Source organism: Caenispirillum bisanense (genome assembly GCF_039523075.1).
Lineage (GTDB): Bacteria > Pseudomonadota > Alphaproteobacteria > Rhodospirillales > Rhodospirillaceae > Caenispirillum > Caenispirillum bisanense.
Map to the genome: position 1 here is coordinate 1 of NZ_BAAAEP010000040.1, position 45,701 is coordinate 45,701.

Below are 45,701 nucleotides of genomic sequence, written 5' to 3' on the forward strand. Positions count from 1 at the left end.
GTGGGGGCCGGCGGGGCCCCCGTCCCCACCCGCGGCGCCGGCACCGCCGCCAGGGCGAGCGCCTCGGCGGCCGGCTCGGGCAGGGCATCGGCCACCGACGCGGCCTTGCGGGCATCCGCCGCGGTGGCCGCCGGCTCCGGGCGCGGCGGGCGGGGCGTGTGCGGCGTGCCGCTGATCACCACTTCGGTGCCGTCGGCCTGCAGCACCCGCACCGGCCGTTCGGGGGTGCAGGCGGCAACCAGGGCGGCGGCCCCGGCCGCCAGCAGCAGGGCAGGATGGCGGCGCATCAGCGGGCTCCTTCGGCGGCGGCGGCCGGCGCCACCAGCCCGTTGCGCTGCAGCAGGCGGGTGACGACATGGGTCATGGCGGCGGTGCCCACCACCGGCGCGACGATGTTCACGAACGGCACCGTCGACAGGAAGGTGATGATGGCGCCGGCCAGCCACAGCCGCCCCATGTACTGCTTGCGCAGCGCCCGCGCCGTCGGCGGGTCGACTCGCCGCAGGGCCACCACCTCGAAATATTCCCGCGACAGCAGGTAGCCGTTGAGGCCGTAGAACAGCACCGCCGAGGCCGGCGGCAGCAGCATCAGGAACAGATAGAGCGGCAGCGCCACCAGATTGAGGCCGACCATGACAGCGGCGAACTTGATGGTGGTGCCCAGCACCTCGCTCAGCGGCTGTTCGCGGTTGGTGGGCATGCCGGGGTAGTGGCGATCCTCCACCGCGTCGGCCACCTGCTCCAGAAAGAAGCCGATGACCAGCGTCGCCAGGGCCGGGAAGAACAGCAGCGTCAGCACGAACACGGCGACGCCGCCCAGCACGTCCACCAGCGCATCCACCCACGGCAGGGTCACCAGGGCGGTGGAGGTGAGCCCCCACCACAGCCCCACCGCCAGCAGGATGTAGACCACCAGCGCGGCGACCAGACCGAGCAGCACCACCGACCGCATGCGCGGGTCGGGCAACTGGGCGAAGGCTTTGACGAAGGCGTCGATCACGGGTACCGGTCCTTGTTCTGCCGCAGGCGCCCTCAGCATCGCCGCCTGCGGTTGCGTGTCAAGGGTACTGGCGGTGCCAGCGGTGCGGCAGCGCCGTCACCGCCGGGCGCCGGCGGCGCGGGCCACCTGCATCAGCGCGCGGGCGCACATCTCCTCCGCCGGCAGGCCGGTGGACTTGCAGTCGATCTCCGCTTCCAGCAGCAGGTCCAGCGCCTGACCGATGAGCGGCACCGTCCACCGCCGCATCTGCCCCTTGAAGCGGTCGGCGACCTTGAAGAACACCGGCGGGCGCAGGCCGCTGACCGCCTGATCGGGGCTCTTGCCGGCCTCCACCGCGCCCACCGCCAGATGCAGCCGCTGGAAATGCCGCTGCAGGGTGCGCAGCACGCCGACCGGATTGGTGCCCTCGCGGTAGAGGCGGTCGAGGATGCGCTGGGCGGTGGCGTTGTCGCCGTCGGCGACGGCATAGCACAGGTCATCCAGGCCGAGCGCCGCCGTATCGCCGATGCAGGCGGCGGCATCGGCCAGCGTCACCTCGCCCTGGCCGCCCTTGTAGAGCACCAGCTTGTCCAGTTCGGAGCGGATCAGCTGGCGGTCGCTGCCAAGGTGCGACAGCAGGAACCCCATGGCATCGGACGAGGCGCTGAGGCCGGCGGCGCGCAGCACGTCGCGCACCAGGGTTTCCAGCCCCGCCCCTTCGTCGGCATAGCACGGCAGCGCGGCGGCATCGTCGGCGCCTTCGCACAGCTTGCGCAGGGCGGAGGTCTTGGGCAGGTCGCCGGCCTGCAGGATGATGAGCGCCTCGCCCTTGCCGTCCTCAAGAAAGCTCTTGAGTCGCGGCGCCACCGTGTCGGCGGCATCGCGCAGCCGCACCACCCGGCGGCCGCCGGTCAGCGACAGGGCGGCGGCCTCGTCGGTCAGGCGGGCGGGGTCGGCCTTGAGGTCGTCCGGGGTGAGGTCGGCGACGCGGAAGGGGTCCTGCGGATCGTCGACGACGGTACGCACCAGCCGTTCCGCCCGCTCGCGCACCAGACCGGCATCGGGGCCGTAGACCAGCACCGCGCGGATCTTCGGGTCGGGCCGGGCGACGAAGGCCTCGATACGCCCGCCCTGCAGCTTCATCCGCCCGCCTGCGCCTGGCCGGCCAGATGCACCGACACGCGGGTGATGATCCGCTGCGCCAGGTCGCGGGCGGCGCGCGACTCCGCGTCTTCCTTGGAAATGATGGTGGAGTACTGGTTATCGAGGATGTTGTAGCTGGCGATGCTGGTCATGGTGTCGCGCAGCACCGGCTTGCCATCCTTCAGCAGCGCGAAGCTGGCCCGCATCTCCACGTTGGCGCGGGTGGCGGTGGCGTCCTTCAGGATGCCCAGTTCGCGGCTCTGGCGGGCGACCGTCACCTGCAGGGTGTAGACCTTGGGCTGGCTGGGGCCGGCGGCGGTGACCGCCTGCTCCATCTCGTTGCGCATGATCTGGCCGTAGCGTTCGGCGATGGGGGCGACGAACACCTTGGCCAGTTCCGCCGACACCGCGCCGGACCGGCTGCCGCCGCCGTACAGGGGGCGGTAGCCGCAGGCGGCGGTGAGGGAGACGAGGCCGGCTGCCGCCAGGCCTCGCAGGATCATGCGTCGCGTCGCCATGCCGGTGCGGTCCCCCATGTCAGGCCACGATGTTGACGATCTTGCCCGGCACCACGATCACCTTGCGCGGCGCCTTGCCCTCCAGCTGCAGCTGCACGTTGGGCAGGGCCAGGGCGGCGGCCTCGGCCTCTTCCTTCGGGCAGTCCTTGGGCAGTTCGACGGTGCCGCGCAGCTTGCCGTTGACCTGCACCGCCAGGGTGACCGTGTTCTCCACCAGCATGGCCGGGTCGGCATTGGGCCAGGCGGTTTCGGCGAGGGACGTGGTGTGGCCGAGGCGCTGCCACAGTTCCTCGGTGATGTGCGGCGTCATCGGGTTGAGCAGCCGCACCACCGTTTCCAGGGCGAATCGCACCGCGGCGCCGTCGGCCTTGGCCGGGTCCTTCACCGCATCGCCGATGGCGTTGGTCAGTTCGCGCAGCTTGGCGACGGCGGTGTTGAAGCGCAGCGCCTCCAGGTCATCGGTGACGCCGGCCACCGCCTTGTGGGCGGCCCGCACCAGCGCCATGGCCTCGGCCGGCAGCGCGTCGGGCAGGGCGGCGCCGGCGGTGCCGAGGTCGACGCCGGCGTCGGTCACCAGCCGCCACAGGCGGTTGAGGTAGCGCCAGGCGCCCTCGATGCCGGCATCGGACCAGTCGAGGTCGCGGTCCGGCGGGCTGTCGGACAGCATGAACAGGCGGGCGGCATCGGCGCCGTAGGTGTCGATGATGCGGGTCGGGTCGACGGTGTTCTTCTTCGACTTCGACATCTTTTCCGACCGGCCGACGGTGATCGGCGCGCTGTCGGACAGGCGGCGGGCGGTGCCGTCGGGCAGCTTTTCCACGTCACCCGGCTCGACCCACTTGCCGTTCGGGTCCTTGTAGGTTTCGTGGTTGATCATGCCCTGGGTGAACAGGCCGTCGAAGGGCTCCGCCACGTCGAGATAACCGCAGTCGCGCAGGGCGCGGGTGAAGAAGCGCGAGTACAGCAGGTGCAGCACCGCGTGCTCGATGCCGCCGATGTACTGGTCCACCGGCAGCCAGTAGCCGGCCTTGTCCTTGCCGAAGCCCGCCGTCTCGTTCTTCGGGTCGGCGAAGCGGGCGAAGTACCACGACGATTCGAAGAAGGTGTCGAAGGTATCCGTCTCGCGCCGCGCCGGCTTGCCGCAGGTGGGGCAGTCGACGTGCTTCCAGGTCGGATGATGGTCGAGCGGGTTGCCCGGCTTGTCGAAGGTGACGTCCTCGGGCAGGGTCACCGGCAGCTGGTCTTCCGGCACCGGCACGATGCCGCAGGAGTCGCAGTGGATGACCGGCACCGGGCAGCCCCAGTAACGCTGGCGCGACACGCCCCAGTCGCGCAGGCGGAACTGCACCGTACCCTTGCCCTTTCCGAGTTCCTCCAGGCGCGCGATGGCGGCGCGCTTGGCCTCTGTGGTCGCAAGGCCGTCGAGGAAGCCCGAGTTGACGGCGACGCCGGCCTCGGTGAAGGCATCGGTGGCGGTTTCCGCCAGCTCCTTGGAGAACGCGGCGACGTCGGCATCCTTCGGCGCCACCACCGCCCGCACCGGCAGGCCGTACTTGCGGGCGAAGTCCATGTCGCGCTGGTCGTGGCCGGGGCAGGCGAAGATGGCACCGGTGCCGTAGTCCATCAGCACGAAGTTGGCCACCCACAGCGGCAGTTCCCAGCTGGGGTCGAGCGGGTGGCGCACCGTCAGGCCGGTGTCGAAGCCCTTCTTCTCCGCCGTCTCGATGGCCTCTTCCGAGGTGCCGATGCGGTCGCACTCGGCGATGAACTCGACGAGTCGGGGGTCGCGTTCGGCCAGGGCGCGGGTCAGCGGGTGGTGCGGCGACAGGGCGACGAAGCTGGCGCCGAACAGGGTGTCGGGGCGGGTGGTGAAGACCTCGACATGCGCCTCGTCATGGCCGGCGACCGGCGCCGCCAGATCGAAGAACACGCGCGCGCCTTCCGACTTGCCGATCCAGTTGGCCTGCATGGTGCGGACCTTTTCCGGCCAGCGCGGCAGGCCGTCGAGGGCCGCCAGCAGGTCGTCGGCGTAGTGGGTGATCTTGAGGAACCACTGGTTCAGCTCGCGCCGCTCCACGGCGGCGCCGGAGCGCCAGCCCTTGCCGTCGATCACCTGCTCGTTGGCGAGCACGGTGTTCTCCACCGGATCCCAGTTGACCCAGCTGCGCTTGCGGTAGGCGAGCCCGGCCTTGAGGAAATCCAGGAACATCTTCTGTTCGTGGCGGTAGTATTCCGGCTCGCAGGTGGAGACCTCACGCGACCAGTCGATGGACAGGCCCATGGGCTTGAACTGCTCGCGCATGGCGGCGATGTTCTCGCGCGTCCACTTGCCGGGGTGGACGCCGCGCTCGATGGCGGCGTTTTCCGCCGGCAGGCCGAAGGCGTCCCAGCCCATGGGATGCAGCACGTTGAAGCCCTGCGCCCGCTTGGCCCGCGCCACCACGTCGCCGAGGGTGTAGTTACGCACGTGGCCCATGTGGATGCGCCCCGACGGGTAGGGGAACATCTCCAGCACGTAATACTTGGGCCGGGAGGCATCCTCGGTCGCCAGGAACGCCTGGCGGTCCTCCCACACGCGCTGCCACTTTTCCTCGGTTTCCTTGACGTTGTAGCGGTCGTCGGAGCGCGACATCGGCTTGCTCGTCCTGCTTCTCTCTGGAGTCGAAAGGGCGCCGGCCCCATGCGCGGGGCCCGGCGCCGCCGGTTGGCGTGTGACGGAACGGCGGCGGCCGGCGCCGGGCGATCATGCCCGCCGCGCCGGCCGCCAGCCCGTCACTTTTCGTTGGAGGCGATGCGCAGCTGGCGGGCGCGGGTCAGCACCGCGTCCTCCATCTCGCCGGCGACGCCCGGGGCCACCGGCGCATCCACCCAGTTGCCCATGGGGTCGCGCACCTGGCGGAACACGTTCACCCGCACGCCGTCGGCCCGCAGCTCGCGGCCAAGGATGAAGAGGTTGGCCTTGAAGCGCTCGCCCGGCGTCGCCGGGTCGGCGTACCAGTCGGTGATGATGACGCCGCCGAACGGGTCGGCCGACACCAGCGGCATGAACGCCACCGTATCCAGCGAGGCGCGCCACAGCCAGGCGTTGACGCCGATGCCGGTGCCGCCCTGGTCCTTCTTGTCGCCGCCGCCGCCGAACAGGCCGCCCTGGCCGAAGATGGTCTCGCGGTCCTGCTCGCTCTGGCCCGGCCGCACCATGCGGTAAGACCCGCTCGGCTCGGTGCGGTAGCGCTTGTCCTCGGGGAAAACCGCCTCCGTCTGCCCACAGGCGGACAGGACGACGGTGGCGGCCAGTGCGGTCGCCACGGCCTTGAGGACGGTACGGCCGGAAGCGCGGTAAGTGCCCGTCATGAACCCTTCTCTCGTATCCATCGGTCTGGTTCGCCACCGAAGCGGCGGACGCGGCGCCACCCGGCGGGCGCGACGGGCACCTTTATACCCTGCGCCGCGGCGCGGCGCGAGCCCTCGTCATCGCAGAGATTGTTGCAGCGACGCCACAGTGTGCGACAAACGACACGATCAAAGGGGGCAATGAATTGACCTTTGGCCTTACCCATGGCTTCCTTTGCCTCGACCCGCAGGTGGTATGCCCCCGGGGCGGCCGAGCGGGATTTTAAAGTTTCGGCTTTGCCAGAATTTGCGAGAGAGAAGGAAGTCACCATGAAGAAGGTTCTGCTTGGCACCTCCGCGCTGATCGCGGCTGGTCTCCTGGCTGCCCCGGCTTCCGCCGCCGAGAAGATCAAGCTCGGCCTGGGCGGTAAGATGGAGCAGTACTTCGGCGTCGTTTCCCAGGATGACGCGCCGGGTTACGATCCGACCCTGACCGGTATCAACACCGACACTGAAGTCTACTTCAGCGGCGCCACCACCCTGGACAACGGCCTGACCGTCGGCGCCATGATCCAGCTGGAAGCCCAGACCAACGCCACTGCTGAGAACGCTGATGAGCAGTACGCGTACATCGAAGGCGCCTTCGGTCGCGTGATGGCCGGCCAGATGGACGGCGTCCTGACCCGTCTGGCTCACGAAGCTCCGCAGTACGGTCTGGCCGACGATGACGTCGCCGCCTTCTTCAATCCGGCGGCTGCCCTGGGTGGCGGCTACGCCCGCCTCGTCGACACCACGCTTCAGTCGAGTGACGGCGCTGCGGTGAGCTACATCTCCCCGTCTCTGGCCGGCTTCTCGGTCGGCGCCACCTTCATGCCGAATCCGGGCGGTGCGATCGGCAACACCGTCAGCTCCGCGCTGCAGGCTGACAGCGAGGATGACTTCCACAACCAGTGGGAAGCCGCCGTGGCCTACAACGGCGAATTCTCGGGCGTTCAGATCGGTGCTGACCTGGCTTACATGCAGCAGAGTGCTCCGGACGCTGGTAACCTGGAAGATCCGTCGGCTTGGCGTGCTGGCCTGATCGTCGGCTACGCTGGCTTCCAGGTCGGCGGCTCCTACCTGACCCTGCAGGACCGCAACGGCGTTGATGGTCTTGACAGCAACGTTTGGAACGCGGGCATTGGCTACAAGACTGGCCCGTACGGCGTCTCGCTCGTCTACCTGCAGTCCGACGTTGAACTGGCTGGCGCCGGCAACGACGATGCTGAATACCGCCAGTGGTCGCTGCACGGCAGCTACGCCATGGGCCCGGGCGTGACCCTCGCGGCCGTTCTGTTCCATGGTACCGGTGAGCTGGATGCGGCTGGTGCGGATAACGACACCGACGCCACTGGTGGTATCGTTGGTCTGCAGCTGTCGTTCTAAGAACGACTGCAAGACAGTTGGAGGGAGGGAGCGGCCCCGCGCCGCTCCCTTTCTTTTTGTGCCTGGCCGGCCGAGGGGCGGAAGGGCCAGTCACCGCCTCAGGCGGTGATGCCAAGCGCCTCCAGCAGTGAGCCGATGCGGGCTTCGTACTTGCGCCAGCGCTCCACTGAGCCTTTGTAGATCGGCTACCGTACTTGCCACACGCTTGCCGTGGACACGGTGCAGGTGTTGGTGTGGAAGGCGGCCATGGTCGGGTGCCGCTCCAGGCCCAGGTGTTCGATCATGCGGCGGCCTTGCGCCTCGTGGTCGGCCACCACGTCTTCGTACACCACCCCCAGAATTGCATCGCCGCCGCCGCCGCCGCCGAGTGGGCCATCAGCCGCTGGTACTGGCGATAGAAGTGGCCGAGCGCTCGCAGATCGTAGGCATAGTTGTTCTGGCCGCCGAAGTTCGGGAAGTAGATGGACAGGCACGAGTCCACCGGGGCGCCGGCAATGGATCACCCGCACCTTGGGGAACAGCAGGGCGATGAGGCCGAGGCGCCGCGAATCGCCCGGCAGCTTGTCTGTGACATGGCGGGCGTGTGGAATCGCTCCAGGTGCGCTAGATAAAGGTAAATGAACTCGCCCAGCGGCTCGCGTGGCGGCTTCGTCACCCGCAGCCCGTTCCGCCGCGGCCTGCTGTTCGGCGTCACCAACCCCAAGGGCTATTCGGTGGCACTGGCCATGTTCACCGCCCTGCTCGCCGACCGCTCCGACTCGCTGACCTGGAGCGTGGCGCCGGAACTGCTGGCGGCGGCCTTCCTGGGGTTCCTGGCGGCTGACGTGATCCTGGTGTGGCTGACCGGCCTGTCCGGCCCGAAGGCGGTCTACCGCCGCCACGACGTCTGGATCATCCGCGCCACCGGCGCCCTGTTCGTCGGCTTCGCCGTCAACGCCCTGACCGCCAGCCTGCCGGGCCTGTGGGCGCGGCGGTGAGGGCAAAACCGCCCAAAATGCACTAAGGGGCCCGTGGCGATCAGACGCCGCGGAGCCCCTTAGGCTTATTTAGACTCGGGCGCGGTCCGTTACCGGCAAAGTCCCTTTGAGCGACGTCAACGTCCAGTGGAGCTCAGGCTAAACTATTAGTCGGGAGGGTCAAGCATATACATCTCTTACATAGAGCGTCGTGTTTTTTCTCGCTTGGCGGGCCACTGTTGCCCGTTCTGCGGGCGTGGCGTGTCCGCAGCCCGTTGTCGTGGTTGGATGAGGTGGGTATGCTATTTCCCTCATATTCAGGGGGAACTCATGTCTCTCTACCGGATACACCTTCACAAGCTCCTGGCGATCATGTACGCGACGCCTCAGAGAAGGCGGTCAATCCTCCTGGAGGATATCCGCCGCGGGCAGACCGCTCTTCTGGCTACGTCCGGTGGCGACTTTTACGCCCCTTTCTGGGCTGACGCGAAGGCGCACGTCGCTGGCAGCGGCGATCTTTCCCAGCGGACTCAGGCTCGGATCGATAGCAACTTCCGGCGGGAACGGCTCTATGAACAACTCAAGGACGGGTTCCTGGAGTGGTGGACGTCCTGGAGAAGGTGGCAGAATGAGCCGATTATGCTTGTTGAGCCCGGGATAAGCGGGAGGCTTGAGTTCGGGACCCTTGGCGCCACCGTGAAGGTTGAGAATTTACTCTCTATGGCGCTAGGAGGCGCAGCCAGGTCGACCTTTGCAGTCTACCCCTACTTCCGAGAAGAGCCGGAACTGGATGGTGAGGCTTGGCGTCTTGCTGTTTGGGCAGTCAGCGAAGCGATCGGCCCCCAGGTCAACAACTCATTCTGCATCCTGGATATTCAGCGTGGCGTGGCTAGAGAGTACTCGCAGGAGCATCTTCGCGGGGATGAAGAGGATATATTCATAAGCCGGTACGCCGACGCCTTGCTGAATTGGTCAGATTTGGGCGGCACGGTACCGGATCGATAATCTCTCTCGCTTCTTTCCCCTCAGTTCGGCATCCCCGGCGGCGGGTTGCGGTTGGCGTGGAGTTTTACCTCCAGCCAGCGCAGGAAAGTGGCGAACAGGAAGATCATCACCAGATAGATCACCCCCGCCGCCGCAAAGGTCTCCACCGGCTGGTAGGTGACGGCGATGATCTTGCGGGCCATGCCGGTCAGGTCCAGCAGGGTGATGGTCGAGGCCAGGGCGCTCGACTTGATCATCAGGATCACTTCGTTGCCATAGGCAGGCAGGCAGATGCGGAAGGCGCGCGGCAGGATAACCCGCCGGTAGGTCAGCGCCCGGCTCATGCCCAGGGCCCGCGCCGCCTCGATCTCGCCGGGCGGCACCGCCTGGATGGCGCCGCGCAGGATCTCCGCCGAATAGGCCGCCGTGTTCAGCGAGAAGGCGATGATGGCGCACCAGTAGGCCTCGCGCAGCACCGGCCACAGGAAGCTCGCCCGCACCGCCTCGAACTGCGACAGGCCGTAGTAGACCAGGAACATCTGCACCAGCAGCGGCGTGCCGCGGAAGAAGAAGATGTAGGCAAACGGCAGCGCCCGCACCCACGGGTTGGCGCTGACCCGCAGCAGCGCCACCGGCAGGGCGATGGTGAAGCCGATCAGGATGGCGACGCCCACCAGCTGGAGCGTCAGCCAGGCGCCCTTCAGCAGTTCGGGGAAGGCGGCGAGAAAGACCTGCATGTCCATGGGGCCGGCGCTCCGTCACGAGGCCGCGCGGCGCTGGCCGCGGTTCGCCCGCTTTTCCAGCACGTGCAGCACGGCCATGGTGATCACCGTCAGACCCAGGTACATGAAGGCGGCCGCCATGTAGAAGGTGAAGGGCTGCTTGGTGTAGCGCGAGGCGATGTCGGCCTGCCGCATCAGATCCTCCAGCCCCACCACCGACACCAGGGCGGTGTCCTTCAGCAGCACCAGGAACAGGTTGCCGAGGCCGGGCAGGGCGATGCGCCACACCTGCGGCAGCACCACGTGGCGGAAGGCCAGCAGCTTGCTCATGCCGAAGGCCTGCGCCGCCTCCACCTGGCCCTTGGGAATGGCGAGGATGGCGCCGCGGAACACCTCGGTCGCATAGGCGCCGAAGGTGATGCCGAGGGCGGCCACGCCGGCGCCGAAAGCCGAGACCTCGAAGTACGAGCCGACCAGCGCCGACAGCACCACGGTGCCGCCGAAATAGACCAGCAGCACGGTCAGCAGTTCGGGCAGGCCGCGGAAGATGGCGGTGTAGGTCTCGGCGATCCAGCGTACCGGACCGACGGGCGACAGCTTCATGGCGGCGCCCGTAATCCCCAGCACCAGCCCGAGGACCACCGCCCCCAGCGCCAGCTGCACCGTCACCCACAGCCCCGCCAGGAGCTGCGGCAGGTAGGCCTGCAACATCGGCTGTTGTTCCCTTGTCCGCCGATGACCACGGGGTGCCGGCGCATCCGCCCGCCACGGCGGCGGCGGCGGATGCGGGCACCCCGCGCCCTGCTGTCGTCACACGATCAGGCGTTGCCGCCCGATCTTAGTAGATGTCGAACGGGAAATACTTCTCGTTCAGCTTGGCATAAGTGCCGTTGTCGCGCAGTTCCTTGAGGGCGGCGTTGAACTTGTCGCGCAGCTGGTCGTCGCCCTTGCGGATGGCGATGCCGATCTCGTCGTCGTCATAGACCGGCTCGCCCTTGAACTCGTACTTCTCGCCTTCCGGCGTCTGCAGCCAGTCGTAGGTGACGTAGACGTCATTCAGCACGCCGTCCAGGCGCCCGGCGGCGAGGTCGAGGAAGGCCTCTTCCTGGGTGCCGTAGAGCTTGATGTTGACGCCCGGCACGTTCTGCTCCAGCCACTGGGCGGAGATGGTGGCGCGCTGGGCGCCGATGGTCTTGCCCTTCACCGCCTCGGCCGAGGTGTCGAAGTCCTTGCCCTTCTCGGCGACGTACTGGAGCTTGTTGGAATAGTACTTGTCGGTGAAGTCGACGGCCTTCTTGCGCTCGTCGGTGATCGACATGGAGGCGATGATGGCGTCGTACTTGCGGGCCAGCAGGCCGGGGATGATGCCGTCCCAGTCCTGGGCGACGATCTCGCACTCGGCCTTCATCTGCTCGCACAGGGCGTTGGCGATGTCGACGTCGAAGCCCTGCAGCTTGCCGGTCTCGTCGATGAAGTTGAACGGCGGGAAGGCGCCTTCGGTGGCGATGCGGACCTTGTCGGCGGCCAGGGCGGAGGACGCGGCGGCGGCCATGACGACCGCGGTGACGGCGGCGGCGATGGTCTTCTTGAGGGTCATTGGGTATGCGCTCCCTGTAGGGCCGGCCCCGCGGCGGGGGACGGCGAAACGTCGTTGCGTTCCTTGGCGGTCAGTGCAGGTGGCTGGCCAGGAACTGGCGCAGCCGGGGGCTGTCGGGATCGGAGAACAGTTTGGACGGCGGCCCCTGTTCTTCGGTCCGGCCCTGATGCAGGAACATCACCTGCGTCGAGACGTCGCGCGCGAAGGCCATTTCGTGCGTGACGATCAGCATGGTACGGCCTTCCTCCGCCAGTTTGCGGATGACGCCCAGCACCTCCACCACCAGCTCGGGGTCGAGGGCGGAGGTGGGTTCGTCGAACAGGATGACCTGCGGGTCCATGCACAGGGCACGGGCGATGGCAGCGCGCTGCTGCTGCCCGCCCGACAGATGGTTGGGGTAGTAGTCGCGGCGCTCGGCCAGGCCCACCTTGGCGAGCAGCGCCTCGGCCCGTTCCCGCACCTCGGCCTTGTTCTGGCCGAGGACGTGGACCGGCGCTTCCATCACGTTCTGCAGCACGGTCATGTGCGGCCACAGGTTGAAGCTCTGGAACACCATGCCGACACGGCTGCGCAGGCGTTCCAGCTGACGCTGGCTGGCGACGCGGGGGGTGCCCTTGCGGTCCTGCTTCACCCGCACGTCCTCGCCGGCCAGCCGCACGATGCCGGCGTCGGGCGTTTCCAGGAAGTTGATGCAGCGCAGGAAGGTGCTCTTGCCCGAGCCGGACGAGCCGATGATGGAGATCACGTCGCCGTCGCGGGCTTCGAGCGAGATGCCCTTCAGCACCTCCAGCCCGCCGTAGCGCTTGTGGATGTCCACCACCTCCAGCGTCGGCGTCGTGTCGCCCGCGGGGGCCGGGGCCTTGCTGAGGTCGATCACGAAGTTGCCGACTCCCTTGCTGTGCGATACGGGTTGTAGGGCCTGTCGAGGCGGCTTAGTTTCCTGCCGGTCACAAAGAAGTGTCAAGATTTTACGACGATTCACGAACTTCGCCCGCAGGGTTTATTACCGGAGGATAGCGGTGAGCAATTTCGGCAGCGACAACGTCACCGGCGCCCACCCGCAGATCATGGCCGCGCTCAGCCGCGCCGCCGCGGGCAGCGCCACTCCCTACGGCGGCGACGACTGGACGGCGCGGGTGCAGGACCGGCTGCGGCAGGTGTTCGACAAGCCCGACCTGCTGGCCTTCCCGGTGGCCACCGGCACCGCCGCCAATGCCCTGGCCCTGGCGACGGTGGTGCCGCCCTACGGCAGCGTGCTGTGCCATGCCGACGCCCATGTGCAGGTGGACGAGTGCGGCGCGCCGGAGATGTTCACCGGCGGCGCCAAGCTGGTGCCGCTGGCCGGCGACCACGGCAAGCTGACGGCGGCGGCGGTGCAGGCGGCCATCGACCACGCCGGGGTGCGCGATGTCCACCGGGTGCAGCCGGCGGCCGTCACCCTCACCCAGGCGACCGAGGCCGGCACCCTTTACGGCCTGGACGAGGTGCGGGCGATCAGCGCCGTCTGCCGCGCCCACGGCCTGGCGCTGCACATGGACGGCGCCCGCTTCGCCAATGCGGTGGCGGCGCTGGACGTGGCGCCGGCGGAGGTGACCTGGAAGGCGGGCGTCGACATCCTGTCCTTCGGGGCCAGCAAGAACGGCTGCTGGGCGGCGGAGGCGGTGGTGTTCTTCAATCCCGCCCTGGCGCGCGACTTCGTCTACCGCCGCAAGCGCAGCGGCCATCTGTTCTCCAAGATGCGGTTCCTGTCGGCGCAGCTGGAGGCTTATCTGGAGGACGACCTGTGGCTGGCCAATGCCCGCCACGCCAATGCCTGCGCCCGCCGGCTGGCGGACGGGCTGGGGCAGGCGGGTGTCACGCTCGCCCATCCGGTGCAGGCCAACGAGGTCTTTGCCCACCTGCCGCCGCCGGTGCGCCAGCGGGTGGCCGATGCCGGCTTCGTGGTCATCCCGTGGGGCGACCTCGGCCCCGACGCGGTGCGCATGGTCTGCGCCTTCAACACCGACATGGCCGATGTCGAGCGCCTGCTGGCGGTCATCGCCGGCCGGGCGGGCTGATGCCATGACCGGCCCCGCGGCGCCCGGCCCGACGCTCACCCTCACCCTGCGCCCCGGCAGCCTTGCCATCTGCCGCCTGCCGGCCGCCGCGCCGGTGCCGGACTGGGCCTGGCAGGGGACGTTTCACAGCATCACCCGCACGCCGGACGAGCTGTCGGTGATCTGCGACCATGCCGCCGCCACGGCAGCGCCGGCGGCGGAGGGCTTGCGGGTGGATGGCCCGTGGCGGGTGTTCGAGGTGCAGGGGCCGTTCGCCTTCGAGGTCACCGGCGTGGTGGCGGCCCTGTCGCGGCCGCTGGCCGAGGCCGGCATCGGCATCTTCGTGCTGTCCACCTTCGACACCGACTGGATTCTGGTGAAGGCGACCTCGGCCGACTCCGCCGCCGAGGCGTGGCGGGCGGCCGGTCACACGGTGGCGGCGGGGTGACTCCCTCGTCTGGTCGCGGCCCGAGGGGGCTGGGGTCGGAACGGAAGATGCGCCACGAACAGCTCCCTTAGGAGAGGGCGGGCTGGTCCTGATTCTGGCCGCGTCCCAACAGGCGCGCCAGCCCCTGGTCCAGGCTGAGCGGCGGCTGCCAGCCCAGCTCGGCCCGGATCGGTCCGTCGTCGACGGTCAGCGAGCCCAGCAGCCGGTCGCCCAGCCCGCCGCGGCCGCCGAGTCGCAGCAGCGTCGCCAGCACGCCCGGCGGCACCGGCAGCAGCCGCGCCGGCCGGCCCTGCAGGCGGCGCAGGCGGCGGATCAGCTCGCCGGTGGAGACGTCCTCGCCGTCGCGCACCAGATAGACCTCCACCGCCGCCTGCGGCGCCGCCAGGGCGACGGCGACGGCATCGGCCAGGTTGTCGACGGCGATCAGGCTGCGGGCATTGCCGGTGGCACCGAGGGGCAGCGGCCACGGGCTGTCGCACAGCCGCGCCAGGGCGGCGATGTTGGCCTTCACCCCCGGACCGTAGACCACCGGCGGCCGGATCACCGTCACCCCGAGGCCGGGATGAGCCGCCGCCACCTGCCACAGCGCCGCCTCCGCCGCTGCTTTGGAGCGGCCGTAGTCGTCGGCGGCGGCCGGCGGGTCGTCGGCGCGGAAGGGGCGGCCGGGGGCGGTGGCCTCGCCGTTGACCTTGATGGTGCTGACGAACAGCAGCCGGCCGACGCCGGCCCGCGCCGCGCCTTCCGCCAGCCGCCGCGTCACCTCCACGTTGACGCGGTGGAAGTCGGCGGCATCGGCGGTGGTGGGGCGCATGACGTGGACCTTGGCGGCCAGATGCACCACCGCCTGCACGTCGCCCAGCAGGGGGGCGAAATCCGCCACCGCCGTCAGGTCGCCCAGCGGCCGCGACTCGACACCCGAGGGCTGCGCCGCCGCCGGTGCCGCTGTTCGCACCAGCGCCACCACCCGCCAGCCGTCGGCCAGCAGGCGGCGGCAGACGGCGGTGCCGACGAAGCCGGTGGCGCCGGTGACGGCGACCGTGCGCGGCCGCCCAGTCTCCACCCCGTCTGTCTCCACCCCGTCTGTCTCCACCCGGGCCTCAGACGATGCCGCGGTCGCGCAGCAGCGCGACGACGCGGGTGGCCAGGGCCTGCGGCGCCTCGTCGCCGGCCGGCAGGCGCAGTTCCGGCGCCTCCGGCGGCTCGTAGGGGCTGCCGATGCCGGTGAAGTTGGGCAGCTGGCCGGACCGCGCCTTGCGATAGAGCCCCTTGGGGTCGCGGCGTTCGCACACTTCCAGCGGGGCGTCGACGAAGACCTCCAGGAACTCGCCGTCCTCCAGCAGGTCGCGGGCCATGCGGCGCTCGCTGCGGAAGGGGGAGATGAACGACACCAGCACGATCAGGCCGGCGGACACCATCAGGCGCGACACCTCGGCGACGCGGCGGATGTTTTCCACCCGGTCCTCGTCGGTGAAGCCGAGGTCCTTGTTGAGGCCGTGGCGCACGTTGTCGCCGTCCAGCAGCATGGTGTGACGGCCGAGGCGGTGCAGTTCCTGCTCCACCAGGTCGGCGACGGTGGACTTGCCGGCGCCGGACAGGCCGGTGAACCACAGCACGCAGGGCTTCTGGCCCTTCAGGGCGGCGCGGGCGGCCTTGTCCACCTCGCTGACGTGCCAGTGGATGTTGGAGGCGCGGCGCAGGGCGAAGTCGATCATGCCGCAGCCGACGGTGGCGTTGGTCAGCCGGTCGACGAGGATGAAGCCGCCCATGTCGCGGTTGGCGGCATAGGGGTCGAAGGGCACCGGCCGGTCGAGGGCGAGGTTGCAGAAGCCGACCTCGTTGAGGTCCAGGTGCTTGCCCGCTGCCTTCTCCAGGGTGTTGACGTCGACCCGGTGCTTCAGCTCGGTCACCTGGGCGCCGACGCTGGTGGTGCCGAGGCGCAGGATGTAGGGGCGGCCGGGCAGCAGCGGCTGTTCGCTCATCCACACCACATGGGCGGCGAACTGGTCGGCCACCTCCGGCCGGTCGTCGGCGGCGGCGATGACGTCGCCGCGGCTGACGTCGATTTCCTCCGCCAGGGTCACCGTCACCGCCTGACCGGCAATGCCGCGGGCGAGGTCGCCGTCCAGGGTGACCACCCGCGCCACCGTGGTGGTCTTGCCCGACGGCAGCACCGCCACCCGGTCGCCCGGCGCGACGCTGCCGCCGACGATGGTGCCGGAGAAGCCGCGGAAATCCTGGTTGGGGCGGTTGACCCACTGCACCGGCAGGCGGAACGGCCGCGCCAGCGCGTCGGACGCCACCTGCACCGTCTCCAGATGGGCGAGCAGGGTCGGCCCCTCGTACCACGGCATGGCGGCGGTCGCCGGGGTGGTGACGTTGTCGCCGGTCAGCGCCGACACCGGCACGCAGGTGACGTGCGGAATGCCGAGGCGGCCGGCGAAGGTGCGGTAATCGGCGGCGATGCGCTCGAAGGTTTCCTGGTCCCAGTCCACCAGGTCCATCTTGTTCACCGCCAGCACCACATGACGGATGCCCAGCAGCGACACGATGTAGCTGTGGCGCCGGGTCTGGGTCAGCACGCCCTTGCGCGCATCCACCAGCAGCACCGCCAGCTCGGCGGTGGAGGCGCCGGTGGCCATGTTGCGGGTGTACTGCTCGTGCCCCGGCGTGTCGGCGACGATGAACTTGCGCTTGTCGGTGGTGAAGAAGCGGTAGGCGACGTCGATGGTGATGCCCTGCTCGCGCTCGGCCGCCAGACCGTCCACCAGCAGCGCGAGGTCAAGGGTGCCGCTGCCGGTGGTGCCGAAGCGGCCGGAGTCCTTCTCCAGCGCCGCCAGCTGGTCCTCGAACAGCAGCTTGCAGTCGTACAGCAGGCGGCCGATCAGGCTCGACTTGCCGTCGTCGACCGAGCCGCAGGTGATGAAGCGCAGCAGGTCCTTGGCTTCCTGGCGCTTGAGGTAGTCCTCCACCTCGGCAATGGCGGTGTCGCGGGCGTCGGCGGCCATCAGAAGTAGCCCTCCTGCTTCTTGGCTTCCATGGAGGCGCCGGCGTCCTTGTCGATGGCGCGGCCCTGGCGTTCGCTGGTGGTGGCGAGCAGCATCTCGCGGATGATTTCCGGCAGCGTGGCGGCGCGGCTTTCGATGGCGCCGGTCAGCGGGTAGCAGCCGAGCGTGCGGAAGCGCACCCAGGTTTCGGCCGGCGTCTCGCCGGGGTTGAGCGGCATGCGGTGGTCGTCGACCATCACCAGCATGCCGTCGCGCTCCACCACCGGGCGGGGTGCGGCGAAGTAGAGCGGCACCACCGGGATGTTCTCCTGATAGATGTACTGCCAGATGTCCAGCTCGGTCCAGTTGGACAGGGGGAAGACGCGGATGCTCTCGCCCTTGTTGATGCGGCCGTTGTAGAGCGTCCACAGTTCCGGCCGCTGGTTCTTGGGGTCCCAGCGGTGGCTGGCGGTGCGGAAGGAGAAGATGCGTTCCTTGGCGCGGCTCTTTTCCTCGTCGCGGCGGGCGCCGCCGAAGGCCGCGTCGAAGCCGTACTTGTCCAGCGCCTGCTTCAGGCTCTGGGTCTTCATCACGTCCGTATGCACCGCCGAGCCATGGCTGAACGGCCCGATGCCGGCCCGCACGCCGTCCTGGTTGATGTGGACGATGAGGTCGAGCCCCAGTTCCTTCGCCCGCTGGTCGCGGAAGGCGATCATCTCGCGGAACTTCCAGGTGGTGTCCACGTGCATCAGCGGGAACGGCGGTTTCGACGGGTAGAACGCCTTCATCGCCAGATGCAGCATGACGCTGCTGTCCTTGCCGATGGAATAGAGCATCACCGGGTTGCGGAACTGGGCCGCCACCTCGCGCATGATGTGGATGCTTTCCGCCTCCAGGCGCTGAAGGTGGGTGAGGCGGTCGGGGCTGAGCAGGGGAACCGTCATGGCGTCACTTTCAGAGCGGGAACGGCAGCGGACATGGGGGCGCGGCGGGCGGCTTCAACCGGCGGCGCGGGCCGCAGGCGCGGCGGCATCGGCAGAGGCGGAGGACGGCGGCGGCGGGGCGGCGGCAGGGGCGGCGTCGGACGGCGCATATTCCGGCACCAGGGCGCGCACTCCCGCCAGCACGGCGGCGGCATCGCCGGCGCGGGCGGCGGCCTCCAGGGCGTCGATGGCGGCCGCCACCTCCGGCGCATCGCCGCCGCGCACCTGGGCCAGCAGGATGCCCTGGCGACCGGTCGGCACCGGCGGCTCGGCGCCGTGGAAGATTTCCTCGAACAGCTTCTCGCCGGGGCGCAGGCCGGTGAAGACGATCTTCACGTCCTCCTCCGGCCGCAGCCCGGCCAGGCGGATCATCTGCCGCGCCAGATCGACGATCTTCACCGGATCGCCCATGTCGAGCACGAAGATGCGGCCGCGATATTCCGGCTGGTGGTGGCCGTAGGCGCTGGCCTGCAGCACCAGTTCCACCGCCTCGCGGATGGTCATGAAGTAGCGCGTCATGTCCGGGTGGGTGACGGTCAGCGGCCCGCCGTTCTCCAGCTGGCGGCGGAACAGCGGCACCACAGATCCGGTCGAGCCGAGCACGTTGCCGAACCGCACCGTCACGAACTGGGTGCCGGGGCCGGTGGCGCGGCTGTCCAGGGTCTGGCAGTAGCGTTCGGCGATGCGCTTGGTGGCGCCCATGACGTTGGTCGGGTTGACCGCCTTGTCGGTGGAGATCAGCACCATCAGGTCGACGCCGTGGGCGCAGGCGGCATCGGCCACGATGCGGGTGCCGGCGACGTTGGTCAGCACCCCTTCCACCGGGTTGGCCTCCACCATCGGCACATGCTTGAGCGCGGCGGCGTGGAACACCAGTTCCGGGCGGTGGGCGGCGAACACCTCGTCGATGCGGCGGCGGTCGCGCACGTCGGCGATCAGCGGCCGGCAGGGGATGGCGGCGAAGCGCTCGCGCATCTCGCCGTCGATGGTGTAGAGGGCGAATTCCGAGCTTTCGACCAGCACCACCTCGGCCGGCTCCAGCGCCGCCACCTGGCGCACCAGTTCCGAGCCGATGGAGCCGCCGGCGCCGGTCACCAGCACCCGCCGGCCCTTCACCAGCGCCTGCATGGCCGGCCGGTCGAGCACCGCCTGCGGCCGGCCGAGCAGGTCTTCGATGGCGATGGGGCGGACTTCCAGCTTGTCGGCCATGCCCTGCTTGAGCGCCGACAGTTCCGGCAGGCGCGACAGGGTGATGCCCAGGCCGTCGCATTCGTCGAACAGCGCCTTCAGCTGTTCGCGCGTGGCCGGCGGCCGGGTGAGGATGACGCGCTGCGGCTTGCGGCCCTGGGCCTCCAGCCGCGCCACGGCGCTGCGCAGGTCGTCCACCGACCCCAGCACCCGCACCCCCTGAATGTCGCGGCCGATGCGGCCCTGCTTGAAGGCCAGCATGCCGACCACGCGATAGGGCGCGTTCTCCCGCCGGGCATCGCGGATGAACAGGTCGGCGCCGTCGCCGGCCCCCACCAGCAGCACCGGCACCCGGCGGTTGCCGTCGTCGGCGAAGACGCCGATCAGCCCGTCCTTCATAAGCCGGTAGAGGAAGCGCGGCGCCCCCAGCATGAACAGCAGCACGAACCAGTTGATGAGCAGCGCCGACCGCGGCAGCCCCTCCAGGCGCGTCCACAGGAACATCAGGCCGAGGAACAGCAGGATCGCCAGGCTGACGGAGCGAGTGATGGTCATCAGGTCGCGCAGCGAGGCATAGCGCCAGATGCTGCGGTACATCCCCTGGCTCCAGAACGCCGCGCCGCACAGCGCGGTGAACAGCAGTGTCCACACCACCAGCCGGTCGAGCGGGATGAAGGCGAGCAGGATGTCGTCCAGGCGCAGGTACAGCGACACGACAAAGGACGCCGCCGCCATGAAAAGGTCGTGCAGGAAGACGATGTAGGCCTTCCGGAAGGCGCTGGCGTTGAACTTCACGATCGGACGGTCCTGGCATGCGGGCGCAGCCGCTGGCGCGCCCCGGTGAAGATAAGAGCAGCGCGCGCAGGCAATCAAGCGGAATGGGCCGAAGCCCCCGGGCAATTGCTTCGGGGTGAACTGATGGCGCCACTGGCGGCGCCCGATGCGCGAAAGTCCCGCGGGGATCTCCGTTTTCCCGTTGCTCCTGGCCGCCTCGCCCCCTTTGCCCCGGCAATAAGGCGATGCGCAGGAGGGGGAGGGCCGCAAGGAACGATTCCTCCCGTCCCCTCCGCCCAAACGGACTCCGGCCCCGCGGCGGGGGACCGCGGGGCCGGTTGCATGGTCACTCGTGGAGGGAGTTACACGCGGGGTACGATTGGGTAAACCTCACCCACGCAGTAAGGTTCCATCCGGCTCTGCATTTTTATGCAAAGGCTTCGTCCCACGTGCCCTGGGTGGCGGCCTTGGAATATTCCGTCGCCCGGTTCTCGAAGAAATTGGTGTGTTCCACGGCGTTCAGCATGGCGTCCAGCCACGGCAGCGGGTTCTTCTCGATCAGGTAGAGCGGCGCGAGGCCCAGCTGCGTCAGGCGGCGGTCGGCGATGTAGCGGATGTAGCGCTTCACGTCCTCGGCCGTCAGGCCCTCCACCGCGCCCAGCTCGAAGGCCAGGTCGATGAAGGCGTCCTCGTGGTGGACGATGGTCTTGCAGGCTTCCGACAGCTCGCCCTCGATCTTCGCCCGGTCCACTTCCGGGTTTTCCTGCAGGAAGGTCTTGTAGAGGCGGATGATCGAGTTGCAGTGCAGCGTCTCGTCGCGCACCGACCACGTGACGATCTGCCCCATGCCCTTCATCTTGTTGAAGCGCGGGAAGTTGAGCAGGATGGCGAACGACGCGAACAGCTGCAGCCCTTCGGTGAAGGCGCCGAACACCGCCAGGGTCTTGGCGATGTCTTCCTTGGTGTCGACGCCCCAGACCTGCATGTAGTCGTACTTGTCCTTCATCGCCTTGTAGTCGAGGAAGGCCGAGTATTCCGTCGTCGGCATGCCGATGGTATCGAGCAGGTGCGAATAGGCGGCGATGTGGATCGTCTCCATGTTGGAGAACGCCGCCAGCATCATCTGCACTTCGGTCGGCTTGAACACGCGGGTGTAATGCCGCATGTAGCAGTTGTTCACCTCGATGTCCGACTGGGTGAAGAAGCGGAAGATCTGCGTCATCAGGTGACGTTCGCTGTCGGACAGCTTGTGGTGCCAGTCCTTCACGTCATCGGCCAGCGGCACTTCCTCCGGCAGCCAGTGGATCTGCTGCTGCAGCAGCCAGGCGTCGTAGCACCAGGGGTAGGCGAAGGGCTTGTAGACGGGCTTGGCGTCGAGAAGGGGCATGACGGTCCTGTCGGTCAAAAAACGGCGAAGGCAGGCCCGGCCTTACTGGCAGGCCAGGCACTCTTCGTAATCGGTGGAGGCCGGCTCGGCGGCGGCCAGGGCGGCGGCGGCGGCCGGCGGGGCCATCAGGGCCGGGTCCTTCAGCGCGTCCGGCACCGCCTTGGACGACACCACCTCGGCCCGGGCGATGGACTTGGAGCGGCAGTAGTAGAGGCTCTTCACGCCCTTCTTCCAGGCCTGGTAGTGCAGCTGGTGCAGGTCGCGCTTGTGGACGTTGGCGGGCAGGAAGATGTTCACCGACTGGCTCTGGTCGATGAACGGCGTGCGGTCGGCCGCCAGGTCCACCACCCAGCGCTGGTCCAGTTCGAAGGCGGTCTTGAACACGTCCTTCTCGTCCTGGGTCAGGAAGTCCAGGTGCTGGACGGAGCCCTCGTTGACGGTGATCGAGGTCCAGGTGTCCTCGTCGTCGCGGCCCTTTTCCGCCAGCAGCGCCTTCAGGTACGGGTTGCGGACGTTGAAGGAGCCCGACAGCGTCTTGTGGGTGTAGCTGTTGGCCGCGATCGGCTCGATGCCCGGGCTGGAGCCGCCGCAGATGATGGAGATGGAGGCGGTGGGCGCGATGGCGGTCTTGTGGCTGAACCGCTCCATGAAGCCGTAGTCGGCGGCATCGGGGCAGGGGCCGCGTTCCACCGCCAGCGCCTTGGAGGCGGCATCGGCGTGGATCTTGATGTGCTTGAAGATGGTGCGGTTCCACACCTTCGCCATCACCGACTCGAAGGGGATGCCGTGCTTCTGCAGGAAGCTGTGGAAGCCCATGACGCCAAGCCCGACGGAGCGTTCCCGCATGGCGGAATAGCGCGCCTTGGCCATGCTGTCCGGCGCCCGGTCGATAAAGTCCTGCAGCACGTTGTCGAGGAAGCGCAGCACGTCCTCGATGAACTGCGGCTCGTCCTTCCACTCCTCCCAGGTTTCCAGGTTGAGCGACGACAGGCAGCAGACGGCGGTGCGGTCCTGGCCCATGTGGTCGCGGCCGGTGGGCAGGGTGATCTCGGCGCACAGGTTGGAGGTCTTCACCCGCAGGCCGGCCAGCTTGTGATGCTGCGGCTGGTGGCGGGCGACGGTGTCGTTGAAGATGATGTAGGGCTCGCCGGTCTCGACGCGGGCCAGCAGGATGCGGATCCACAGGGCGCGGGCCTTGATGGTGCGCATGATGGAGCCGTCGCGCGGGCTGATGAGCGGCCAGTCGGCATCGGCTTCCACCGCCCGCATGAAGGCGTCCGACAGCAGCACGCCGTGGTGCAGGTTGGGGGCCTTGCGGTTGGGGTCGCCGCCGGTGGGGCGGCGGATCTCGACGAATTCCTCGATCTCCGGGTGGTCCACCGGCAGGTAGACCGCCGCCGAGCCGCGCCGCAGCGAGCCCTGGGAGATGGCGAGCGTCAGGCTGTCCATGACGCGGATGAACGGCACGACGCCCGAGGTCTTGCCGACCGAACCCACCGTCTCGCCGATGGAGCGCAGGTTGCCCCAGTAGCTGCCGATGCCGCCGCCGCGGGCCGCCAGCCAGACGTTTTCCGTCCACAGGCCGACGATGCCGTCCAGGCTGTCGTCGGCTTCGTTCAGGAAGCAGGAAATGGGCAGGCCGCGGTTGGTGCCGCCGTTGGACAGAACCGGCGTCGCCGGCATGAACCACAGCTTGGAGATGTAGTCGTACAGGCGCTGGGCATGGGCGTCGTCATCGCCATAGGCGCTGGCGACGCGGGCGAACAGGTCCTGGAACCCCTCGCCGGGCAGCAGGTAGCGGTCTTCCAGCACCGCCTTGCCGAAATCGGTCAGCTTGGCGTCGCGGCTGTGATCGACCCGCACCCGCGGACCCTCAGGAACCTGCACAACGTTCAGCACGACGACACTCCTTCAGCGGTTGCGGCAGGGACGACTCCGCGGCGGCCCGGGGGCGGGCGGCGACTGCGAAGGCCGGCGACGGGGCCGGCGCCTGCTCCTGCATCATGATCCGGATCGCGACGACGGCGGCCAGGGCAGTCCGCCCCGACCCGTGAGCCGGGGGCGCTCCGACGCGATGGTCTATATATGGTATATGCCAAAAGGCCAAGGTCAATATCTAGGATTTTTAGGCTCTTCCCGAAAGCCCCGGCACCCTCAGCCGTCAGCCGTCGACCAGTTCCGTGGTCAGCACGCGGCGCGGCGGGGCGTCGGCGGTGGCGGCCACCGGCTGGGCGCCGCAGGACGGGCAGGGGCCGTCGCAGGTTTCGGCGATGGAGGCCAGCAGTTCCTCGGAATAGGGCGGCTCGCCCACCTTCTCCGTATGGCCGCAGGCGAGGCAGCGGATGCGGGTGACCTTGCGGTGGTGCGGGCGGTGGCTGGACAGCACGGTGCCGCCGCCGCCGGCCGAGGCATCGGACAGCACCGGCCGCGGCTTGCGTTCCTGCAGGCCGACGACGCGCTTGCTGGTCCAGGCGGCCATGGCGCGGGCGACCTGCAGGGCGGCTTCCACCTTGGCCGGCTTGGCGCCGTTGCGCTCCGCCATGAAGGCCCAGAACTCCACCACTTCCTGCGCCACGGCGTCGGAGGCGACAATGGCGAACACCGGCTCCTCCGGGTGGGCGCTGCGCAGCACGGAATGGGGGTGGGTGCGCTCCACATGGGCGGTGCGGACGGTGGGCATCTCGCCGGCCGGGGTCGGCTGCGGCAGGCGCTTTTCCAGCCACGCTTCCATGGCGCGGCGCTGGCGGTCGGCGCGTTCCAGCTTGTCGTCGGGGGTGCCGCGGTTGCGGGCGCAGAATTCCCAGTACTCGACGGTCATGGAGGCGACCAGGTCGCGGGCGCGAAGCACGAACACCGGCTCGTCGGCGGCGGCCTTGTTGATGGTGCTGTCGGGGGCCGTCAGCTCGTCGCGGGCCGAGACGTAGCGGATGCGGGCGCGCAGCTCGCGGGCGGCGCCGTCCAGCGGGTCCTTGGCGGTGCCGGGTGCCGTATCCGTCGTCATGGGGGAGCCTCTTCTGCCAGGGGAGCGGGCGGCGGATATTGACGGCTGGCGCGCGGCTGCGCAAGCCTGTGCAAACCCTGAGTTATGGGGATAACCTGTGCGACACCCATTCGATCAAGGAGTTGCGGCGGCATGTTGAAGAAGCTTGTGACGCTGGCGGCGGGGGCTGCGGCGACGCTGGTCAGCGCCTGCGTCGATGCCCCGCGCACCTCCGTCCGCTATCGCGACCCGGCCGGGCCGGCGCAGTTCATGCAGTGGGCGGCCAGCCGCGGGCCGCTGCTCGCCACCCTCCACGGCACGCCCTTCCCCGGCGAGCCGCCGGAGCGGGTGGCGGAGGTGGCGCTGGGCGCCATGGGCCGCGCCATCGCCGAATACCGCACCCTGCGCCTGACCACCGACCCCGCCGCTGCCGGTGATCGCCGCTACCACGTGACGCTGGCCTTCAACGCCCCGCGCCGCGTCTCCGGCCGCGCCCTGTGCCGCGGCGAGGTGCCGCCGGTGGAGGTGGGCGAGCGCCTGACCGTGCTGGCGGTGTTCTGCGAGGACGACCGGGTGCTGGCCGATGTCGCCGGCTCGGTGGGCGGCGACGACCTCAGCCTGGACAGCGAGCGCTTCCGCATGCTGATGGTGCAGGTGTCGCAGAGCCTGTTCCGCGACAAGTAGGGCAGGGCGCCGCCGGCCGGACACGACAAGGCCGGCGGAGATCGCTCCCCGCCGGCCTGCGTCAGGTGGCTCGGCCCGCAATCAGGCGGAGGTATTGACGCCGCTGCCCTGGCCGCCCTCGCCGGCGGTGCCGCCGCCGGTGCCGTTGGCGTCCCGCTTGGGGCCGCCGCGCGACACGGTGACCATGGCCGGGCGCAGCAGGCGGTCGCGGATCAGGTAGCCGTCCTGGTAGACGTCGACCACGGTGCCGGTCGGCATGTCGGTGCGCTCCACCTCCTGCACCGCCTGGTGCAGGTTGGGGTCGAACGGGGTGCCGCGGGCCTCGATCTTCTCGACGCCGTACTTCTGCAGGCCGGCGGCCAGGGTCTTCTGGGTCATCTCGATGCCGACGGCGAGGTTCTTCAGAAGCTCGTTCTCCGCCCGCCGCTCGGCCGGGGCGGCCAGCAGGGCGCGGTCCAGGTTGTCGGCGACCTGCAGCATCTCCTTGGCGAAGTTGGAGACGGCGTACTTGGCGTTGTCCTCGATGCGGCGTTCGGCCATGCGCTTGGCGTTCTCGGCGTCGGCCAGGGCGCGCATGTACTCGCCCTTCAGCCGTTCCACCTCGGCCGCCAGCAGGGCGATGCGCTGCTCCGGCGCCAGGATGTCGGCGCCGGCGTCCGGCGGCACGTCGCCGTCGTAAGTGTCGGCCGCCGACGGGGCCTGCTCGCCCATGTCGGTGGCGGCGTCCTGCTCGGCAGGCGCGTCGTGGCCGGGTTCGTGCTGCGACGGGGTATGCTGCTGTGCCATTGCTGTTTCCAGTCCCTAACCGATGAGTCTGCCGACCACCTTCGCGGTGTAGTCCACCAGCGGGATGATGCGGGCATAATTGATGCGGGTCGGTCCGATGACGCCGATGGCGCCGACGATCTCCTCCGCCCCGTTGCGGAACGGACTGACGATCATCGAACAGCCCGTGGCGGCAAAGAGTTCGTTCTCTGCGCCGATGAATATCTGAACGCCCTCCGCCTTGCCCACCAGATCGAGCAGGCGGAGCATCTGTTCGCGGGTTTCCAGCATGTCGAACAGATTGCGGATGCGCTCCAGGTCCTCGATGGCGGTGACGTCGGACAGCAGGTGCGACTGGCCGCGCACGATGAGGGCGCCGTCGGCCTTGTCCCCCGCCCAGGTGCCGAGCCCGGCCGACACCACCTTGGACGTCAGCTCGTCGAGCTTGGACTTGTGGCTCTCCAGTTCCTTCAGGATGTCCTCCCGCGCCTCGTCGAGGGTGCGGTTGGTCATGCGGGCGGCGAGGTAGTTGGAGGCCTCCACCAGCGCCGTCGGCGGCAGGTCGTGCGGCACCTCGATGATGCGGTTCTCGACCACGCCGTTCTGGGTGACGATGACGACCAGCGCCCGGCCGGGGCCGAGGTTGACGAATTCGATGTGCTTGAGCGGGCTTTCCGTCTTCGGCGCCAGCACGAGGCCGGCGCACAGCGACAGGCCGGAGAGGGTGCGCGTCGCCTCCGACAGCACGTCGGGCAGGCTCTTGCCGCGGGCGGCGCACTGGGCGTCGATGCGGGCGCGCTCGTCGTCGGCGAGGCTGCCGATCTCCAGCAGGCCGGAGACGAACATGCGCAGGCCCAGCTCGGTCGGCAGGCGGCCGGCGGAGGTATGGGGGGCATAGAGCAGACCCAGGTCTTCCAGGTCGGCCATGGCATTGCGGATGGTGGCCGGCGACAGCGACATGGACAGCCGCTTGGACAGCGTGCGCGATCCCACCGGCTCGCCGGTCTGGACGTAGGCATCGACCACATGCCGCAGAATCTCGCGCGAGCGTTCGTTCAGCTCGACGATGGGCGTGGTCCTGGCGGATCTGGTGCTGCGCGTCGACACGCGGTTCTTCCCTGCTGGGTCGCGACCGCAGCGAATGTAGGGAAGCTGTTCCACACCGTCAACGCGCGGCGGAGGCATCAGGGCAGGCGCAGCAGGGCGCGGATCTTGGCCTTGACGTGCAGGGTCAGGTCTTCGGGGGCGCGCGCGATGAAGGCGCAGCCGCGTTCGCGCCACGACAGGCTCTTCACCTGATCGCACAGCACCGCCCCGACGACGCCCGCCCCGGCCGGCACCGGCTGCTCGAAGGGATAGCCCTTGATCTCCGAGGTGACGGGGCAGACGACGCACAGGCCGACGCGGCGGTTGTACTGCACCGGCGACAGCACCAGCGCCGGGCGGTGGCCGCGCTGCTCGCTGCCCTTCTGCGGATCGAAGCCGAGCCAGACAAGATCGCCGTCGTCCGGGCAGTAGGACTCGGCAGGCGGCGGCGAGGCCGGTCGGGCCATCACGAGAACTCGTTGCCGACCGCCGGGCCGGTGGCAACCTCGGCATGGAGGGTGTCGTCGTCCATGCCGGCCAGCAGCTCGTCGAGGTCGTAGCTCGGCACGTCCTGGACCGGCAGCGCCACCAGCCGGCCGTTCTCCACCCGCACGTCGGCGCCGCTGCCCTCGTGGATGCCGAGGTCGCGGGCGTAGGAGGCGGGAATGCGCAGCGCCAGGCTGTTGCCCCACTTGGCGAAATGCAGAATCATGACACCCTCCGGCGGTGAGGATACATTGTCGATACATCGACCCGGGGAGTCAAGGCGCCGCACGGGCTTTTCAAGCCGGCGGGCACGGGGTAGCCTGCGGCCCTGACGCCTGTTCCCACAGCTACCCGAGGATGTTCCCCATGCGACCGTCCGGCCGTGCCGCCGATGCCCTTCGTCCCGTCTCGCTGGAGCCGGGGTTTGCCAAGTATGCCGAAGGGTCGTGCCTCATCCGGTTCGGGGACACCCATGTGCTGTGCACCGCCTCGGTGGACGAGAAGGTGCCGGGCTGGCTGCGCAACCAGGGCCGCGGCTGGGTGACCGCCGAATACGGCATGCTGCCCCGCGCCACCCACAGCCGCACCGACCGCGAGGCGGCGCGCGGCAAGCAGTCCGGCCGCACCCAGGAAATCCAGCGCCTCATCGGCCGCTCGCTGCGCTCGGTGGTCGATCTCAAGGCCATGGGCGAGATGCAGATCAAGGTCGACTGCGACGTGCTGCAGGCCGACGGCGGCACCCGCACCGCTTCCATCACCGGCGCCTATGTGGCGCTCTATCAGGCGTTCCAGAAGCTGGTGAGCCTGGGCGTGCTGACCGCCGTGCCCATGCACGACCAGGTGGCCGCCATCTCCTGCGGCATCGTCGGCGGCGAGGCGGTGCTCGACCTGGACTATGCCGAGGATTCGACCGCCCAGGCCGATGCCAACTTCGTGCTGACCGCCAAGGGCCTGATCGTCGAGGTGCAGACCACCGCCGAGGAAACCCCCTTCGCCGAGGACCAGCTGACCGCCATGCTGGCGCTGGCCAAGAAGGGTGTCGCCGAGCTGGCCGCCGCCCAGCGCGCCGCCCTCGGCCTGACGGAGTGACCGCCATGGCACGGACCTTCGCGGGCGGCCGTCTGGTGGTCGCCAGCCACAACCCCGGCAAGGTGCGCGAGATCAACGAGCTGCTGCGGCCCTACGGTGTCGAGGCGGTGTCGGCCGGCGACCTGGACCTGCCGGAGCCGGAGGAGACCGGCCTCACCTTCGTCGCCAATGCCGAGCTGAAGGCGCTGGCCGCCGCCACCGCCGCCGGCCTGCCGGCGCTCGCCGACGACAGCGGCCTTGCCGTGGCGGCGCTCGACGGGGCGCCGGGCATCTATTCGGCGCGGTGGGGCGGTCCGAAGAAGGACTTCGCCATGGCCATGGAGCGGGTCCACCGCGAGATCGGTGCCAACCCCGACCGCCGCGCCCACTTCGTCTGCGCCCTCTGCCTCGCCTGGCCGGACGGCCATGTGGAAACCTTCGAGGGCAAGGTCAACGGCGAGCTGGTCTGGCCGCCGCGCGGCAGCCGGGGGTTCGGCTATGACCCCATGTTCGTGCCCGGCGGCTACGACATCACCTTCGGCGAGATGGAGCCGGAGAAGAAGCACGCCATGAGCCACCGCGCCAAGGCCTTCGCCCTGCTGGTCGAGGCCTGCTTCGCCCGCTGACAGGCTGCCGTCGCCGCCGGCGGAGCGGGAATGGCTCCGCCGCCGGTGGCGATCCGGCCGGTGCGGCAGGGCCATAACGGCCCTTCCCGCCGCTGCTGCGCCGGCGTATCAAGATCGGGCCGGATTCGAGGGCCGTCGCGTCGGCGGGGCGGGCCCTGCGGCCGGACATCGCGCAGGTTCCCCGCCGGCTGACACCATCACATGACCACTCCCGTTGCTGCGGCCGCCGGTGCCGCGGCGGCCCCGGCGTCGCGGGCCGTGACGCTGATCCTGGCCGCCACCATCATCTTCTCCGCCATGGACGGCGTGTCCAAGTTCCTGGCCGACAGCGTGCCGCCGCTGGAGGTCGCCTTCGGCCGCTATGCCTTCTACATCCTGTTCCTGCTGCCGGTGCTGCTGCGACCGGGCAGCGGCGTCACCGCCGCCGCCGTGCTGCGCCCGCGCCGGCCGGTGCTGCAGGTGGTGCGCGGGCTGCTGATGCTGAGTTCGGCGCTGTTCTTCATCTCCGCCCTGGCGATCACGCCGCTGGCGACGGCCACCGCCATCTTCTTCGTCTGCCCGATGATCCAGACGGCGCTCGCCATCCCGCTGCTGGGCGAGCGGGTGGGGCCGCGCCGCTGGGCGGCGGTGGCGGTCGGCTTCGTGGGCATGCTGGTGGTGGTGCGGCCCGATGGCGGCAGCGTCGACTGGGGCGCCCTGCTGTCGCTGGGCTCCGCCGTCAGCTGGGCGGGGGCGGTGATCGCCAGCCGCCGCATCGGCACCGACGACAGCGCCGTCGTCACCACCACCTGGACCGGCCTCGCCGGCTTCGTCGGGGCGGCGCTGGTGGTGCCCTTCGTGTGGGTGACGCCGACCCTGCCCGACCTGCTGCTGATGGCCGCCATGGGCGCCCTGGCGGTGGCCGGGCACCTGCTGGCGGTGAAGGCCTATGCCCTGGCCGAGGCCTCGACCCTGGCGCCCTTCACCTATGCCCAGATCGTCTGGGCCGGGCTGATCGGGCTGGCGGTGTTCGGCCATGTGCCCGATGCGCCGACCCTGCTCGGCTCCGCCGTCATCGTGGCGAGCGGCCTCTACATCTGGCACCGCGAACGGCTGACCGCCCCGCCGGCCGCCCCGCCGGCCGCCGCCTGAGCCCCTTGCCGAGACCCCGCCGTCGGCCGATATGACGGCGGGCGGGGTTGCGGCGCGGCGCGTTCCGCGTCACCTTTGGCGTCGGCCCCGTCCCGGATACAGGAAAGCAGACAGACGATGGCGATCGAGATCTACACCAAGCAGACCTGCATGTACTGCCAGAAGGCCAAGGCCTGGTTCAAGGAGCACAACATCCCCTACGAGGAGATCGACGTCTCCGCCGCCGCCGACTTCACCCGTATGAAGGACCGCCTGCCGGACGCCCGCACGGTGCCGCAGATCCTCATCGACGGCCACCTCATCGGCGGCTACGACAACCTGATGGAATACGAGAAGCCGATCCTGGAAAAGCTTCTGGCCATGTACCCCGAGGCCAAGGCCTGACACTGGTCAAGGCGGGGCGGACGGTCTATGGTCGGCCGCCGCCCCGATGCCGCAGGGACTTCATCCGCCGTCATGACCACCGGTAGCTCCCCCTTCGCCCGCCGCGCCGCCGAAACCTTCGCGGCCATCGCCGACAATTTCCGCGCCCTTGACGCCCATGCCGGCACCGTCGCCGCCATGGCCGAGGCCGTCACCGCCGCCTTGCGGGCCGGCAACACCATCTTCTTCTGCGGCAACGGCGGGTCGGCCGCCGACAGCCAGCACCTGGCCGCCGAGCTGCTCGGCCGCTACCGGCTGGACCGCGCGCCGCTGCCGGCGGTGGCGCTGACGGTGGATACCTCCGCCCTCACCGCCATCGGCAACGACTTCGGCTTCGACGACATCTTCGCCCGCCAGCTGCGTGGCCTGGGCAAGCGCGGCGACGTGCTGGTGGCCCTCACCACCTCCGGCAACAGCCCCAACGTCATGAAGGCGGTGGCGGCAGCGCGCGAGATGGGCGTCACCGTGCTGGGCTTCACCGGCGGCAGCGGCGGCGCGCTCAAGGACGCCAGCGACATCGCGCTGGTGGTGCCGGCCAGCCGCACCGACCGCATCCAGGAAATGCACATCGCCTGCGGCCACCTGATCTGCGAACTGGTGGAAGAGACCCTGGCCGCCGGCTGAAGGGGGCGCTGTCAGGTCCGCGGCCGGATGTTGTGCACCGTCACTCCCGCCGCGTCCGCCACCGCCTCCCACGCCGCATCGGCGGTCAGGGCAGGGCAGCCGCGCCGCCGCGCGAGCGCGAGGCAGGCGCGGTCGCCGAGCGACAGGCCGGCGGCCCTGGTGGCATCGCGCAGGCGTGCCGTCTCCGCCGCCGCCTCGGCATCGAAATCCACCGTCACCAGGCCGAGCGCATCGGTCAGCCGCCGTGCCACCTCCGGCGGCATGCCGCGGTCGTGCAGCTTGGCCAGCACCTCGGCCAGGTTGACGGCGCTGACCAGCGCGCCGGGCATCACCGCCAGCACCGCCTCGTGCCCCGCCTCCCGCGTCATCAGCGCCAGCACGGCGGAGGCGTCGAGCACCGCGTCACTCATCGGCGGCCTCGCGGCGGCGGTCCTGCAGCAGGTCGGCGGCCGGATCGGCACCGGCCGGGATGTAGCGGCGGACTTCCGCCCACACGTCCTCGATCACCGCCCGGTAAGGACGCATGACCACCTGCCCGTCCTCCACCGCCACCATGAAGGCGCCGCCCTGCTGCATGCCCAGCTCGGCGCGGATGGGGGAGGGGATGACGAGGCGGCCGTTGGGGCCCATGGTGACGTGCTGCATCTGGCATATCCCGCACTGTGGCACGACTGCGTTCCCTGGCAGTGTACGCCGTCCGCCGCCGTCCCGCCAGCGGGCGCCGGCCGCCCAAGCTCTATGGTGATCCCGCCGCGCCCAGCCTATATTCGCAGGGACCAGGAGCAGGGGGCGTAGAGCGTCATGTTGAAGATCCGCAAGCCGCGCGACGTGATCGACCGCAAGGGGCTGGTCGTCCGGCTGGACGACATCGCCGCCGACGGCTCCCTCAGCGACCAGAAGAAGCGGCAGGCGGTGCTGGCCGTGCTGAAGGACACCTACCGCCGCGGCCACGACGAGGTGCGCCGGCGGTTCGATGACGAGCACGGCCGCGGCGACCAGTGCGTGCGCGAGAACTGCTATCTGGTCGACCAGCTGGTCGTCACCCTGTTCGACTACACCACCACCCGCGTCTTCCCCACCGGCGTCAAGACCATGGGCGAGCATCTGGCGGTGCTGGCGGTGGGCGGTTACGGCCGGCGGGAACTGTCGCCGCAGTCGGACATCGACCTCCTGTTCCTGCTGCCCTACAAGACCACCCCCCATTCCGAGCAGGTGGTCGAGTACATGCTGCTCATGCTGTGGGACATGGGGCTGAAGGTCGGCCACGCCACCCGCTCCGTCGCCGAGTGCATGCGTCAGGCCAAGGCCGACATCACCATCCGCACCGCCATGCTGGAAGCCCGCTATCTGGTGGGCGAGCGCGCCCTGTGGGATGACTTCCAGACCCGCTACAAGGCGGAAATCATCGCCGGCACCGGCCTGCAGTTCGTGGAGCAGAAGCTGGCGGAACGCGACCAGCGCCACGACCGCCTGGGCGATTCCCGCTACGTGCTGGAGCCCAACGTCAAGGAAGACAAGGGCGGCCTGCGCGACCTGCACACCCTGTACTGGATCGCCAAGTACCTCTACGGCGTGTCGGACATGCGGCAGCTGACCGACATGGAGGTGATCTCCGAACAGGCCGCCACCAGCTTCATCAAGGCCCAGGCCTTCCTGTGGAGCGTGCGCTGCGCCCTGCACTACCTGACCGGCCGGGCCGAGGACCGCCTGACCTTCGACATGCAGTCGGCGGTGGCCGAACGGCTGGGCTACACCGACCGCGGCGCCGTGAAGGGCGTCGAGCGGTTCATGAAGCACTATTTCCTCATCGCCAAGGACGTCGGCGACCTCACCCGCATCTTCTGCGCCGTGCTGGAGGAGCGCAACCGCCGCAAGCCGGTGATGCGCATGCCCGCCGCCTTCCGCAAGCGGCACCTGGACGGTTTCGTGGTGGAAGGCAGCCGTATCGCCGTCGCCCACGAGGACGACTTCGTGCGCGAGCCGCTGCGGCTTCTGTCGGTGTTCCACGTCGCCCAGCGCCACGGGCTCGACATCCACCCCGACACCCTGCGGCTGATCACCGAATCCCTGAAGCTGGTCAAGGCCCTGCGCAGCGAGGCGGAGGCCAACCGGCTGTTCGTCGAGATGCTGTCGCACCCGAAGGACGCCGAGAACACCCTGCGGCGCATGAACGAAGCCGGCGTGTTCGGCGCCTTCATCCCCGATTTCGCCCGCGTCGTGGCGCAGATGCAGTACGACATGTACCACGTCTACACCACCGACGAGCACACCATCCGCGCCATCGGCATCCTCAACCGCATCGAGCAGGGCAAGCTGGCGCACGAACTGCCGCTGTCCACCCAGCTGATCCAGAAGGTGCAGTCGCGGCGGGCGCTTTATGTGGCGGTGATGCTGCACGACATCGCCAAGGGCCGCGGCGGCGACCATTCCGAGATCGGTGCCCGCATCGCCCTCAAGCTGTGCCCGCGCCTCGGCCTGACGCCGGAGGAAACGGAAACCGTCTCGTGGCTGGTGCTGCACCACCTGGACATGAGCCGCACCGCCTTCAAGCGCGACGTCGACGACCCGGAAACCATCAAGTCCTTCGCCGCCCTGGTGCAGTCGCCGGAACGGCTCAAGCTGCTCACCCTGCTCACCTGCGCCGACATCCGCGCCGTCGGGCCGCAGGTGTGGAACGGCTGGAAGGGCAGCCTGCTGCGGGAGCTGTTCTACCGCACCGAGGATGCCCTGTCGGGCGGCCTGTCCGCCGGCTCGCGCGATGCCCGCGTCGCCCGCAAGAAGGATGCCCTGCGCCGCGCCCTCGACGGCGCCGGCTGGACGGCGGAGGAGATCGAGGACCATCTGGCCCGCGGCTATCCGTCCTACTGGCTGACCTTCGACACGGTGGCGCAGCAGAACCACGCCGAACTGATCCGCACCGCCGAGCGCGACGGCCGCCTGCTGACCGTCGACACCCGCATCGACGACATCCGCGGCGTCACCGACGTGACCATCTACGCCGTCGACCACCCCGGCCTGTTCTCCAAGCTGACGGGCGCCATGTCGCTGTCGGGCGTCAGCATCGTCGACGCCAAGATCATGACCCTGACCACCGGCATGGCGCTCGACACCTTCTCCATCCAGGACGGCAACGGCCTGCCGGTGAGCCAGCCGGAAAAGCTGGCGCGGCTGTCGGACACCATCGAGAAGGCGCTGCAGGGCCGCATCTGGCTGGAAAAGGAACTGGAGGCCAAGCCCTCCACCCTGCCCAGCCGCACCCGCGTGTTCAAGGTGCCGCCGCGGGTGGTGATCGACAACACGGCGTCGAAGACCTACACGGTGATCGAGGTCAACGGCCGCGACCGCCCCGGCTTCCTCTACGACGTGACGGCGGCGCTGACCCGCTGCGGCCTGCAGATCCATTCCGCCCAGGTCACCACCTACGGCGAGCGGGTGGTGGACGTGTTCTACGTGAAGGACGTGTTCGGCATGAAGATCGAGCACGAGACCAAGCTGAAGCAGGTGCGCGAGACCCTGATGGAAACGCTGGAGGCCCGCAGCCCCCGCGCCGCCGCCGGCACCGCCCGCCGCAAGGCCGCGGCGGCGGAATGAGGGGGATCGGGCCGGCGGCGTGAGCCCTCCGGCCTAAGCCGCCTTGCGCCGGGCCTGCCGCCATCGCACCTTTGGCCGCCGGCGCCGGGGCGCCCTAGACTGGGCCTCCCCCGACCTGCCACGCCGAGGATGCGCCCCATGTCGCCCACCGTCGCCGCCGCGTCGCCCATCGTTCCCGTCATCCTGTCCGGCGGCAGCGGCACCCGGCTGTGGCCGCTGTCGCGCGAGGCGCATCCGAAGCAGCTGCTGGCCCTCACCGGCCCCGAAACCATGCTGCAGCAGACCGCCCGCCGCGCCGCCCGTCTGGCGCCGCCGGTGGTGGTGTGCAGCGACGCCCACCGTTTCCTCATCGCCGAGCAGCTGCGCCAGATCGGCGTGCCGCCGGCCGCCCTGGTGATTGAGCCGGTGGGCCGCAACACCGCCCCGGCGGTGGCCTGCGCCGCCCTCATGCTGGCCGAGCAGGACCCGCAGGCGCGGCTGCTGGTGCTGCCGTCCGACCATGCGGTGCGCGACGGCGCCGCCTTCACCGCCGCGGTGGAGCGGGCGGCGGCCTGCGAAGCCGACCTCGTCTGCTTCGGCGTGCCCGCCACCCGGCCGCACACCGGCTATGGCTACGTGGAGCAGGGGGCGGCGCTGGGCGAGGGCGTCCACCGGGTCGCCCGCTTCACCGAGAAGCCCGACCTTGCCACCGCCGAGGGCTTCGTCGCCGGCGGCCGCCATGCCTGGAACGCCGGCATCTTCCTGTTCCGCGCCGGCCGCTATCTGGCCGAGCTGGAGCGCCTGCGCCCCGACATGCTGGCGCTGTGCCGGGCGGCGGTGGCGCAGGCCCGCATCGACCTGGATTTCGTCCGCCTGGCGCCCGAACCCTTCACCGCCATCGCCGGCGAGAGCGTCGACTATGCCGTGATGGAGCAGGTGGACGACGCCGTGGTGGTGACGCTCGACGCCGGCTGGTCCGACATCGGCTCGTGGTCGGCCCTGCACGAGCACAGCGACCGCGACGGCGACGGCAACACCCTGGTCGGTGACGTGCTGGCGGTGGACTGCCGCGACAGTTACGTCCGCAGCGACAAGCCGCTGGTCGCCACCCTCGGCCTCAGCAACGTGATGGTGGTCGCCACCGACGATGCCGTGCTGGTCGCCGATGCCGGCCGCGACCAGGAGGTCAAGGCGCTGGTCGAGCGCCTGCACGCCGACGGCCGCCGCGAAGCCGGCAGCCACAGCCGCGTCTACCGCCCGTGGGGCTGGTTCCAGAGCATCGACACCGGCCCGCGCTTCCAGGTGAAGCACATCCTGGTGAAGGCGGGCGAGAGCATCTCGCTGCAGCTGCACTATCACCGCAGCGAGCACTGGATCGTGGTGGAGGGCACCGCCGAGGTCACCCGCGGCGACGACACCTTCCTCGTGCGCGAAAACGAAAGCACCTACATCAAGGCCGGCGTCGTCCACCGCCTGCACAATCCCGGCCGCCTGCCGCTGCGGCTGATCGAGGTGCAGTCCGGCGCCTATCTGGGCGAGGACGACATCATCCGCCTGGAAGACGCCTACGGCCGCCTCCCCTCCGGCCTGCTGGACTCCCCCGCCAAGGCGACGGGGGAGTGAGGCGACGTCAGAGGGTGGGCGGTGCCAGAGCGTTCGATACTTCCACCGTGTATCCGCTGAAGGTGTAGACGGAATAGCTGGTGGACGACAAGTCTGTGTCTAGCGCACTCGTCCAGAGGCCGCTGTCCTCAAAGGTGACGCTGTCAATCCCGTCGCCGTCGATCCGCAGCGTGGTCCGCCCCTCCATGATGTTTTCGAGGTCGTTGATGTTGATCGTGACGTAATTCTGGTAGCCGTCCTCAAGGCTGAGCACGGACACGCCGCTCAACAGACTGAGGTTGGAGAGGCTGAACGGGTCGCCGGCATCGCCGCCGTAGAGCTGCACGATCGTCCCGAGCCCGATCTCGATCTGGCCGCCGTTGCCGTCATCCACCGCCGACCCCGAATAGAGGTCGAACACCAGCTTGCCGCCGTTGATGGTGGTGGCGGCGCTGGTCTCCTGCCGCCACTCGCCATAGACGGTGAGGGTGGCAGAGGGGTCGAGGTTGAACGTGGTGGCACCGCCGATGGAGACGTCGCGCAGTTGCAACTCGATGGCGATGTTGAAGGTGGTGGTGCCGGCAGCGCTATTCACCACCAGGTCTTCGATCTCCGACCCGGCGCCATTGATGTTGAACGTGACCGAAACCTCGCTCGACACATCCAGGGTGAGCGCCGCGAGCCGGTCGACGGTCACCGTGGTGGCAGCGGCAACGGACCCGACATGCAGGTCGCCGTCATCGCCGTCCATTCCCGGTCCGGTCAGCGCATCCGCGACGACAGTACTGTCGACGATGTTGATGCTGCCGTTGTAGGCCTCCAGCGTCCCGCCGAGCGTGAGGTCGGCCGCGGTGATCACGAGCTGCGCCGGGGGCGTGAAGATTTCGCTCCGCACGCTCAGGCTCTCCGTGGCAGTCAGGCCGCTGCCGGACACCACGCCGGTGTCAGTGATCTGCAGCGAGTCCCCGCCGGTGATGGCGCCGCCCGTCCACGTGAAGTTGGCCACCTCCATCCATCCATTCACGTCCAGCGTGCCGCCGGTGAGGGTGAGCATGGCGACGTTGGACGTGCCGCTGCTCACCGCCAGGGTGCCGCCGCTGACGCTGATGGCGCCGTCATCCTGATCGGGCAGGCTGGCCTTGGTGGTGGTAATGGGGCCGGTGGTCAGGTTGCCGTTGGTGACGGCCAGGATCCCGTTCGCCCCCACCGACAACGCGCCGACGCTGAGCGTGCCCGAGTTGTAGGTGACCACGTGGCTGCCGATCTGGATCGTGTTGCCGGCAACCGGCGTGGCGGTCCAGATGGCGCCGGTCCAGTAGCCGCTGGCATTGGCGACCGACAGGTTGGTCGGGATGGTGCCGAGGGCGCTGGTGTTGATGCCGCTCTGCACGTAAAGCGTGCGGCTGCCGGAGGAGTAGTCGTTGTGAAAGTGGTGGTAGGTGATGCCGTTGATGGTGCTGGTGGTCTGGTAGGTCCAGGTGTCGCCGTCGCCGCTGATGGAATCATCGCTGCCGCCGCGGATGTATAGCTCGCCGCTGCTGCCCACCATGGTGTCAAAGGCGTTCCAGCCGACAATCAGCGTCATGGCGGCATCGGCGTCCAGGTGGAAGCCTTCGATGCTGTAGATGGAGTAGAACTGGGCTATATAGGCGCTGATGTGCTGGGTGGTGCCTTCCGCCACCGTCAGGCCGATAAAGTCGATGCCGTCGCCACCGTAGCGTTCGTCGTCGGGGTGGTACATGAGCACATCGTCGCCGTCACCGCCGATCAGGGTGTTGTAACCCGTCCCCCCCACGAGCGTGTCGTTGCCGGCACCGCCCGCCAGGATGTCGTCGGAAGCGCCACCAACCAGAAAGTCGCCACCGCTGGTCCCGATCAGCAGGTCGGAGCCGCCGGTGCCGGTGATGGCCCGGCCGCCGGCGGCGGTGGTGGTGCCGCTGTCGCGGGCCAGGAACACCGTGTAGTTGGTGAGGCTGCTGGTGTAGGTGGCGATGCTGCCGTGGACGGTTATGGTGTCGTCCGCGCCGTAGCGCAGCACCAAAGGCCCGCCGATGTTTGCCTCGGCATTCTCCAGCCACGGGCTGCTGACGATGATCTGGTTGGCGCCCTGGTTGTCGACGATGGTGGTGTGGCCCAGGAAGACCGACGACGTGAAGTCGTACACATCGTCACCAGCCCCGCCGGCAAGGTAATCACCGCCCCCGGCACTCTGCAGGGTATCATTGCCCTCATTGCCGAACAGCATGTCATAACTGGCGCTGCCGATGATCACGTCGTTGCCGGCGGTGCCGACGGCGAAGACGCTGCCGGGGTTTCCCTGCAGGGTGCCCGGTGAGGCAATGGAGTTGCCGGCGGTGACAATCTGCAGCGTGTAGAAGCCATTCTTGTAGACCAGGATCTGCTCGATCCGGCCCGCACCCTCGTTGTTGTCGACCGTGATGGTGCCGTGGGGCGTGGTCAGGACGAGGTTGCTGCCCGACAGCTGCGCCCCGGTCGGGGCATACCCTTCCGCTTCCGTGAAGTCGATGTTGTCGTAGAGGCCGCCGGCGTCACGGATGACATCATTGCCCCAGACGCCGTCCATGGTGCGGTAGATGTAGCTGTTGTCCATGATGCCGCCGATCATGGTGTCGTTGCCGGCCCCACCGCGGAAGTTGGTTCCCGCCCCTTCCGTGGCCACCAGCACGTCGTTGCCGCTGCCGCCCCTCAGCAGGGACGCACCCAAGGCGCCGACGACAAGCTGGTTGGCGGAACTGCCGAAGCCGTTGCCGGTGGTGTTGAGGGTCAGGGAGCCGAAGGCGTTGGAGGTGAAGGTCTCCAGCGTGCCGTAGACGTAGACGTTCAGGTTGGTCGCAGGGGCGGCGGTGGTGGCCAGGGTGAACTGGGTGACGCCGGTGACGGACGAAAAACTGGCGTACTTCAGCAGCAGCGCCCCGGTGCTGAGGCTGTCGGTGCCGCCGCTGTCGTAGATGGTGGCGCTGCTCAGGCTTTCCGTCATCAGGTAGACGTCGTTGCCGCCGCCGCCCGCCAGGATGTCGTGACCGGAGGCGGTGAGGGTGTCGTTGCCCAGGGTGCCGATGAGGAAGTCGTTGCCGGCCGTTCCCGCCAGCGCGCCGGTGCCGCGGGTGATGGCGTAAGGCGTGCTTTCGTACTGGTAGGTCGCCATCAAGCCGCTGAAGGAGACGCTGTCGTCGGCGCCGTAATCCAGCGTCACGATGTTGTTGGCGTCGATGCTCACGCCGTTGAGGGTGCCGGAGTACATCTGGATCTTGTTTGTGCCGCTGGTGTCGCGGATGAAGTCGTGCCCGAAGCCGCCGGTGAAGCTGTAGACGTCGTCGCCGGCTCCCCCGGCCAGGTAATCGTTGCCGCCGCCGCCATCCAGGGTGTCGTTGCCGGCGTTGCCGAAGAGGGCATCGTTGCCGATGTCGCCATAGAGGCTGTCGTCGGCAGCCGACCCGATCACCACGTCGTCGGAGGTGGTGCCGGCGATGGTCACGTTGGAGCTGTAGGGGGAGGACGAGGAGAACCGCCAGCCCTCGATCGCCGTCGAGCCGCCGACGACGCGGATGGTGCCGCGGCCGTCGGATTCGATCATCAGGTCGGCGCCGTCCCAGTAGAAGGCGGTCGGCCCCACCGCCAGCGCCTGCGAGAAGTCGACGATGTCCTGGCTGCCGCCGGAATCCTCGATGCGGTCATTGCCCCACACCGTATCGGAGGTGTGGTAGGCGTAGACGTCGTTGCCGAGGCCGCCTTCCAGGGTGTCGTCGCCGCCGGCGCCGCGCAGGGTGTCGTTGCCGTCGCCGCCCCGCAGGATGTTGGCGGCGGCGTTGCCGATGAGCAGGTCGTTGCCGCTGCCGGCCAGCACGTGCTCGAAGCCGACGATGGTGTCGTTGCCGATGTCGGGCCCGAAGGCCAGCTGGCTGTTCAGGTTGACGGTCACGCCGTTGACGGCGCTGGTGTAGATGAGCCAGTCGTGGGCGCTGTCGTCGCTGCCGATCAGGCCGCCGTAATAAACGTCATTGCCGTTGCCGCTGCCGCCGACGATCGTGTCGGCACCAGCACCGCCAAACACGGTGTCGGCGCCGTCGCCGGACATGATGTAATCATCGCCGGCCCCGCCATAGATGATGTCGTTGCCGAGGCCGGTGAAGATGGTGTCGTTGCCGGCGGTGCCTTCGATCCACTGGTTGCCGCTGATGGTCGCGCCGTTGTAGAGGTGGCTGCTCATGACCACGCGGACATAGCCGGCATAGGGGTCGCTGGGGCTGCCGCCCCCGGTGGGGGGGGCGCTGGAGGGGGGCTGCGGCGCCAGCGTGTCGTCCTTCGTCGCCGAAGGCAGCTGAGGTTGGCTGGTCCTCTCGGACAGGCGTTGCTGTTCCTGGCCCAGCTCGCGCACGATCTGGTTGAAGGGGCGGTCGTCGCCGCTGGTGGTGCTCGGCGGCAGCGAGCGCTCGCCGTTGCTGCTGCCCACCGGCGCCGGCGGCAGGCCGAGCGCCTGGCGCAGCTCGTTGCTGCGCAGCACCACCTGCACGAGCTGGTCCGCCACGGACTGCTGCGAGCCGAGCCCGGCATCCTGACCGGGGGTGGGTGTCTGGGTCGGCGTCTCGCCGGCCGGCACGGCGTTGAGGTCCGGCAGCTGCGAGGCCGGCAGGTGGACCAGCGCGGCGCGGATGACGTCGTCGCTGAGGAACTCGCGGGTGACGGTGAAGGTCTCCACCCGTCCTTCCGTCGTGCCCACCAGCATGTCGCGGCCGGAGAACTGGACGATGCGCAGGCCGGTGTTGATCTCGTTCAGGGTCTGGGTGACGCCGTTGAAGGCGCGGATGACGATTTCGCCCGAATCCAGCAGCGCCACCTCGATCTTGGCGTCGGGCTCGCCGTCGCCGTCGGTGTCGACCGTGTGGACCTTGATGACGCCGGTGGTTCCGCGGATGCCGATGGTGGCGACCGGCGTCTTCACCTGCATGGCGTCGGGGCCGGACTTGGCGATCTGCCCCGACACGAAGCTGAAGGCGCCCGACACCAGCGACAGGCTGCTCTGCCCCGAGCCCGAATCGGGGTCGTAGATCATCTCGTCCAGCACCAGCCGGCCGTCGCCGCCGAGGGACATTTCGGTGTTGTCGACGAAGGTGATGCCGATGGCGCCGTCGGCGGCGGTCTCGATGATGTCGCCCTGGAACACCCGGTCGCCGGACGCCAGCTGGTCGCGGGTGCCGTCGGCGCGGATGGCGAAGACGGTGCCGGTCACCTTGGTGACGGTGCCGATGGCATCGGCCGCCTGGGCGATCTCGGTCATGGCGCCGCCCGTCGCCTGCGCCACCTGGCCCGGCGCCTGCGGGCCGGCCAGTCGGGCGGCCAGGCTGCCGTCCAGGCGCACGCCGGCGGGGCCGGCGATGTCGGGGAAGACGGCATGGGTGAAATAGCCGGTGATCAGCACGCTGTCGCCGTCCGGCCCGGTGATCAGCAGGTCCGGGCCGAGTCGTGCGTACTGGCCGTGCAGCAGCAGCGCCGTGTCGGCGACGGTCACCGGTCCGCCGGCGGCGTCGATGACGGTGGTGCTGCCCGTGTCCAGCCCCGCGAAGGCGGTGGAGGCCGCCTCGGTGCGCATGATCCCCATGATGTTCCCCCGCACTGCTGACCCTTCGACGCAGCGGCCGTCCGAAGGGCGTAAGTCCCCCGACTTTCCTCGCAGGTACTGCCACTGTCAAGGCAGGGAGCGCGAATAGTCTGCCAGTCGTGCACGCAGAGGGAGAAAGCGCCGACCTAGGTCTGTACTGTCAGGCACCAAGGTCGATACGGTAGCTGAAAGCTCCAACGACATGGGACACCCGCAGGCCGTCGGCATCCGCCGCCACCGGCATCACCGCCATGCGGTGGCGCAGCAGGCCGCCGCCCCGCACCCGCGGCCGGGTGGCGGCATCGGCCAGCGGGCGGCGGTAGCGCACCACCGTCACCACCAGATCGAGCAGATGGTCGGCCATGTCGGGGGGCAGCGCCTCGTGCGGGCGGCGGCCGTTCAGGCGGCGGCCGAAGGCGGTCGACAGGCTGCCGCCGCAGTGGCGGAACACCGCCTGGGCCGGGTCGTCGCCAAGGTCGAGCAGAAACAGCGTCGGCCCCAGCGGCCCGTGGGTCAGGTCGACGTCGGCCAGCAGCGGCAGCCGGCGCTCGCCCCGCACCTCGTGCCACCACGACAGGGCCTGCCCGACGGTGCGGCGCTCGCTGTCGATGCCGGCGACGGTTCCGCCGTCCGTGGTCGGGCGGCCGATGGCGGCGTGCATGGCGAGCGGCTGGGTGAGCATGCGGTCCTTCCTGTGGACGGGCGGAGGGCGCGTCCGGTCCCTTCTCCGGCATGATACCCATGGCGCCCCTGCGGTCAATGCGACCACCCCCTGTACAAACGACATAGGGCGCGCCGTCGGGAAGACGGCGCGCCCTGTCATGCGGGCCCTGGGCCTGAAGGTCCGGCGCCGGCGGTGCCGGCGGCGGGTGGTTACTGGGCGGCCGGCGCGGCCTGGCCTTCGGCGGCCGGGGCCGCTTCACCGCCGTTGGCGGCCGGGGCAGCTTCGCCGCCGTTGGCGGCGGGGGCAGCTTCGCCACCGTTGGCGGGCGCGGCCTCGGCACCGTTGGCCGGAGCGGCCTCGCCCTCGGCCGGGGCGGCTTCGCCGTCCTCGGCGGGGGCGGCCTCGGCGGCCGGTTCCTCGGCGGGGGCGGTCGGCGGCGGCGGCGGCGGCGGGTTTTCGGTGTTGGCCATCAGGTACTGGATCAGGTCGGCGCGCTCCTGGGCACTCTTGATGCCGGCGAAGCTCATCTTGTTGCCCGGAATGTAGGCCGACGGGTTCAGCAGCCAGGCATCCAGCGACTCATAGGTCCAGGTGCCGCCGTGACCGGCCAGCGCGGGCGAGTAGTTGAAGCCCTCGTGATGGCCGACTTCGGCGCCCACCACGTTGTGCAGGTTCGGGCCGACGCGGTTGGGGCCGCCGGCGTCGATGGTGTGGCACGAGGTGCACTTGCGGAAGGCGCGGGCGCCGTCGTCGGCGCTGGCCTGCGAAATCAGGGTGATGATGTCCGCTTCCGGCTCGGGCGCGGCCTGCTGCGCGGGCGCGGCGGCGCCGCCTTCGAGCCCGACGCGGTAGACGGGTTCATCCAGGGTGCGCTCGGGAAGATAGATGTCGCCCAGGGCATTCACGACGAACACCAGGACGATCGCCACGGCGAGCGCGACGACGGATTTGCCGATCATAGACATGCGCCTCTCCGAACGGGTCAGGACCAGGGCTTAGGAAGAATCGCGCGGGAGGTTAGCCGCTGCGGCCCGTCCTGTCCACGCCCCGCGTGCGGACTTGTCACACTGGCGGGGGCGCGGCGGCCATTTCGGGCTTTCCCGCCGGCGGGCGGAGCGATACCTTCGAGCCCCTTCCTCGACAGCCGGCCCGCCCTGCCATGACCGTTCCGCCGCCGCCGCCGCCCTCCGCCTCCGTCCTGGTGGTCATCCCCGCCCGCATGGCCTCCACCCGGCTGCCGGGCAAGCCGCTGGCCGACATCGCCGGCCGGCCGATGATCGTGCAGGTGTGGCTGCGCGCCATGGAGGCCGCCGTCGGCCCGGTGCTGGTCGCCTGCGCCGAGGCGGAAATCGCCGCCGCCGTGCGAGAGGCCGGCGGCGAGGCGGTGCTCACCGATCCCGACCTGCCCTCCGGCTCCGACCGGGTGTGGCAGGCGGTGGAGCGGTTCGACCCCCAGGGCCGCTTCGACGTCATCGTCAACGTCCAGGGCGACCTGCCGACCCTCGACCCCGATCTGGTGCGCGCCGCCGTCGAGCCGCTGGCCGACCCGGCGGTGGACATCGCCACCCTGATCGCCGAGATCCGCGATCCGGCGGAGCGCGACAATCCCAACGTGGTGAAGGCGGTCTGCGGCCTCGCCGCCGGCGAGACCCAGGCCCGCGCCCTCTATTTCACCCGCGCCACCGCCCCCACCGGCGACGGCCCGCTCTATCACCACATCGGCCTTTACGCCTATCGCCGCAGCGCGCTGGAGCGGTTCGTCAGCCTGCCGCCGGCGGTGCTGGAAACCCGCGAGCGGCTGGAACAGCTGCGGGCGCTGGAGGCCGGCATGCGCATCGACGCCGTGCTGGTGGAGACCGTGCCGCTCGGCGTCGATACCCCGGCGGACCTGGACAAGGCCCGCCGGCTGCTGGCGGCCCACTGACGCCGCCGGCCTTCACTCCACACCCTGTCACCGGAGTTCCGCACCATCATGGCCGAGACGTCGAAGCCCGCCACCACCATCGCCTTCCAGGGCAGCCCGGGGGCCTACAGCCATCTGGCGTGCCGGGCGGTGTTTCCGGACTTCACGGCCCTGCCCTGCGCCTCGTTTGAAGACACCTTCCAGGCGGTGCGCGACGGGCTGGCGAAATTCGCCATGATCCCGGTGGACAACTCGGTCGCCGGCCGCGTCGCCGACATCCACCACCTGCTGCCGCGGTCCGGCATGCACATCATCGGCGAGCACTACCAGCCGGTGAACCACCACCTGCTGGCGGTGCCGGGCGCCACCCTCGCCGACATCAAGGTGGTGCGCAGCCACGTCCATGCCCTCGGCCAGTGCCGCAAGGTGATCCGCGAGCTGGGCATCCGTCCGGTGGTCGCCGCCGACACCGCCGGCTCGGCCGCCGAGGTGGCGGAGCGGGGCGACAAGTCCATCGCCGCCATCGCGTCCGAACTGGCGGCGGAAACCTACGGCCTCGTCTCCCTGCGCGCCAACATCGAGGACGAGACCCACAACACCACCCGCTTCCTCATCATGGCGGAAGAGGCGGTGACGCCGCCGCGCGACAGCGTGGTGCCGTCGGTAACCACGTTCATGTTCCGGGTGCGCAACGTGCCGGCGGCGCTCTACAAGGCCATGGGCGGCTTCGCCACCAACGGCGTCAACATGACCAAGCTGGAAAGCTACATCGTCGACGGCCATTTCGTGGCGGCGCAGTTCCTGGCCGAGGTGGAGGGCCACCCGGAGGACCGCAACGTGCGGCTGGCGTTCGAGGAACTGCAGTTCTTCTCGCGCGAGGTGAAGATCCTCGGCGTCTACCCCGCCCACCCCTACCGCTTCGAGGCCCGCGCCGGGCTGGAGGACTGATCCTCCTCCTCGTCCGCCGCCGCCGCCGCGCCGTCGCCGGCGGCGGCCAGAACCGCCGCCCAGCCGTCGC

General features: G+C 69.4%; 42 protein-coding genes. 15 read left to right on the top strand and 27 right to left on the bottom strand.

The window, feature by feature from the left end; translation table 11 throughout:
- The 6 genes from ABD056_RS16200 to ABD056_RS16225 all read right to left on the bottom strand — a co-directional run.
- The coding region (locus tag ABD056_RS16200; RefSeq protein WP_425545047.1) for a hypothetical protein at positions 1-287 on the bottom strand (287 nt) is incomplete at its 3' end.
- On the bottom strand, positions 287-1,000 hold the full coding sequence (locus ABD056_RS16205) for an EI24 domain-containing protein (RefSeq protein ID WP_343868293.1): 714 nt from the start codon (positions 998-1,000) through the stop codon (positions 287-289). The genes ABD056_RS16205 and ABD056_RS16200, both read right to left, overlap by 1 nt.
- A 96-nt stretch (positions 1,001-1,096) precedes the next feature.
- Positions 1,097-2,122: a DNA polymerase III subunit delta gene (holA, locus tag ABD056_RS16210; RefSeq protein WP_343868295.1), complete on the bottom strand. Its 1,026-nt coding sequence runs from the start codon at positions 2,120-2,122 to the stop codon at positions 1,097-1,099.
- Positions 2,119-2,640 carry an LPS assembly lipoprotein LptE gene (lptE, locus tag ABD056_RS16215; RefSeq protein ID WP_343868297.1) on the bottom strand — a complete coding sequence of 174 codons (522 nt, stop codon included), beginning with the start codon at positions 2,638-2,640 and terminating at the stop codon, positions 2,119-2,121. Before lptE ends, holA begins: the two co-directional genes overlap by 4 nt.
- 19 nt (positions 2,641-2,659) lie before the next feature.
- Positions 2,660-5,272, bottom strand: coding sequence for a leucine--tRNA ligase (leuS, locus tag ABD056_RS16220; protein WP_343868299.1), 2,613 nt, complete (start codon positions 5,270-5,272; stop codon positions 2,660-2,662).
- Between the two features lie 140 nt (positions 5,273-5,412).
- Positions 5,413-5,991: a DUF3576 domain-containing protein gene (locus ABD056_RS16225; RefSeq protein ID WP_343868301.1), complete on the bottom strand. Its 579-nt coding sequence runs from the start codon at positions 5,989-5,991 to the stop codon at positions 5,413-5,415.
- A gap of 309 nt (positions 5,992-6,300) precedes the next feature.
- Here ABD056_RS16225 and ABD056_RS16230 point away from each other — a divergent pair, with 309 nt between their 5' ends.
- Positions 6,301-7,395, top strand: coding sequence for a porin (locus ABD056_RS16230; RefSeq protein ID WP_343868303.1), 1,095 nt, complete (start codon positions 6,301-6,303; stop codon positions 7,393-7,395).
- Positions 7,396-7,675: 280 nt separating this feature from the next.
- Here ABD056_RS16230 and ABD056_RS16235 read toward each other — a convergent pair whose 3' ends face one another.
- Positions 7,676-7,876 (bottom strand): hypothetical protein, encoded by a 201-nt coding sequence (locus tag ABD056_RS16235; protein ID WP_343868305.1) that lies wholly within the window; start codon positions 7,874-7,876, stop codon positions 7,676-7,678.
- 136 nt (positions 7,877-8,012) lie between these two features.
- On the opposite strand from ABD056_RS16235, the gene ABD056_RS16240 reads away from it, so the two are divergent.
- Positions 8,013-8,372: a LysE family transporter gene (locus tag ABD056_RS16240; protein ID WP_343868306.1), complete on the top strand. Its 360-nt coding sequence runs from the start codon at positions 8,013-8,015 to the stop codon at positions 8,370-8,372.
- A 309-nt stretch (positions 8,373-8,681) separates the two neighbouring features.
- Positions 8,682-9,356, top strand: a complete 675-nt coding sequence (locus ABD056_RS16245) for a hypothetical protein (RefSeq protein ID WP_343868308.1) — start codon at positions 8,682-8,684, stop codon at positions 9,354-9,356.
- Between the two features lie 20 nt (positions 9,357-9,376).
- Here the strand turns inward: ABD056_RS16245 and ABD056_RS16250 are convergent, their stop codons facing one another.
- The 4 genes from ABD056_RS16250 to ABD056_RS16265 all read right to left on the bottom strand — a co-directional run bounded on the left by ABD056_RS16250 (position 9,377) and on the right by ABD056_RS16265 (position 12,528).
- A complete protein-coding gene (locus tag ABD056_RS16250) occupies positions 9,377-10,078 on the bottom strand; it encodes an ABC transporter permease (protein ID WP_343868310.1) in 702 nt (233 codons plus the stop codon).
- A 15-nt stretch (positions 10,079-10,093) separates the two neighbouring features.
- The gene (locus ABD056_RS16255; protein ID WP_343868312.1) at positions 10,094-10,768 is read right to left on the bottom strand and encodes an ABC transporter permease; all 675 of its coding nucleotides are present in this window, start codon (positions 10,766-10,768) and stop codon (positions 10,094-10,096) included.
- 127 nt (positions 10,769-10,895) lie between these two features.
- Positions 10,896-11,654 (bottom strand): ABC transporter substrate-binding protein, encoded by a 759-nt coding sequence (locus ABD056_RS16260; RefSeq protein WP_343868313.1) that lies wholly within the window; start codon positions 11,652-11,654, stop codon positions 10,896-10,898.
- 70 nt (positions 11,655-11,724) lie between these two features.
- Entirely contained in the window at positions 11,725-12,528 is an 804-nt protein-coding gene (locus ABD056_RS16265) for an ABC transporter ATP-binding protein (RefSeq protein WP_343868349.1), read from the bottom strand.
- A gap of 145 nt (positions 12,529-12,673) precedes the next feature.
- Between ABD056_RS16265 and ABD056_RS16270 the strand changes: the two genes are divergently transcribed.
- Positions 12,674-13,711, top strand: coding sequence for a threonine aldolase family protein (locus ABD056_RS16270; protein WP_343868314.1), 1,038 nt, complete (start codon positions 12,674-12,676; stop codon positions 13,709-13,711).
- 4 nt (positions 13,712-13,715) lie between these two features.
- Positions 13,716-14,138, top strand: a complete 423-nt coding sequence (locus tag ABD056_RS16275) for an ACT domain-containing protein (RefSeq protein WP_343868315.1) — start codon at positions 13,716-13,718, stop codon at positions 14,136-14,138.
- Between the two features lie 67 nt (positions 14,139-14,205).
- On the opposite strand, the gene ABD056_RS16280 is transcribed toward ABD056_RS16275, so the two are convergent.
- The 7 genes from ABD056_RS16280 to ABD056_RS16310 all read right to left on the bottom strand — a co-directional run bounded on the left by ABD056_RS16280 (position 14,206) and on the right by ABD056_RS16310 (position 24,455).
- Positions 14,206-15,213, bottom strand: a complete 1,008-nt coding sequence (locus ABD056_RS16280) for an NAD-dependent epimerase/dehydratase family protein (protein WP_343868316.1) — start codon at positions 15,211-15,213, stop codon at positions 14,206-14,208.
- A gap of 22 nt (positions 15,214-15,235) precedes the next feature.
- Positions 15,236-17,143 carry a sulfate adenylyltransferase subunit CysN gene (gene cysN / locus ABD056_RS16285; protein WP_343868317.1) on the bottom strand — a complete coding sequence of 636 codons (1,908 nt, stop codon included), beginning with the start codon at positions 17,141-17,143 and terminating at the stop codon, positions 15,236-15,238.
- On the bottom strand, positions 17,143-18,066 hold the full coding sequence (gene cysD / locus ABD056_RS16290) for a sulfate adenylyltransferase subunit CysD (protein ID WP_343868318.1): 924 nt from the start codon (positions 18,064-18,066) through the stop codon (positions 17,143-17,145). The genes cysN and cysD overlap by 1 nt, the downstream gene beginning before the upstream one ends.
- A gap of 54 nt (positions 18,067-18,120) precedes the next feature.
- Positions 18,121-20,028, bottom strand: coding sequence for a polysaccharide biosynthesis protein (locus tag ABD056_RS16295; RefSeq protein ID WP_425545048.1), 1,908 nt, complete (start codon positions 20,026-20,028; stop codon positions 18,121-18,123).
- A gap of 466 nt (positions 20,029-20,494) precedes the next feature.
- A complete protein-coding gene (locus ABD056_RS16300) occupies positions 20,495-21,454 on the bottom strand; it encodes a ribonucleotide-diphosphate reductase subunit beta (protein WP_343868320.1) in 960 nt (319 codons plus the stop codon).
- Between the two features lie 42 nt (positions 21,455-21,496).
- Positions 21,497-23,353, bottom strand: coding sequence for a ribonucleoside-diphosphate reductase subunit alpha (locus ABD056_RS16305; RefSeq protein ID WP_343868321.1), 1,857 nt, complete (start codon positions 23,351-23,353; stop codon positions 21,497-21,499).
- A gap of 262 nt (positions 23,354-23,615) precedes the next feature.
- Positions 23,616-24,455, bottom strand: a complete 840-nt coding sequence (locus tag ABD056_RS16310; RefSeq protein WP_343868322.1) for an FmdB family zinc ribbon protein — start codon at positions 24,453-24,455, stop codon at positions 23,616-23,618.
- A 132-nt stretch (positions 24,456-24,587) separates the two neighbouring features.
- Between ABD056_RS16310 and ABD056_RS16315 the strand changes: the two genes are divergently transcribed.
- Positions 24,588-25,118: a hypothetical protein gene (locus ABD056_RS16315; protein WP_343868323.1), complete on the top strand. Its 531-nt coding sequence runs from the start codon at positions 24,588-24,590 to the stop codon at positions 25,116-25,118.
- Positions 25,119-25,199: 81 nt separating this feature from the next.
- Here ABD056_RS16315 and grpE read toward each other — a convergent pair whose 3' ends face one another.
- The 4 genes from grpE to ABD056_RS16335 form a co-directional block, all read right to left on the bottom strand.
- On the bottom strand, positions 25,200-25,904 hold the full coding sequence (gene grpE, locus ABD056_RS16320) for a nucleotide exchange factor GrpE (RefSeq protein ID WP_343868324.1): 705 nt from the start codon (positions 25,902-25,904) through the stop codon (positions 25,200-25,202).
- A gap of 15 nt (positions 25,905-25,919) precedes the next feature.
- Complete coding sequence (hrcA, locus tag ABD056_RS16325; protein ID WP_343868325.1) at positions 25,920-26,990, bottom strand: heat-inducible transcriptional repressor HrcA; 1,071 nt, start codon at positions 26,988-26,990, stop codon at positions 25,920-25,922.
- 77 nt (positions 26,991-27,067) lie between these two features.
- Entirely contained in the window at positions 27,068-27,436 is a 369-nt protein-coding gene (mazF, locus tag ABD056_RS16330) for an endoribonuclease MazF (RefSeq protein ID WP_343868326.1), read from the bottom strand.
- Positions 27,436-27,681 (bottom strand): AbrB/MazE/SpoVT family DNA-binding domain-containing protein, encoded by a 246-nt coding sequence (locus tag ABD056_RS16335; protein WP_343868327.1) that lies wholly within the window; start codon positions 27,679-27,681, stop codon positions 27,436-27,438. The genes mazF and ABD056_RS16335 overlap by 1 nt, the downstream gene beginning before the upstream one ends.
- A 140-nt stretch (positions 27,682-27,821) precedes the next feature.
- Between ABD056_RS16335 and rph the strand changes: the two genes are divergently transcribed.
- From rph to ABD056_RS16360, 5 genes are all read left to right on the top strand, one after another.
- Positions 27,822-28,544: a ribonuclease PH gene (gene rph / locus ABD056_RS16340; RefSeq protein WP_343868328.1), complete on the top strand. Its 723-nt coding sequence runs from the start codon at positions 27,822-27,824 to the stop codon at positions 28,542-28,544.
- 5 nt (positions 28,545-28,549) lie between these two features.
- The gene (gene rdgB / locus ABD056_RS16345) at positions 28,550-29,149 is read left to right on the top strand and encodes an RdgB/HAM1 family non-canonical purine NTP pyrophosphatase (protein WP_343868329.1); all 600 of its coding nucleotides are present in this window, start codon (positions 28,550-28,552) and stop codon (positions 29,147-29,149) included.
- Positions 29,150-29,350: 201 nt separating this feature from the next.
- A complete protein-coding gene (locus ABD056_RS16350) occupies positions 29,351-30,280 on the top strand; it encodes a DMT family transporter (protein WP_343868330.1) in 930 nt (309 codons plus the stop codon).
- A 117-nt stretch (positions 30,281-30,397) separates the two neighbouring features.
- Positions 30,398-30,664, top strand: a complete 267-nt coding sequence (locus ABD056_RS16355; protein WP_343868331.1) for a glutaredoxin domain-containing protein — start codon at positions 30,398-30,400, stop codon at positions 30,662-30,664.
- A gap of 72 nt (positions 30,665-30,736) precedes the next feature.
- Complete coding sequence (locus tag ABD056_RS16360; protein WP_343868333.1) at positions 30,737-31,327, top strand: D-sedoheptulose-7-phosphate isomerase; 591 nt, start codon at positions 30,737-30,739, stop codon at positions 31,325-31,327.
- An 11-nt stretch (positions 31,328-31,338) separates the two neighbouring features.
- On the opposite strand, the gene ABD056_RS16365 is transcribed toward ABD056_RS16360, so the two are convergent.
- Complete coding sequence (locus tag ABD056_RS16365) at positions 31,339-31,737, bottom strand: type II toxin-antitoxin system VapC family toxin (protein ID WP_343868334.1); 399 nt, start codon at positions 31,735-31,737, stop codon at positions 31,339-31,341.
- Positions 31,730-31,972, bottom strand: coding sequence for an AbrB/MazE/SpoVT family DNA-binding domain-containing protein (locus ABD056_RS16370; protein ID WP_343868335.1), 243 nt, complete (start codon positions 31,970-31,972; stop codon positions 31,730-31,732). The genes ABD056_RS16365 and ABD056_RS16370 overlap by 8 nt, the downstream gene beginning before the upstream one ends.
- 156 nt (positions 31,973-32,128) lie before the next feature.
- Here ABD056_RS16370 and ABD056_RS16375 point away from each other — a divergent pair, with 156 nt between their 5' ends.
- Positions 32,129-34,918, top strand: a complete 2,790-nt coding sequence (locus ABD056_RS16375; RefSeq protein ID WP_343868337.1) for a [protein-PII] uridylyltransferase — start codon at positions 32,129-32,131, stop codon at positions 34,916-34,918.
- A 138-nt stretch (positions 34,919-35,056) separates the two neighbouring features.
- On the top strand, positions 35,057-36,520 hold the full coding sequence (locus ABD056_RS16380) for a mannose-1-phosphate guanylyltransferase/mannose-6-phosphate isomerase (RefSeq protein WP_343868339.1): 1,464 nt from the start codon (positions 35,057-35,059) through the stop codon (positions 36,518-36,520).
- Positions 36,521-36,527: 7 nt separating this feature from the next.
- Here the strand turns inward: ABD056_RS16380 and ABD056_RS16385 are convergent, their stop codons facing one another.
- From ABD056_RS16385 to ABD056_RS16395, 3 genes are all read right to left on the bottom strand, one after another.
- Entirely contained in the window at positions 36,528-42,116 is a 5,589-nt protein-coding gene (locus ABD056_RS16385) for a FecR domain-containing protein (protein WP_343868341.1), read from the bottom strand.
- Positions 42,117-42,276: 160 nt separating this feature from the next.
- Positions 42,277-42,798: a PAS domain-containing protein gene (locus ABD056_RS16390; RefSeq protein ID WP_343868342.1), complete on the bottom strand. Its 522-nt coding sequence runs from the start codon at positions 42,796-42,798 to the stop codon at positions 42,277-42,279.
- A gap of 191 nt (positions 42,799-42,989) precedes the next feature.
- Positions 42,990-43,739, bottom strand: a complete 750-nt coding sequence (locus tag ABD056_RS16395; protein ID WP_343868343.1) for a c-type cytochrome — start codon at positions 43,737-43,739, stop codon at positions 42,990-42,992.
- Positions 43,740-43,939: 200 nt separating this feature from the next.
- On the opposite strand from ABD056_RS16395, the gene ABD056_RS16400 reads away from it, so the two are divergent.
- Both ABD056_RS16400 and ABD056_RS16405 read left to right on the top strand, forming a co-directional pair.
- Complete coding sequence (locus tag ABD056_RS16400) at positions 43,940-44,704, top strand: 3-deoxy-manno-octulosonate cytidylyltransferase (RefSeq protein ID WP_343868345.1); 765 nt, start codon at positions 43,940-43,942, stop codon at positions 44,702-44,704.
- 48 nt (positions 44,705-44,752) lie between these two features.
- Entirely contained in the window at positions 44,753-45,631 is an 879-nt protein-coding gene (locus ABD056_RS16405) for a prephenate dehydratase (protein ID WP_343868347.1), read from the top strand.
- Positions 45,632-45,701 lie beyond the last annotated feature (70 nt).

Coding starts and splice junctions, on each gene's coding strand:
- holA (WP_343868295.1), bottom strand. CDS start 2,122: ATGAAGCTGCAGGGCGGGCGTATCGAGGCCTTCGTCGCCCGGCCCGAC.
- lptE (WP_343868297.1), bottom strand. CDS start 2,640: ATGGCGACGCGACGCATGATCCTGCGAGGCCTGGCGGCAGCCGGCCTC.
- leuS (WP_343868299.1), bottom strand. CDS start 5,272: ATGTCGCGCTCCGACGACCGCTACAACGTCAAGGAAACCGAGGAAAAG.
- ABD056_RS16225 (WP_343868301.1), bottom strand. CDS start 5,991: ATGACGGGCACTTACCGCGCTTCCGGCCGTACCGTCCTCAAGGCCGTG.
- ABD056_RS16230 (WP_343868303.1), top strand. CDS start 6,301: ATGAAGAAGGTTCTGCTTGGCACCTCCGCGCTGATCGCGGCTGGTCTC.
- ABD056_RS16240 (WP_343868306.1), top strand. CDS start 8,013: ATGAACTCGCCCAGCGGCTCGCGTGGCGGCTTCGTCACCCGCAGCCCG.
- ABD056_RS16245 (WP_343868308.1), top strand. CDS start 8,682: ATGTCTCTCTACCGGATACACCTTCACAAGCTCCTGGCGATCATGTAC.
- ABD056_RS16250 (WP_343868310.1), bottom strand. CDS start 10,078: ATGGACATGCAGGTCTTTCTCGCCGCCTTCCCCGAACTGCTGAAGGGC.
- ABD056_RS16255 (WP_343868312.1), bottom strand. CDS start 10,768: ATGTTGCAGGCCTACCTGCCGCAGCTCCTGGCGGGGCTGTGGGTGACG.
- ABD056_RS16260 (WP_343868313.1), bottom strand. CDS start 11,654: ATGACCCTCAAGAAGACCATCGCCGCCGCCGTCACCGCGGTCGTCATG.
- ABD056_RS16275 (WP_343868315.1), top strand. CDS start 13,716: ATGACCGGCCCCGCGGCGCCCGGCCCGACGCTCACCCTCACCCTGCGC.
- cysN (WP_343868317.1), bottom strand. CDS start 17,143: ATGGCCGCCGACGCCCGCGACACCGCCATTGCCGAGGTGGAGGACTAC.
- cysD (WP_343868318.1), bottom strand. CDS start 18,066: ATGACGGTTCCCCTGCTCAGCCCCGACCGCCTCACCCACCTTCAGCGC.
- ABD056_RS16295 (WP_425545048.1), bottom strand. CDS start 20,028: ATGGCGGCGGCGTCCTTTGTCGTGTCGCTGTACCTGCGCCTGGACGAC.
- ABD056_RS16300 (WP_343868320.1), bottom strand. CDS start 21,454: ATGCCCCTTCTCGACGCCAAGCCCGTCTACAAGCCCTTCGCCTACCCC.
- ABD056_RS16310 (WP_343868322.1), bottom strand. CDS start 24,455: ATGACGACGGATACGGCACCCGGCACCGCCAAGGACCCGCTGGACGGC.
- ABD056_RS16315 (WP_343868323.1), top strand. CDS start 24,588: ATGTTGAAGAAGCTTGTGACGCTGGCGGCGGGGGCTGCGGCGACGCTG.
- grpE (WP_343868324.1), bottom strand. CDS start 25,904: ATGGCACAGCAGCATACCCCGTCGCAGCACGAACCCGGCCACGACGCG.
- mazF (WP_343868326.1), bottom strand. CDS start 27,436: ATGGCCCGACCGGCCTCGCCGCCGCCTGCCGAGTCCTACTGCCCGGAC.
- ABD056_RS16335 (WP_343868327.1), bottom strand. CDS start 27,681: ATGATTCTGCATTTCGCCAAGTGGGGCAACAGCCTGGCGCTGCGCATT.
- rph (WP_343868328.1), top strand. CDS start 27,822: ATGCGACCGTCCGGCCGTGCCGCCGATGCCCTTCGTCCCGTCTCGCTG.
- rdgB (WP_343868329.1), top strand. CDS start 28,550: ATGGCACGGACCTTCGCGGGCGGCCGTCTGGTGGTCGCCAGCCACAAC.
- ABD056_RS16350 (WP_343868330.1), top strand. CDS start 29,351: ATGACCACTCCCGTTGCTGCGGCCGCCGGTGCCGCGGCGGCCCCGGCG.
- ABD056_RS16355 (WP_343868331.1), top strand. CDS start 30,398: ATGGCGATCGAGATCTACACCAAGCAGACCTGCATGTACTGCCAGAAG.
- ABD056_RS16360 (WP_343868333.1), top strand. CDS start 30,737: ATGACCACCGGTAGCTCCCCCTTCGCCCGCCGCGCCGCCGAAACCTTC.
- ABD056_RS16365 (WP_343868334.1), bottom strand. CDS start 31,737: ATGAGTGACGCGGTGCTCGACGCCTCCGCCGTGCTGGCGCTGATGACG.
- ABD056_RS16370 (WP_343868335.1), bottom strand. CDS start 31,972: ATGCAGCACGTCACCATGGGCCCCAACGGCCGCCTCGTCATCCCCTCC.
- ABD056_RS16375 (WP_343868337.1), top strand. CDS start 32,129: ATGTTGAAGATCCGCAAGCCGCGCGACGTGATCGACCGCAAGGGGCTG.
- ABD056_RS16380 (WP_343868339.1), top strand. CDS start 35,057: ATGTCGCCCACCGTCGCCGCCGCGTCGCCCATCGTTCCCGTCATCCTG.
- ABD056_RS16385 (WP_343868341.1), bottom strand. CDS start 42,116: ATGGGGATCATGCGCACCGAGGCGGCCTCCACCGCCTTCGCGGGGCTG.
- ABD056_RS16390 (WP_343868342.1), bottom strand. CDS start 42,798: ATGCTCACCCAGCCGCTCGCCATGCACGCCGCCATCGGCCGCCCGACC.
- ABD056_RS16395 (WP_343868343.1), bottom strand. CDS start 43,739: ATGATCGGCAAATCCGTCGTCGCGCTCGCCGTGGCGATCGTCCTGGTG.
- ABD056_RS16400 (WP_343868345.1), top strand. CDS start 43,940: ATGACCGTTCCGCCGCCGCCGCCGCCCTCCGCCTCCGTCCTGGTGGTC.
- ABD056_RS16405 (WP_343868347.1), top strand. CDS start 44,753: ATGGCCGAGACGTCGAAGCCCGCCACCACCATCGCCTTCCAGGGCAGC.